Raw genomic sequence first — 57,671 nt, 5'->3', positions numbered from 1 at the left:
CTGGTCATCTGGTCCCGCCCGGCCGTCGCGCAGTACTCGACGGCCAACTACACGGGCTTCCCCACCGATGAGGACCCGTACGCGAACCCGCAGCCGACGGGTCCGCAGGCCGCACTGATCCTGTCGAAGCTCAAGCCGTCCAACTGAGCTCTGACGAGATGACGCGTGGTGCGGCGGGCGAGTACCCACTCGCCCGCCGCGCCCCGCGCCCGGCCCGCACTCTCCGACCAAGGTGATCCGATGACCTCCCCTCAGGCAGTGCCCCCCGATGACGCGGACGCCCCCGTCCTGCAAGCCATCGACCTGCGCAAGCACTTCCCCGTCCGCGGCTTCCGCTCGCACAAGGTCGTGCACGCGGTCGACGACGTGAACCTCTCGCTCTACCGCGGCAAGGTCGTCGCACTGGTGGGGGAGTCGGGATCCGGCAAGTCCACGATCGCCCGGCTGCTCGCGCAGCTGATGCCCGTCACGGGCGGACAGATCCTCCTGCACGGGCAGGATGCGACGGCGAAGAACCGTCGGGCGTTCGGCGCCTACGTGCGCCGGGTCCAGATGATCTTCCAGGACCCGTTCGGGTCGCTGAACCCCGTCCACACCGTGCGCTACACGCTCACCCGCAGCCTGAAGATCCACCGCGGCCGGCTGCGCGGTGTCGAGCTAGAGGCGGCGCTCGAGGAGCTGCTGGACCGCGTCCAGCTGCGCCCGGCCGCCCGCTACATCGACAAGTTCCCGCACGAGCTCTCGGGCGGGCAGCGCCAGCGCGTCGCCATCGCTCGCGCGCTCGCGGCGGACCCCGAGGTGCTGCTGGCCGACGAGCCGATCTCCATGCTCGACGTGTCGATCCGGCTCGGGATCCTCAACCTGCTGCGCGACCTGCGCGATCGTCTGCAGCTCGCGATCCTCTACATCACGCACGACATCGCGTCGGCCCGCTACTTCGCCGACACGACGATGGTCATGTACGCCGGCCGCGTCGTGGAGACGGGGGACTCCGAGTCCGTCACGCAGGACCCGAAGCACCCCTACACGCAGCTGCTCGTGCGCTCCGCGCCGGACCCGGACGACCTCGAGGCCCGCGCCCGCGGCGCCCGCGGCGAGGCGCCGAGCCTGGTCGCGCCGCCCAGCGGGTGCCGGTTCAACCCGCGCTGCCCGTTCGCCAACGACGTGTGCCGCACCGAGGTGCCGCCGCTCATGGCCGTCGGCGAGGGCCGCGAGGCCGCCTGCTGGGGCTACGCCGACCGCCCGGACCGCCCGTCGCTGGGCTCGGTGCTGGACGCGTACGGCGAGCGTCCTCGGGTGGAAGAGGCACTGCTGGCCGTCGTCGAGGCGTCGAAGGAGGCCGACCGATGAGATTCGTCGCGCGACGCGTCGTGTTCTACCTGATCACCGCCTGGGCGGCGATCACCATCAACTTCTTCATCCCGCGGATCATGCCGGGCGACCCCGTGAGCGCCCTGATCGCCAAGAACCAGGGCCGGATCAGCCCCGACGCCGCCGAGGCGCTGCGCACGCTGTTCGGGCTGGACGCGAACATGTCGCTGTGGGACCAGTACGTCGAGTACTGGCGGCTGCTGCTGCACGGCAACCTCGGCATCTCGTTCACGTACATGACGCCGGTAATCGACGTCATCAAGCAGGCGCTGCCGTGGACCATCGGGCTCGTCGGCATCGCCACGCTCATCAGCTTCACCATCGGCACCCTCGTGGGCATGGGGATCGGCTGGCGCCGCGGCACCTGGGCCGACGGCCTGCTGCCCCTGTCGACGTTCTTCTCGTCGGTGCCGTACTTCTGGCTCGCCCTGATCGCCATCTCGCTGTTCTCGGTGACGCTCGGCTGGTTCCCGGCGAGCGGCAGCTACGACCGCAGCATGGTGCCCAACCTGTCGTGGGAGTTCATCGGGTCCGTCATCTACTACGGGTTCCTCCCGGCGATGACGATCGTCGTGTCGTCCATCGCGGGCTGGATGCTCGGCATGCGCAACATGATGGTGACCGTGTCCTCGGAGGACTACGTGACCGTCGCGCAGGCCAAGGGCCTCAAGGAGCGGTCCGTGCAGATGGGCTACGCCGCCCGCAACGCGATCCTGCCGCAGGTGTCCAGCTTCGCGCTGTCGCTCGGCTTCATCGTCGGCGGCACCCTGGTCATGGAGATCGTGTTCTCGTACCAGGGCATCGGCTACTACCTGTTCAGCGCGGTCAACGCGAAGGACTACCCCCTCATGCAGGGCTGCTTCCTGGTGATCACCTTCGCGGTGCTGCTCGCCAACATCCTGGCCGACTTCGCCTACGGCGTGCTCGACCCCCGCACGCGACAGGAGGGCTGACACATGACTGTCGAAACCTCGATCTACGAGGACCTCGAGATCGCGCCGGACGCCACGCCCCCGCGGGCCGGCAAGCGTCGGTTCCTGTTCATGCGGAACACCAAGGCGCTCACCGGCCTGGTGATCCTCGGGTTCTTCTTCCTCATCGCGCTCATCGGGCCGTGGATCGCGCCGTACGACCCGAACCAGCGCAGCAAGGCGATCCTGCAGCCCCCGTCGTGGGAGCACCTCATGGGCACCACGCACCAGGGGCAGGACATCATGAGCCAGCTGATCCTGGGGACGCGAAGCGTGCTGGTGGTCGGCTTCGTGGCCGGCACCGTGGCGACCGTCATCGGCGTGATCGTCGGCGTGACCGCGGGCTACATCGGGGGCTTCGGCGACGAGGGCCTGTCCGCGCTGTCCAACGTCTTCCTCGTGATCCCGCAGCTGCCGCTCATCATCATCATCGCCGGGCAGCTGCCCTCGGCCGGCGGTCTGACCGTCGCGCTGGTGATCGCCGCGACCGGCTGGGCCTGGGGTGCGCGCGTGCTGCGGGCGCAGACCCTGTCGCTCCGTAAACGGGACTTCGTCGAGGCCGCGCGGGCCAACGGCGAGAGCACGTGGCGGATCATCACCGCGGAGATCCTGCCCAACCTCACCGCGATCATCGCGGCGGGCTTCGTCGGCACCGTCGGGTTCGCGGTCCTGTCACAGATCACGCTGTCGTTCGTCGGCATCACGCCGACCAACGAGTGGAACTGGGGCACGGTTCTGTACTGGGCGCAGGCCCAGCTGGCCCTGCAGCGCGGCGCGTGGTGGTGGTTCGTGCCCGCGGGCCTCCTCATCGCCCTGCTCGGCACGGCGCTCGCGCTCGTGAACTTCGGCATCGACGAGTTCGTCAACCCGCGCCTGCGGTCGGTGGGCCTCAACGCCCGGACCATGCGCCAGCGCAAGATCCGTCCCCGCATCGGCTTCACGCCGGTCGTCTACGAGGCCAAGGAGGATCGTTCATGAGCGCCGTGGCTGCCCAGCGCGCGTTCCGGGCGAACGCCGCCGCCACCGACCCCGTGCTCGAGATCAAGAACCTCTCGGTCGACTACGGGTACGACGACGACCCGACGCACGTGCTGCGTCAGGTCTCGCTCACGCTGAACCGCGGCGAGGTGCTCGGCCTGGCGGGCGAGTCGGGCTGCGGCAAGTCGACGCTCGCCTACGCGGCGACCCGGCTGCTGCCGCCGCCGGGCCTCATCACGGGCGGCGAGGTCATCTTCACCGACCGGTCCGGTCAGAAGACCGACATCCTCACCCTCAACGACAACGAGCTCCGCGCCACCCGGTGGCAGGACCTCGCGATCGTGTTCCAGGGCGCGATGAACTCGCTCAACCCGGTGTTCCGGATCGGGCGGCAGATCGCCGACGCCATCACCGCGCACCTCCCGGGCGTGAGCAAGAAGGAGGCCCTGGAGCGGGCCGGCGGGATGCTCGAGCTCGTCGGCATCTCCGCGGACCGGCTGCGGGACTACCCGCACCAGCTGTCCGGCGGCATGCGGCAGCGCGTGATGATCGCGATGGCGCTGGCGCTGGACCCGCAGGTGCTGATCATGGACGAGCCGACGACGGCCCTCGACGTGGTCATGCAGCGGCAGATCGTCGAGCAGATCGCGGAGCTGCGGGACCGGCTCGGGTTCTCGGTCATCTTCATCACCCACGACGTGTCGCTGCTCATCGAGATCGCCGACCGCATCGCGATCATGTACGCCGGCGAGATCGTCGAGGACGCCTCGGCGCAGGACATGTACCGACGCCCGCGGCACCCGTACTCCGACGCGCTCCTGCACTCGTTCCCGCCCCTGCGCGGTCCGCGGCGCGAGCTCTCCGGCATCCCTGGCTCACCCCCGGACATGTCGAACCTGCCCTCGGGCTGCCCGTACCGGGACCGCTGCGCGCACGCGTTCGACGCCTGCGCCGTGGTGACCCCGGAGCTCGTCGCGCCCCTGGTCGAGGGCGACGACCCCCGCCGGTCGGTCGCGTGCCTGCTGCACGACCCGCAGGCCGTCGTGGCGGCCGGCTTCGAGCCGAAGCCCGTGCCCGTGGAGCTCACGCTCCGCTGACCCCGATCCCCGCCCCGTCCCGGGACCTCTGCCGCGGCCGCCCTCTCCACGGGGTGGCGCGCCACCCGGGGCGGGGCGGCTGGGTGCGCTACCGCTCCGTGCGGCGCCGGAACCTGCCGCACGTGGTGCGGGTGGGGCTGCTGGGGCGTCCGCGGAGGCACCCCCGTCACGCCAGCCCTCAGTGCGGCAGGGTCGGACGGTTCGCGGCAGCGCCCGGAGGTGCACAGGTAAAGAGCCGGTCACGTCCAGGTAGTCCACAGCGCGCGTGGGTGAAGTGGGTGTTGAGCACGTGGAGCACCACGTGACCGACAGAGCCGGGAGGCCCGCCATGAGCACGGTGACCGCTGCAGTACCGATCGGGGGCATGCCGCCCGCCCCCGCCTGGCTCACCGCCAACGTGCGGCCGGCCGGGTCGTTCGGGCGGGCCGACGTCGGGCGGCTGCGCGCGCTGCTGGGCGCACTGTCGGGGTCGGCGTCGCTGGTGGTGCTCGACCTGGCGGCGGTGAGCCTGCGCAGCGGGCGGGCGGCCGACGCCATCGACGAGGCCGGCTGGGAGCTCGAGCGCCGCGGCGGGTGCCTGCTCTGCATCAACGCCGACGAGGACGTGCGGGCGCGGCTGGGCGGGTGCAGGCACGCGGTGGTGGTCGGCCCGGACGAACCGTCGCCCGCGCCGTGAGACACCTGACCGGACCCTGGCACTGGGTCCGGTCCGGACGCCCGGGTGACCTACCGTGGTCCGGTGAGCGACACGCCCGTCATCCCCGCGCCCGTGCGGCCAGCACCGGCCGCCCGGGACCGGCGTGGGGTGGTCGTCGCGGTCGCGCTGCTGGTGGCGGTGCTCTCGTTCGCGGGCGTGTACGTGCTGTGGCGGGTGTTCGTCGACACCCTCGCCGGTCAGGAGGTCGAGAACGCGGCCCTGCAGGGGGCGGCGTACGGGCAGACGCAGCTGTGGCGGGTCGCCGAGCGCGTGCTGGACGTGGTCTCGGTCGGGTTCATCGCGATCGTGCTCATCGCGGCGATGCTCATCGCCGCGCTGCGCCGTCGGTGGTCGCTCGCCCTGCAGGTCGCGGTGCTGATGATCGGCGCCAACCTCACCACGCAGCTGCTGAAGAACGGCGTGTTCTACCGGCCCGAGCTCGGCGTCGAGGCGTCGTACGGCAACACGCTGCCCAGCGGCCACACCACGGCGGCCGCGTCCGTCTCCGCGGCGCTGCTGCTCGTGGTCCCGCCGCGGGTGCGGCCCTGGGCCGCGGTGTTCGGTGCGGGGTACACGACGGCGACGGGCGTCTCGACGCTCATCGGGCAGTGGCACCGGCCGTCGGACGTCGTCGCGGCGGTGCTCGTCGTCCTCGCGTGGACCGCGATCGCCTGCGCCCTGGTCGCCCTCACGCCCGCCCGCGCGTCGACCGCKACCGGTGCGCTGCGGCTGGCCGGGGACCCGCCGCCGACGCCCGCGACCATGCGGGCGGTCGTCGCGGGCCTGCTCATCGTCGGTGCCGCGGCGGGCGCCTCGGCCGTCGTCGCACTGTCGCACACGTGGCAGAACCGGGCGGATCTCGAGGCTCGAGCCGAGCAGGTCACCGCCTATCTCGGGGGTGCCGCGGGTGCGCTGATGGCGGCGTGCGTGGCGTTCGCGATCATGCTGGTGCTGCGGCAGGCCGCGTCGTCGCGATTGCCGCGGGCTTGACGGGACGCCGTAGAGTCCCCAACGTCGCGCGGGTCGTCCGGCCCGTCGAAGTCTGAGAAGGGCAAGACCGATGTCTGCAGGGCGCAAGCTCGTGATCGTGGAGTCGCCTGCCAAGGCGCGCACGATCGCCGGGTACCTCGGCGAGGGGTACGACGTCGAGGCGAGCGTCGGGCACATCCGCGACCTGCCCCAGCCCTCGGAGCTGCCCGCGGACATGAAGAAGGGCCCCTTCGGCAAGTTCGCGGTCGATGTCGACAACGGGTTCGCGCCGTACTACGTGGTCGACTCGGACAAGAAGAAGAAGGTCAGCGAGCTCAAGAAGCTCCTCAAGGAGTCGGACGAGCTCTTCCTGGCCACCGATGAGGACCGCGAGGGCGAGGCCATCGCCTGGCACCTGCTGCAGGAGCTCAAGCCCAAGGTCCCCGTCAAGCGCATGGTGTTCCACGAGATCACGCCCGAGGCCATCCAGCGGGCGCTCGCCAACACCCGCGAGCTGGACGACCGGCTGGTCGACGCCCAGGAGACACGGCGCATCCTCGACCGGCTGTACGGCTACGAGGTCAGCCCGGTGCTGTGGCGCAAGGTCCGCCAGGGCCTGTCCGCCGGGCGCGTGCAGTCCGTGGCCACGCGGTTGGTGGTCGAGCGCGAGCGCGAGCGCATGGCGTTCGTCGCCGCCGACTACTGGGACGTGACCGGGACGTTCGCCGTCGAGGACGCGGCCGAGCCGTCGTTCAGCGCACGCCTGACGTCCGTCGACGGGCAGCGCGTGGCCTCCGGTCGCGACTTCCTGGACAACGGGCAGCTGCGGGCCGCCGACGTCGCGCACCTGGACGAGGCCCGCGCGACCTCGCTGGTGGCCGGCCTGGCCGACTCCGCGTTCTCCGTCTCCTCGCTCGAGACCAAGCCGTACACGCGCCGCCCGGCCGCGCCGTTCACCACCTCGACCCTCCAGCAGGAGGCGTCGCGCAAGCTGCGGATGGCGTCGCGGCAGACCATGCGCACCGCGCAGGGGCTGTACGAGAACGGCTACATCACCTACATGCGTACGGACTCGTCCTCGCTGAGCGCGCAGGCGATCGACGCCGCGCGGCGGCAGGCGTCCGAGCTGTACGGCGCCGATTACATCCCGGACGCGCCCCGCGTCTACACCAGCAAGGCCAAGGGCGCGCAGGAGGCGCACGAGGCCATCCGCCCCGCCGGCGACCACTTCCGGACCCCCGCACAGGTGGCCAAGGAGCTGTCGGGCGACCAGTTCCGCCTCTACGAGCTGATCTGGAAGCGGACCGTCGCGTCCCAGATGGCCGACGCCCGCGGGCAGACCGCCTCGGTCCGCCTCGGGGCGACCGCCGCCGACGGCACCGACGTGCTGTTCTCCGCCTCGGGCACCGTCATCACGTTCCGCGGGTTCCTCGCGGCGTACGAGGAGGGTCGCGACGTGTCGCGGTACTCCGAGGACGCCGACGACGCTCCGGCGGCCGAGAAGGACGACGCCCGGCTGCCCAAGATGGCCGAGGGCGACCCGGTGTCCGCGTCCGACCTCACGGCCGACGGGCACCGGACCTCACCGCCGCCGCGCTTCACCGAGGCCTCGCTGGTCAAGGCGCTCGAGGAGCGCGGGATCGGCCGCCCGTCGACCTACGCCGCCACCATCTCCGTCATCCAGGACCGCGGGTACGTGACCGGTCGCGGGCAGGCGCTCGTGCCGTCGTGGCTCGCGTTCGCCGTGACGCGGCTGCTCGAGGAGAACTTCGACTGGCTGGTCGACTACGACTTCACGGCCGAGATGGAGGAGGACCTCGACGCCATCGCCGCCGGCGACAAGGACCGGGTGGCCTGGCTGTCGCGGTTCTACTTCGGCGACGGCTCGGGCAACGAGGAGGGCGAGGGCCTGCGGGACCTCGTCGCCAACCTCGGGGAGATCGACGCCCGCGAGGTCAACTCGATCCCGATCGGCGAGGGCATCGTCCTGCGCGTCGGCCGGTACGGCCCGTACCTCGAGGACTCGGCCGCCGAGCCCGGCGAGGACGGCAACCCGCGCCGCGCGTCGGTGCCCGAGGAGCTGGCGCCCGACGAGCTGACCGTCGCCAAGGCCCGCGAGCTGCTGGAGACGCAGCCCGAGGGCGACCAGGTGCTGGGCACCGACCCCGTCGCCGGCACGCCGATCGTCGCGCGCAACGGCCGGTACGGCCCCTACGTGACCGAGGTCCTGCCGGACCCCGAGATCGACACGTCGCTGTCGGCCGCCGCCCAGAAGCGCGCGCTCGCCGCGGCGCCCAAGCCGCGGACGGCCTCGCTGTTCAAGTCGATGTCGCTGCAGTCGGTGACGCTGGACGACGCGCTCATGCTCCTGTCGCTGCCGCGCGTGGTCGGCGTCGACCCCGAGACCGGCACGGAGATCACGGCGCAGAACGGTCGCTACGGGCCGTACCTGAAGAAGGGCACGGACTCGCGGACGCTCGCGTCCGAGGAGGCGCTCTTCACGACGACCCTCGACGAGGCGCTCGCCATCTACGCGCAGCCCAAGCGCGGCCGAGGGGCGACGGCGGCGCCGCCGCTGCGCGAGCTGGGCGACGACCCGACGTCGGAGAAGCCGATCACGGTGAAGGAGGGTCGCTTCGGCGCCTACGTCACCGACGGGGTCACCAACCGGACCCTGCCGCGCGACCTCACGCCCGAGTCGATCACGCGCGAGCAGGCCGTCGAGCTGCTGGCCGAGAAGCGCGCGTCCGCTCCCGCGAAGAAGAAGGCGCCCGCGCGTCGCGCCCCCGCCAAGGCCAAGGCGACGACCAAGAAGTAGCGCTCAGCCGAACAGGTCCTCGCGCGTCAGCGCCGGGTCGTCGAGGCCGTCGAGCGCCGCGACGATCGCGCGTTCCTCCCAGCGGAAGTGCGACTCGAGGATCGCGCCGAGCCCGTCGATCTCGCGGCGCGCCCCGGCCGGGTCGTCGTCAGCCGTCCGCAGGATCTCCTCGATCCGCTGCAGGATCGCCGCGACCACGAGGTGGTCGCGCGCGAGGCCGTCGAGCGTGTCCCGCAGCTCGGGGTGCTGCGCCGCGAGCGTCGGGAACGCCGTGCGGTCCTCACCGGTGTGGTGGCGACCGACCGCGCCGCAGAAGGCGACGCAGTGGCTGCGCAGCTCGGGCGTCAGCGTGGCGTGCTCGTCGAGACCGTCGCGCAGGCGGTCGAGCTCGTCGCGCAGCCTGTCGTGCACCTCGACCAGCTGCTGGCCCCAGGCGGTCAGACGGTCGGGGACGGAGGGCACACCGCAACAGTGCCGCACACCGCGCTAGGTTGTCGCCCATGGCCGACCGCGCGCAGGACCCTCGCACCGCTCCGCCGATCCGCTGGGGCATCCTCGGCGCCGGGAACATCGCCGCGACGTTCGCCGCGGCCGTGAACGCGCACACGCGCGCGCAGCTGGTCGCGGTCGGCTCGCGCAACCGGGACCGCGCCCAGCGGTTCGCCACGGCCCACCACATCCCGACCACGCACGTGGGCTACCGCGAGCTGGTCGAGGACGCGCAGGTGGACGCGGTCTACATCGCGACGCCGCACTCCGAGCACAAGGAGCAGGCGCTGCTCGCCATCCGCGCCGGCAAGCACGTGCTCGTCGAGAAGGCCTTCACGCGCAACGCGGGCGAGGCCGAGGAGGTCTTCGCCGCCGCCCGCGAGGCCGGCGTCTTCGTCATGGAGGCGATGTGGACGCGGTTCCTGCCGCACGTCTACGCGCTGCACCAGGTGATCGACGCTGGGGAGATCGGCGAGATCATCAACATCTCCGCGGACCACGGCCAGGCGTTCGCCTTCGACCCGAACAGCCGACTGTTCGATCCCACGCTCGCGGGTGGGGCGCTGCTCGACCTCGGCGTCTACCCGGTCTCGTTCGCGCACGACTTCCTCGGCGTGCCGGACGCGGTGCAGGCCGTCGGGCAGCTGACCTCGACGGGCGTCGACGGCCAGATCTCGATCGTGCTCTCCTACGGCGAGCGCACGCAGGCGACGCTGTCGACGACGATGTGGGCCAAGACGCCGACCATGGCGCACATCTCGGGCACCGAGGGCAACATCGTGGTCAAGGGCAGCTTCTACGGCCCGACGTCGTTCCACGTGCAGCGCCTGGACGGTCGCGTGTGGGAGTTCGACCAGCCGGGCACCAAGGGGTTGCAGTACGAGGCCGCCGAGGTGGCCCGCCAGGTCGCGCTCGGCGCCACGGAGAGCCCGCGGATGACGTGGGACCACACGCTCGAGGTGCTCCGGACCATGGACACGATCCGTTCGCTCATCGGGGTCAGCTACCCGGGCGAGTGAGCGGGGGTGTCGGCGTCGGCGGCTACCCTGACGCACGTGACCTCGCCCGACGCCCCCATCCACGCGGGACTCTTCGTCTCCCTCGAGGGTGGCGACGGCGCCGGCAAGTCCACGCAGGCGCGCCTGCTCGGTGACTGGCTGACGGGCCTGGGTCGGGAGGTCGTGCTGACCCGGGAGCCGGGCGGCACCGAGCTCGGGCTGCTCCTGCGCGACGCGGTCCTGCACGGTGACCACGTCGACGCCCGGACCGAGGCGCTGCTGTACGCCACCGACCGCGCGCACCACGTCGCCTCGCTCGTGCGCCCCGCGCTCGCCCGCGGCGCGGTCGTCGTCACGGACCGCTACCTCGACTCCTCCGTCGCGTACCAGGGCAGCGGCCGGGACCTGGGGGCCGACGAGGTCGAGCGGCTCTCCCTATGGGCCGTCGACGGACTGCTACCGGCCCTCACCGTGCTGCTGGACCTCGACCCCGTCGCCGGCAAGGCCCGGCTGACGGGGGACCCCGACCGGCTCGAACGGGCCGGCGACGAGTTCCACCGCCGCACGCGCGAGGCGTTCCTGGGCCGCGCGGAGGCGGAGCCCGGGCGCTGGCTGGTGCTGGACGCGACGCGACCCGTCGACGAGCTGGCCGCGGCGATCCGCGAGCGCGTCGCCAGCGTGCTGGGAATCGCGCCGTGACGAGCGTCTGGGACGACGTCGTCGGGCAGGAGCCGGCGGTCGAGGTGCTGCGCCACGCGATCGAGGACCCGGCCGCCATGACGCACGCCTGGCTGCTCACCGGCCCTCCGGGCTCGGGGCGGTCCAACGCGGCGCGCGCGTTCGCCGCGGCGCTGCAGTGCGCGACCGGCGGGTGCGGTGTCTGCCACGACTGCACGACCACCCTGCGCGGCCTGCACCCCGACGTCACCGTCGTCGCGACCGAGGGCGTCTTCATCCGCGCCGAGACCGCCCGCCCGCTCGTGGAGCTCGCGCAGCGGTCGCCGTCCCAGGGTCGGCACCGCGTCATCATCATCGAGGACGCCGACCGCCTGAACGACACGAGCGGCAACTCCCTGCTCAAGGCGATCGAGGAGCCCGCCGGGCGCACGGTCTGGGTGCTCTGCGCGCCCAGCCCGCAGGACGTGCTGGTGACGATCCGGTCCCGCTCGCGGTCCGTGGCGCTGCGCGTGCCGCCGGTCGACGCCGTCGCGGCCCTGCTGGTGTCCCGGGACGGCATCGATCCCGCGGTCGCGGCGATCGCGGCCCGCGCCGCGCAGAGCCACGTGGGCATCGCGCGACGGCTCGCGAGGGACCCCGAGGCCCGCGCCCGCCGGAGGGCGGTGCTCGGCATCGCGGCGAAGATCCGGGGCGTCGGGGACGCGGTGCTGGCCGCCGGCGAGCTCGTCGAGACCGCGCAGGCCGACGCGAAGGCCGCCACCGAGCAGCGCGACGCCGACGAGCGCGCGGAGCTGCTCCGCTCCCTGGGAGCCGAGGGTGCGGCGACCCTGCCGCCGGCGCTGCGCACCCAGGTCCGCCAGCTCGAGGAGGACCAGAAGCGGCGGGCCACCCGGTCGCAGCGCGACGTCCTCGACCGGGCCATGGTCGACCTGCTCTCGCTCTACCGCGACGTGCTGGTCGTGCAGCTGGGCGCCGGCGTCGAGCTGGTGAACATCGAGCACGAGGAGTCCGTCCGCACCCTTGCGGAGGCGAGCACGCCCGAGCAGACCCTGCGGCGCATGGATGCGGTCGGGCAGGCCCGTACCCGGCTCGCGGGCAACGTCGCGCCGCTGCTCGCCGTGGAGGCGATGGCGGTGGCTCTGCGCCCGCAGGGCTGAGTGCGGCGCCCTCTGTGCAGATCGGGTGATGGGTGCGTGCCCCGAGCGGCAGACGGGCAGGGAGGCGCAGGATCGGCGGCTACCGTGTGCGCATGCCGTTCTCCGACCGCCCCGTCGCGCCCTCAGGCGCCACGCGCGACCGACGGCACCGCCTCGTCGCACTCCTCGCCGTCGCCGCCGTCCTGCTCGCCGGGTGCGTGTCGCCCAAGAACCAGGCGGCCGGCCCGACCCCCGGAGCGACGACAGAGTCGCCGTCCGCGGAGGCCACGGGCGACCTCGGTCGGTACTACGGGCAGCAGCTCGAGTGGACCACGTGCGACGAGGGGGAGTGCGCGACGGCGCAGGTCCCGCTCGACTACGCCGACCCCACCGGAGACTCGATCGGGATCGCGCTGGCCCGCAGCAGGGCGACGGGCGGTGAGCCGCTGGGCTCGCTCCTGCTCAACCCGGGTGGCCCCGGCGCGTCGGGCGTCAGCTTCCTCGCGCAGGCCAAGGGCATGGTCGGCGAGGACGTCCAGCGGCAGTACGACCTCGTGGCGTTCGACCCCCGCGGCGTCCAGCGCTCCGACCCGGTCCAGTGCGTCGACGGCCCGACCCTCGACCAGCTCACCGCGACCGACCCCGACTACTCGACCGACGCCGGCATCCAGGCGGTCATCGACGCCTACGGCGAGCTCGGCGCGGCCTGCCTGCAGAACACGGGTCCGCTGCTCGGGCACGTCGACACCGTGAGCGCGGCGCGCGACCTCGACGTGCTGCGCGCGGCCCTGGGCGACGACAAGCTCGCCTACCTCGGCTTCTCCTACGGCACCGAGCTGGGCGCCACCTACGCAGCCCTCTTCCCCGAGAAGACCGGCCGCCTGGTCCTCGACGGGGCGCTGCCCCCCACGCTGACGTCCACCGAGGCGTCGGAAGGCCAAGCCGTCGGCTTCGAGAACGCCCTGCGCGCCTACATCGCGGACTGCCAGGCCGGGCCCAAGTGCCCGTTGACCGGGTCGGTCGACGACGGGCTCGCGCAGGTCCGCGGCCTGCTCGACCGCGCGCGGGTCAACCCGCTGCCCACCAGCAGCGGCCGGGACGTCACCAGCTCGCTCGCGTTCTACGGCATCGCCCTCCCGCTGTACGCCAAGTCCTACTGGCCCTACCTCACGCAGGCCCTGACCGAGGCGCTCAAGCAGAACGACGGCACGACGCTCCTCGCGCTCGCCGACCAATACTCCGACCGCGGCCCCGACGGCACCTACACGACGAACTCCATCGTGGCGTTCGACGCGATCAACTGCGTGGACGACCGCGGCAACGCCGACTTCGCCGCGATGCGCGCCGAGGCCGCCCAGATCGAGGCGGTCGCGCCGACGGTCGGGTCGTTCTTCGGCTACGGCGCCACGCTGTGCGCGAAGTGGCCCGTGCCCGAGGTCGGCGGCCTCGACTCGTACGCGGCCGAGGGCGCTGCGCCCATCCTCGTCGTCGGCACCACCAACGACCCCGCGACGCCCTACAAGTGGGCCGAGCAGCTGGCCGACCTGCTGTCGTCCGGTGTGCTGCTGACGTACGAGGGCGAGGGGCACACGGCCTACGGCTCCTCCAACGACTGCATCGCGAACGCGGTGGACGCGTACCTGCTCTCCGGCACCGTCCCCGCGGAGGGCACGCGCTGCTGACGGGCTCCTCTCCGGTTGCCGGGGGCATGTCGGCAGGCCACCGTGAGGGCATGTCTCTTGTTCGCTCCCTCGACCTGTCCGGAGGCCCGGCCCGGCGACGCCCGAGCGCGGGGCTCGTGGTGCGGTCGGCGCTGCTCGGCTGGGCTGCCGGCGCGCGCTCGTCACTCGGACCCGGCGCACCCACGATCACCGGCGGACGCGGCCCTCTCGTCCGCACGGGCGCGGCGTTCGCCGTCGCCGGCGAGGTGATCGCGGACAAGCTGCCCACCGCGCCGAGCCGCCTCGAGCACGGCGGTCCGTTGATCCGCGCGGCGGGCGGAGCCGCCGGTGCGACGATGCTCGCCGCCCGCGACCACGCGCGCCCGCTCGTCCCCGTCATCGCCGGGGCCGTCGGCGGGCTGGCCGGCACGTACGGCGGTGTTGCGTGGCGCGCGTGGGCCACCGGCCGGATGCCGGACTGGCGCGCGGCTGTCGCCGAGGACGCCGTCGCCCTGGCCCTGGCCGCGATCGCATGTGCCCCGGGACGCCCGGTCCGGACGCTCGAGGCGTGACGCCAGGCGCTCGCTTTGGAGGGCCGGGGTTCCTCCGGGTACAGTAAGCGGGCTCGCCGGGGACCACGGTTCCCGACGACGCCGCCTTAGCTCAGTCGGCAGAGCGTCTCACTCGTAATGAGAAGGTCAAGAGTTCGATTCTCTTAGGCGGCTCCGCGCCGAAGGCCCCGTGACCAGCGGAAACGCTGGGACGGGGCCTTTGTCTTTGGGGCGCGCAATGACCGCTCGGTGCCAAGTTGGTCGCCAAGTGGTATCCAATTGTGGGCGCGCGAGCGCCTCGTAGCGCTTCTCGTCGGCCGGCGCGCATCGCCCTGACCTGCAGGAACGTACGCCACGGCCCGCCGCGGCCTGACCTTCTCACGCCAGGTGAGAAGGTCAGGCCGCGGACGAGCAGCGCCGTGCTGCCGATTCGCATCCGTGGCGCTCCGGCGTCGGCCCAGATGTAGCCAAGGAAGCCGATACCCAGCGCCAGAAGTACCCTCCCGCGCGGGTCGTTCCCGGGGTCCGCGGACACGCCCTGCTCGGCGGCGAACCCGATGACGGGCATCGCGAGCCACGGACCGATCCGCCCGGTGCGGCGCATCAGTCTGCGGATCATTGACTCACCGCCCGACCAGAACCCCGGACCGGCCCCGAGGGCCTCCGCCTGCTGGTTCTGCGTTCGGACTACCTGCGTGGGGGCAACCCGCGACTGCTGGGCTGGTGCCGAGCCGTACGCCGGCGTCGAGGCGGCCTGTACGAAGACCGGCGGCTCCGCGGGAGCGCTGGGGGCTGCCTGGACCGACTGCAACCTGGAGGATCGACGCGGGCGCGAGACCGCCAGGGCCGTCACCACCCCATCGGCCGGTCGGACCGACGCGGCCGCCGGGTGCCCGTCGGCCGCGACCGGTCCGGGGCACCCGGATCGCGTCGAGCAGCGGCAGGCACATCGGCGCGTCACCGCCTTGACCAGGACCAATGGGGGTCGCGTGCCTGACTGTCCGGCGCCATGATGGAGTGTGGCCGGGCTTCCGTCTGGGACAGTCTCGATGTTGTTCTCCGACGTCGAGCAGTCGACGCTGTTGTTGGCGCGGTTGGGGCGGGCGTATGAGCAGGCTCTGGATGGTTTCCGAACCGCGCAGCGCGCTGCATGGGCAAGATTCAACGGCGTCGAGATGGGCACCGAGGGCGACAGCTTCTTTGTGGTGTTCTCGGCCGCGGAGGCTGCGGTCGCGGCTGCTGTGGAGGCGCAACGTGCTCTTGTTGCCCGAGACTGGCCGGAAGGGGAGCAGATTCGGGTTCGGATGGGTATCCACACTGGCAGTCCGCGGATCTTCGACGACGGTTATGTTGGCGTCGATGTCCACCGTGCCGCGCGGATCGCCGCGGCCGCGCACGGCGGCCAGGTAGTGACCTCTGATGCCACCGCCAACCTCGTCGCCCGGAGCCTGCCCGCGGGCGTGACCCTGAGAGACCTCGGCGCGCACCGGCTCAAGGACCTGAATCTGCCCGAGCATCTGTATCAGTTGTTAATCCCGGGTACCCCGGAGCAGTTTCCACCGCTGAGGTCGGTGGGGACGATCTCGAGCCTGCCGATAGCGACCACACCGCTGCTCGGGCGTGACATTGAGGTGGGCGGGGTAGCGAGGCTGCTGCAGGATCAAGAGGTGCGGCTGGTCAGCCTGACCGGGCCGGGGGGGTCGGGAAAGACCCGGCTGGCGGTCGCGGCCGCCCGAGCCGTCGCGGACGGTTTMCCGGACGGGGTGTTCTTCGTGCCGTTGGCCGCGGTCACGACCGCCGATGTGATCTGGGGCAGCATCGCAGGAGCGATGGACCTGGCGGCTGGTGATGGTGTCCTGCCGGCATTGTCCGCCGGCGTGGCAGGCCTGCACGCGCTGCTGGTGCTGGACAACCTTGAGCAGATTGACGGGGCCGATACGGCGGTGGCGACCCTGCTGCGGGAGGCGCCGGGCGTGGTGGTGTTGGCGACCTCGCGCCGACCGCTGCATCTGACCAGTGAGCATCAGTACGCGGTGGCGCCTCTGTCGTTGCCGGCCGCGGACACGCTCGACGGGGCCGAGGCGTCCGCTGCGGTGCAGCTGTTCGTCGACCGGGCCCGAGCGGTGCGCGCCTCGTTCGCGCTGACCGTCGACAACGCCGCGGACGTGTCCGAGATATGCCGGCACTTGGACGGTCTGCCCTTGGCAATTGAGCTAGCCGCCGCCCGGTCCAAGTTGCTTGGCCCACGTGCGCTGCTGAGCCGGTTGGACCAGGCGCTCGACTTGCGCGGCACCGATGCTGACCGGCCGACCCGTCAGCAGGCCATGCGGGACACCATCGACTGGTCGTATCGCGCGCTGCCCGCAGCCCAGCAGGCGCTGTTTCGCCGGTTGGGCGTGTTCGCGGGCGGCGCTGATCTCGACGGGCTGGCCGCGGTCTACGGCGTCGACACCATCGGAGACCGCGACCTGATCGATGTGGTCGCCGACCTGGTCGACGCCAGCCTGATCACCGTCACTGAGGACGATGAGGGCGAGCCCAGATTCACAATGATGGAGACGATGCGGGTATTCGCCCTCGAGAGCCTCGAGCACGCCGGCGAGCTCACCGCCGTGCGGCTCCGGCACGCCACGCACTTCGCCGACGTGGCCGCCCAGCTGGACTGGCGACTGACATGGGCCACCCGCGAGCACATGATCCGCTGCAACCGCCGGTTCCTTCGGGAGCAGAACAACTTCCGGGAAGCCCTGGCCTGGGCCACGTCCCCTCCGTCCCGACCCGCCGCCCCCAATGCTCAGGGCGCAGAGCACGCCGCGCTCGGTCTAGCGCTACTCGTCGGGCTGGGGGGGTTATGGAGGGAGTACGACGCGGCCGAGGCCCGGCGCTGGCTCGAGGCCGTCCTTGAGTGTGCAGGCTCTGACGAAAGTGCTGAATATGGTCAGTGCCTCTACGCCTACGCGTACACCTGGATGGATCGAGGGGACCTGTCCCGGGCTCACGAGGTCGCGCAAAGCAGCCTGACGATGCTGCGGACTCTGGACACCGCCGAGTTCGCGTGGGCTCTGGTGTGCCTTAGCGACATCGAATCCAGCCTCGGCCACATGGATGAGAGCCGACAGGCATCCCAGGAGGCCGCGCACCTCGCCCGAGGCCTGGACGACCACCTCCTGCTAGGCAACGCGCTCGACCGCCTGGCCTACCTGGAGGGAATCAATGACCACTGGGAAGCCTCCCTGGAACTGTTTCAGGATGCGCGCCTGGCGTACGAGAACGGCGGTTTGCACTACCTGCCCGTCGTGGACCACAACATCGCCGGCGCGGTTTGGAAGCTCGGCCGCGTCAACCAGGCTCATCAGCTGATGTCGACGCAGCTTCAGCACGAGGCCCGCGACCTCCGTCCGGGCTTGCTTGTGTGGATGATCGAGGATTACGCCGGCGTTCTCGCCGACGTCGGTTACGCCAAGTTCGTAGCCGTGCTGCTGGCCGCGTGCGGCGTTGCACGCGATCGATTGGGTTTCCGCCCAGACCGTCGGGCTGAGCGCGGGATCTCTGAAGCCCGAACCACCGCGGAGTCGGCGCTCTCCGCCACCGAATGGGCCGACGCCCACGCGCGCGGACAGGGCATGACAGTCCTAGACGCGCTCGCCGAAGCGCTCGCGGCCACGACTGACCTCCGGATCTGAGTAGATCCCGAGCGCTCAGCCTCTGGCACCCCGCCGCGGGCTGGGTGCCAGGCTGGGTGCCAAGCCATGTGCGGTCGAGCGCATCGCGGTGGACGGCTCCGGACACGGCTTCCAGCCTGACCTGCACGGATCGACGCCCGCCGACACCGCCCGCACCCCTCGATCCACCCCGTAATGAGAAGGTCAAGAGTTCGATTCTCTTAGGCGGTTCACGCTCAAAGGTCCCGTGACCAGCGGAAACGCTGGGACGGGGCCTTCGTCGGCAGACGCGCGACGAGCGCTTGGTGCCACAGTGGTAGCCACAATCGGGTGCTCGACGGGCTCGCAGAGCTGCCCGTCGGAAGCGGAGCACCCCCTGAACTGCAGAGACGACCGCAACAGTCGGCCGCGGACCGGTACGACATCTCACGCCAGATAAGAAGGTCATTGCCGCGCTTCTGGCGCTGAGCTGGACCTACGCCCAGGCGACTCGCGAGTGCATGAGCTCTTCGCCTCGGACGGGGCGACGCTTGGTCCGGTCATGGGCGCGGCCTCAGCGCAGCCCGCGGCCCCGCGCGGCCCAGCACCTTTCCGCGTCACCAGCGAGCCGTGTGATCCTGCGCGACAGCGGGTCACGAGCGACCTGCACTGCGTTTCAGGCCGTGACGGTTGACGCCATCGGGGTTCAGAGTGCGTCACCATCGCGACCGTGCCACATTGACCGGATCCGGACTGTTCACGTCAACATGCGTGAACCAGGCCCTGGCCCGCCCGGTGACAACGACGTCACTCCGCACAAGGAGGTGCCCTTTTGCGAACACCGTATTTTCGCGCGGCTCGCCCGGCCGCCGTGCTGGTCGCCGCTCTGACGGCTATAGGCCTGTCCATCCTGTCGGCCTCGGCATCAGAGGGACACGGGGACCCAGGACCAAAGCAGACCGACCACTCAGGTCGTCCCGTCGAGCCGCCACGCGGCGGCCCGGGATCCACCCAGGACTTCCGTGGCGTGAACTGGGCGGATCCGCGGGACAACTACGCCAGCGACGCCGTCGTGCCCAGCGGACTGGCTGTCACGGACAGCTATGAGCAGGTCTACTCGATCACGAACACCATGGTCGACGGATTCCGCACCAACCTTGGGGCGAACACGATCCGCCTGCCGATCAACCCGGCGAGCGTGGGGACGGCATGGTGGAGCTCGTACCGGGCCACGATCGACGCGGCGACCAGGGCTGGCGACAAGGTGATCCTGAGCTACTGGGAGGCCGACACCAGCAAGGACGGCCTGGTTGATGACGCCGCGGCCTGGAACTTGATGTGGGACACCGTCGTGGTCGCGTATGGCCACAACCCTCGGGTGTACTTCGAGCCCATGAACGAGCCGCACGGCTACACCCTCGACCAGTGGGTCGGTGTGGTCTCCGGGTGGCTGTCCCGCCATCACGAGGTCCCGTGTGGCCGCGTGGTTGTGTCGGGCACGGGCTATAACGACGACGTGACCGGTGTCGGCGCCGCAGAGCAGCTCCGTGGCACGCTGCTTTCGCTGCATTTTTATGGGTACTGGAACAGCTTCACGACGGAGGCGGAGTGGACGGCAGACCTCGTCCGCAGGCTCGGCACCTACACGAACCGGACGATCATCGACGAGGCGGGTTCGCCGATGACGATCGGGCTGAACTACGGCAACCACGAGGGGAACGTGTACACGGCCTACTTCGGGGCCCTGACCGACACCGCACGCGCCCTCCAGATGGGCATCGTGTATTGGCCCGGGCTGCGCACTGGTGACTCGTACTCGATCGAGTCGCTGACCACGGACGGCAAGCTCGTGGACAACAGCGCCAGTGGCGTCGCCCAGCTGCGATGGGGATGGGGACTGGGGCGTGTGTCGCCGGTCAACGACCTACCCCCGGCTCCTCCCGGGCAGCCCCTCAAAGGGGTCGCCTCTGGCAGGTGCGTCGACGTGCCAGGCTTCAGCACGACAGCAGGCACCCAGCTCGACCTGTGGGACTGCAACGGCGGTGGCAATCAGTCGTGGAATCTGTCCCCGGCCAAAGAGCTCACTGTCTACGCGAGCATGTGCATGAGCATCGGCGGTGACGGTGTCTCCGCCGGCTCCCCGGTCGTCATCCAGTCGTGCACCGGCTCGACGTCGCAGCAGTGGGATGTCAACGCCGACGGGACCGTGACGAATGTCGGTGAGCCGCAACTGTGCCTGGACGCCTCGGGCGCGGGTACCGGCAATGGCACGCCCGTCGACGTCTGGTACTGCAACGGCGCTAGCAACCAGGCCTGGACGCGCACCTGACCAGCGCTCACACAGGCTGATCTCCAGGCGGCCGCGGGATCAAGGCAAGTGATCCCGCGGCCGCCGCGTTGCTGGGCACATGCCGAGCTCACCGGTCGTCGTGTTCGAGCTTGGTCCGCCGTCCGGCTGGCGCGCGAAGCCGTGCGGGAGCCAACCTGGGTGCAAGTCCAACCCCGCCGAGGGCGCCCCGTGTGAGGGTGTCGGCCGAGCGGGCACCAAGCCGCGCGGTGGGCCGAGTCCGCCAGGTCTTCTCGCACAACGACTCGTGCGAGGTGCCAGGTCGCTGTCACGTCGTCGACGCGGCGGCCTCCAGTACGAGGTCCGCGACGTCGTCCGGATGCGAGATCCCGACGACATGGGAGGCCCCGGGGATCTGGATGGTTCGTCTGGCGCCGGCACGGTCGGCCATCACCTGGTGAGCGCCCGCGGGGATGTTGCGGTCGTTGGAGCCGAAGATGAACCAGCTCGGGACGGACTGCCACAGCGCCCGGTCGCCGAGGGGCTCGTTGAGGGCGACAGCCGTGACTGGACGCTGGGTGACCGCCATCGCGGCCGCCGTGTCCTCGTCCAGATCGGCACAGAACTGCTGGTGGTACCTAGCCTGATCGATGTAGAGGTCGACGCCGCCGGACCGGAGCGGAACCTCCACGAGCGTGTCAGCCAGGGTCGATCCCGGGGCCAGCGCCGACGCGTCCGCGGCGCTCTCGCCGGGCTGCAGGGCGAACCCGGCGACGTACACCGCGGCAGTGATGTCGCCGGCTCCGGGATCCACCGCGGTCAGCACAGCGCCGCCATAGGAGTGGCCGACCAGCACGATCGGGCCGTCCAGCGTCCGGAGGAGATCGGTCAGCGGTGCCGCGTCGGTCGCGACTCCGCGCAGCGGGTTGGCGTAGGCGATGACGCGGTGCCCGCCGGCGCGGAGCGGGCCGATCAGCCCGTTCCAGCTGTCGGAGTCAGCAAACGCGCCGTGCACGAGGACGACAGTGACCATGAGTGCTTCTCCTCGACTCTTGCGTGCGGTCAAGTCTCGAGCGTGGAGACCGGCTCGCCGGTCCGGACGATGTAGGTGGACAGCATCCTCCCCGTGTCCGGGCCGAGGTCGGTCGCGTTGTGGGGCACCCCGGGCGGGATGAGGAACCCGTCACCGGCGTTGAGGACCGTCGTGTCTCCGTCGCGACGTTCCATCCGCACCGTGCCGGCGACGATGTAGCCGACCTCCTCACCCGGGTGGTGATGCCATCCGGACGACACGTCGACGGGGATCTCGGTGAGCACCTGCACGATGTCCCGGCCGGGGATCGAGGAGGTGGCGTGCTGGATCTCGGTGCGCTTGAGGGTCCGGGTGAGCTCGTCACGGTCCAGCGGACCGGTGTCGCCCGCCTGTTCGGGTGTGGTGGTCACGGCGATGCCTCTCGTGGGTGCCAGTCAGGGTGTGGGGGTGTGGAGCAGCGCGAGCAGTTCCTGTGCCACCTCGTCGGGTTGGTCCTCCACGAGGAAGTGGCTGGCGTCGAGGCCGCGACCCCGGAGGTTCTCGGCCCACGGCGCCCAGACGGCAAGCACGTCGCCGTAGAACCGGGGTAGCGCCCCGGCCGCACTCCAGAGCACCAGGAACGGGATGGTGATCCGCCGACCGGCGGCGCGGTCGTCGTCGTCGTGCTGGCGGTCGATGCCGGCGCCGGCGCGATAGTCCTCGCAGATGCCGTGCACGACCGAGGGGTCGTCCAGGATCCGCCGGTAGACCCTCATCAGCTCGTCCGGATACCGGTCGGGGTGCCGGCCCAGGCCGAGGGCCCGGACGTGATGGTCGAAGAAGGCCGACGGGTTGCTGTTGATGAGGTCCTCGGGCAGCGGTTCGGGCTGAGCGAGGAAGGCCCAGTGCCAGTAGGTGACGGCCATGCGCGCGTCCGCTCGAGCCCACACCTCACCGGTCGGCACCACGTCGAAAGCCCCCGCTGCGGTGACCACGTCGGGGTGGTCCAAAGCCATCCGGTAGGCGATGCGCCCACCGCGGTCATGGCCGGCCACCGCGAACCGTTCGAGACCCAGCGCCGCCATCAGCTGGACCAGGTCGTTCCCGAGCGTGCGTTTGGAGTAGGCGCTGTGGTCGCCAGACGGGCCGGGCCGGAACGACTGGCCGTAACCGGGGAGGTCCACGACGACCACGGTGTGCTTCGCCGTCAGCTGGCCGGCTACCGCGTGCCACATGACGTGGGTCTGCGGGTAACCGTGCAGCAGCAGCACCGGCGGGCCGTCGCCGCCGACGCGGGTATAGATCGGGCCCCGGTCGACGTCGACCATCCGGGAGAGGAATCCGTCGAACATGTCATCACCGGGTTCGCGGATCGGTCACGACGGGTCGGCGAGGAACCGCAGCAGCTCGCGGTTCACCTCAGCGGTGTGGGTGACCGGGTGGATGTGCGGGCCGCCCTCGATCTCGACGTAGCGCGCGGCCGGAAGCGCGTCGTGCGCTCGACGCCCCTGCCCGTCGATGGACAGGATGCGGTCAGCGGTGCCGTGCATGATCAGGGCGGGCACGTCGACGCGGGCCAGGTCGGCCGTGAAGTCCTCGAGCCATCCCTGCGGGCACGCCCAGGTGGCATACGGGGAGGCGTCTGCACCGGCGGACCACATCGCCCGGACGGTGTCCGCGCTGACGAGGGTGCCCTGGTAGTCGTCGAGGTTGAGGAAGTTGTCCATCATCCCGGTCAGCCAGGCGAAGCGGTCGTCGAGGATCGCCTGCTGCACACCCTTCACCCCGGCCGCGTCGACACCCTTCGGGTTGTCCGGGCCCTGGGCGAACGTCGGCGTGAGGCTCTCGATGAACACCGCGCTGCGCAGCCGCTCGGTCCCGAACCGTCCGATGTATCGGGCGAGCTCGCCGGTCCCGAGGGAGAAGGCGACGATGCTCGCGTCGTGCAGGTCCAGGGTGCGCAGCACCGTGTCGAGATCGCCGCTGAGCGTGTCGAAGTCGTAACCCGTGGTCGCAGCGCTGGACCGGCCGAAACCTCGTCGGTCGTAGTTGACGACCCGGAACCCGGCGTCCAGCAGCGGGTGCAGCTGCGGTTCCCAGGATCTGCCGTCGAAGGGCCACCCGTGCAGCAGGACCACCGGTCGACCGCTGCCCTGATCCTCGTAGTAGAGCTCGACAGGCGCCGAGTTCTCTTCTCCGACTGCGATGGTTCCCATCGTCGCTCCTCGCTCGCGGTCCGTCGCTGAGGTCTTCGACGATGCTCCGCAGGCGTCGGGCGCGCGCGGGGGTCTACCGGAGAAAGTCTCCGGAGAACCCGACGGTCGCGCACGCCGCCCCGGTGGACGATGACCCGATGGCTGCCTCCGTGATGGTTGTGGATGACGACGACGGATTCCGCAGCCTGGCGACCAGGATTCTGGCCGACTGCGGGTTCCGTCCGGATAGTGAGGCGCGTAGTGTTTCGGATGCGTTGCAGCAGGTCACGCACCGAATTCCCGTTGTCGCAATCGTCGACATCGACCTTCCTGACGGAAACGGCCTGGAATTGAGCAAGCAGCTGACGGCTCCGCCGTGGAGCGTGCGCGTCGTCCTCGTCTCCGTGGACAGCGACGCCGCCACGCAGAAGGAGGCCACCGACGCGGGGGCGGTCGGGTTCCTCCCCAAGAGCGACCTGTCGTGCGCCTCGCTGCGCTCCCTGCTCGGCGACGGATGACGTGCGATGGACGCTGCGCCCGTGACCGAGCCGGTGCGAGTGTGCGTCGGAGACGATGACGTCCTCCTCCGGCACGGGGTCGTGCGGGTGCTGCGTGATGCGGGACTGGATGTCGTCGCCGAGGCCGGAGACGCCCGCGAGCTCCTCGCGCTGACGCTGGCACACCGGCCCGACGTCGCCATCGTCGACATCGGCATGCCACCCCGCCGCCAGGACGACGGCCTGCAGGTGGCGCTCGAGATCCGCCGGCGGTTGCCCGACGTCGGGGTCGTGGTGCTGACGCAGCACGACGACCCGCAGTATGCGATGGAGCTGATCGGCGATCGCGTCGACGGCGTGGGTTACCTCCTGAAGGAACGCGTCGGGGATGTCAGCGACTTCAGCGCCGCCGTCGTGCGGGTAGCGCGGGGAGGCACCGCACTCGACCCGACAGTGGTGGCGCACATGGTGCGGCCGCACCGGGTCCCGGACGAGCTTGCTCTCCTCACCGAGCGCGAGCTGGCCGTGCTGGGCGCGATGGCCGAGGGCCAGTCGAACCTCGGGATCGCGCGAGCGCTGATGATCAGCGTCGCCGCCGTGGAGAAGCACGTGACCGCCATCTTCCGGAAGCTCGAAGTGAACTCGGACACCAGTGGGCACCGCCGCGTCCAGGCCGTTCTCCGCTTCCTGTCCCCGCAACGGACCTGAGCCGTGAGCACCGCCACCGCGGGGACGCCGGATCTCCCACCGACCGGTGTGGAGGAGGACCCGACGGACGTAGCCAAAGTTCCCATGGATGAGGTGCGCCGACTCGTCCACGAGGAGCTGTCCCTGCGTCGCGTGGCAGAGGTCGTCGCCACGGCCGGACCGTCCGACGACATCCTCAGCGCCATCTGTCGAGCGGCGTCGGACCAGCTGGACGGCCAGGCGATCACCCTGCTCCAGTTCGTGACTGCCGACACGATCGTTGCGGTCGCCACCTACGGTGGACCGGTTCCGCCCGGGGTACGAGTCGTTCACCAGCCGGGCTCCATGTCCGAGCAGGTGGCGCGGACCAACCAGGCGGTACGGGTGGACGACTTCGCGCGTCTTTCCAGCGCCGGCATCGTCGGAAAGTACGGCATCCGAGCTGGCGTCGGGGTCCCCATCATCATCGACGGCCGGGTCTGGGGGATGTTCTCGGCGACGTCTCAGATCGGACCGCTGCCGCTCGACACCGAGACCCGGTTGGAGGGCTTCGCGCCGCTGATGTGGGCGGCCATCGCCACCACGGACGCTCGCGAAAGTCTGCAACGACTCGTCGACGAACAGGCGGCACTGCGTCACGTGGCCGAGCTCGTCGCACGCGAGTCACCACCGTCCACGGTCATCGACGCAGTAGTCCGGGAAGCCGCTCGCGTCCTGGAGGCCTCCTCGGCCGCCGTGATCCGCGGCGAGGGGCCCGCATCCTCGGTCGTCGCCGAATCTCATGCCCGCGCCGAGGTCGGCGAGCAGCACGCCGAAGCCCCGGTCCTCGTCGACGGAGAGCGGTGGGGCACCCTCACGGTGAACTCAGCTGCCACGGGCCACCCGGTCGACCACGACCGGCTCAAGCCGTTTGCGGACCTCATCGCCGCCGCGATCGCCAACGCCAAGAACCGAGACGGCCTCACCCTGTCCCGCGCGCGTGTCATCGCGGCCGCGGACGACGCACGCCGCCGCCTGCAACGCGACGTCCACGACGGCGCTCAGCAACGGCTGGTCCACACGATCATCACTCTGAAGCTGGCCAGAGACCGCGCCGTCGGCGGAGGCGACGTCGCCGATCTGCTGGCCGAAGCGCTGACCAACGCGGAAGATGCCAACCGCCAGCTGCGTGACATCGTCCGCGGGATCCTGCCCGCATCGCTCACCCGCGCCGGGCTCGCCGCAGGGATCGAATCGCTCATCTCAGGTACACCCGTCCCGGTCGACGTGGACCTGGACATCCCACGGCTGGGCACGGCCGTCGAGACCACCGGCTACTTCACTGTCGCCGAGGCGATCAACAACGCCGTCAAGCACTCCCGGGGCACTCGTATCCGAGTCATCGGCAAGATCGTCCAGGACGGCGGCGAACTCGTCCTCACCGTCGAGGACGACGGCATCGGCGGCGCGGACCCTGCTCGTGGATCGGGATTGACGGGACTGAGGGACCGCATCGACGCCAGCAACGGGACGATCACCATCACCAGCTTGCCCCAGGCCGGCACCGTGATCACAGCTCGCATCCCACTAGGTGCCGGTGGCACTCCATGAGCCGCCGCATCGACGACCAGTCCGGAGATCCGGGCGCGCACCCCGTGCTCGAGCGGGACGACAAGGAGGTCACGTGAGCAGGCAGTACGGATGCATCGCCTTTACCGACGACGTGCGCGAGGTCCAACAGCAGTACGGCAGCGCCGAGTTCTACGACCGTCTGCGCTCGCGGGCGACGGGTGCCAGTGGTCCCGACCCGTTGGGCCCGCGGGAGGCGGCGTTCCTGGCAGAACGCGACGGGTTCTACCTCTCCACCGTCAGCGAGACGGGATGGCCCTACGTCCAGTTCCGCGGCGGCCCCCCGGGCTTCGTCTCGGTGAGAGACGCGCACACGATCGCCTGGGCAGACTTCCGTGGCAATCTCCAGCACGTCTCCACGGGCAACCTCATCGGGGACCAGCGCGTGGCCATCATCGCGGTGGACTACAACCGGCGCGAAAGGCTCAAGATCTTCGGGACGGCCCAGGTGGTTCGCATCGAGGACGACCCGGCCTACGTCTCGTCGTTGACCATCGATGACGACGACGCGGTGGTGGAGGCAGCCATCACCGTCACCGTCACCGCGTTCGACTGGAACTGCCCGCAGCACATCCCCCGGCGACTCACGCTCGACGAGGTCGACCAGCGCGTCGCCCCCCTTCGCGAACGCCTCATCCAGCTGGAGGCCGAGAATGCTGCGCTCCGGCAGGCGGCGGGGATCTGAGGGAGTCGATGTCACCAAGGTCCCGTCTGTCCATCCCAAGCGGGCAGGCGCTTTCGACTCGGGCTGGGGACCTTTGGCCCTGACGGCGCGGCGCCCAGGCGACGACCTTGGCCGTATGGCTACCTACGACGTATTCGATCGAGCCGCCATCGTCACCGGCGGCGGATCGGGCATCGGGAAGGCGACGGCTGAGCTCTTGGCGGCCAACGGAGCCCGGGTGCTCGTCGCCGATGTGTCCGACAGCGCGACGGCCGTCGCGGAAGCGATCACCGCCGCCGGCGGTGTGGCATCGGCGTTCATCGGAGACGTCACCGATCCGGACGGATGCCGGGCGATGGTCGCAGCGGCCGGCGAGCTCGGCCCGGTTCGCATCGCCGTGAACAACGCCGGCATCGGCGGCGAGATCGCGCTGACCGCCGACTACAGCCTGGAGAGCTGGCGTCGGGTCATCGAGGTCAACCTCAACAGCGTCTTCTACTGCATGCAGGCCGAGCTGCCGGTCATGGTGGCGGCCGGCGGCGGGTCGATCGTCAACATGGCCTCGATCCTCGGCACGGTCGGGTTCGGCATGTCCTCGGCCTACGTCACGGCCAAGCACGGCCTGGTCGGGCTGACCAAGAACGGCGCGCTGGAGTATGGGGCGTCAGGGTGAACGCCGTCGGCCCCGGGTTCATCGCGACGCCGCTGGTGGAGACGAGCCTCGACCAGCCGACGCGGGAGTTCCTCGCGGGCAAGCACGCGCTCGGGCGCATGGGACGGCCGGAGGAGGTCGCCGCCCTGGTGGCGTTCCTCGCCAGCGACGCAGCGTCGTTCATCACCGGCAGCTACCACCTGGTGGACGGCGGCTACACCGCCTCGTAGTCGACGCTGCTGGTCCGGTCACCCGTGACGTGCGCGGTACTCGGTGGCGCTCCTGGCGGCGGAAGGCCTCCCGGCCCTCAAGAGGCGGCGCGGTCAACGAGAGACTCGATCTCCTCTGCCGCGCTGGGCTGTGCGCGTGCCTCGGCGGCAAGCATCTGGGCTGCGTCGTGGGCGCGTGCGGCGAAGGTCGGGTCGTCCAGGACGCGCCGGACGGCCGAGGCGATGTGGGCGGCCGTCGGACGGCCGGTGACCTGGACGCCGGCGGACAGGCGCAGCACACGGCTGGTGTTGGCGCGCTGGTCGCGCCCCATCGGGATGCACACCAGCGGTACCCCGGCGGCCAGCGTCTTCATGACCGTGCCGTGGCCGGCGTGCGTGACGACGACCGCAGCCTCGCGCAGGACATCCCGGTGCGGTGCGGCGCGGACGACTTTCACGTTGTGACGTGCGGGAACATCCTGCGGGTTTACTGCCTTGCCGGTCGTGATCACCGCACGGACCGGCAGTGAGCCGAGCGCTGCGGCGACGGTCTGCAGCATGGCGGTCTGTCGCTGGTACACCGAGCTCATCGCGACGAGCACGAGCGGTCCGTCGCCCTCCGGACGCCACGCCTCAGCCCGGCTGGACGACCAGTCCGGGTCGTCGAGCTGCGGCCCGACATAGCGGACGTTCGCCGGGAGCGGGGCCGGATAGTCGAAGCCCGGGCTGCTCAGCACCAGAAGACGGTCGAGCTGGTCCATCTGCCCGAACAGATCCGGCACCGGCGGCAGACCGTACCGGGCCCGCACCTTGTTCAACGGCGGGGCCACGAGCCTGGTCGCGAGGAGGGCGGCGTCGACGGCCATCGCATCCCGCAGCCGTCCCAGAGGGCTGGCCCCGGGTGACCATGAGCCCGCCATCGGCGGCCGACCCCGCAGGGGCCGCACATAGAGGTTCGCCATCAGCCCGGCGCACGGCAGACCCGACGCCTGCGCCCCGATCAACAACCCTGGCAGCATCGACTCGGCCACCACGGCGTGCGGGGAATGCGCGCGTACCGCCCGCAGGACGTCGTCGGCGAAGCGACCACTGGCATCACCGCTGGCAAACCGTCGAAGGGTCTGGACCCGCTGACGTGGGCTTCCGTGCTCGAGCGCGGCGATGGCGGCCGTCTGGTCGGCAAGGGTGTCGAAGTGTGGTGCGGTCGTCCACGGGGTGAACGCGCATCCAGCAGCCCGAGCTGAGGGCCCGACCGTGGGATCTGCCAAGACGACGACCTCGTGCCCGCGGTGCACCAGCTCCGCGGCGACACCGAGCATGGGCGGCACGGTCCCGCCCGCGTCGAAGGCTGCCAGCAGCAGCCGAGCGCCGGTCACTGTCGAGCCCGCTGCGTGCGGCGTACCGAGGGCATGGCGCCTCCTGCTGCCTCAGGCCTGCTTGGGCGTCGCGCGCACGCACCGGTCACTGCGCATCGGGCCTCCGGGTCCCGCGGTGGCGCCGAGCATGTTGTGCGATGCAGCCGTGGGTTCGGGCGACGGTCGGTGGCAGGCCGCTCTGGTGGTCACGGGCGGAGATGTCCTCCCTCGCTAAGGTTATGGCCGTTGCGCGCTTGCTGACATCGTCGTCTTTTCCGCGTATCGCGAGCTGCTCGAGGCCCTCGCGATCGCCTGGAGCCCCTCACGGCTGAGGGCGGTGGGGTGCTCGGCGCAACGCCGCCGAACGTCACGGCGCGGCTCGTCGGTGACCGGGTCGGTGTACGCGGCGGCCCTAGAGTTGCCGAACGTGCCGGGACCCGACGGACGCGCCGCCGAGGGCAGGACCGCCCTGCTGTACCGCGATGAGGACTCGATGGAGAGCATCACGAAGAACCGCCAGACGCCCGCGACGCTGCGTGCGATGGTCGAGCGTGCCTACGGCGCCGAGCAGGTGCCTACGGGCGAGCCGGACACCTGGCTCGAGGAGCTGGGGCACGGCTGGTTCAACGTCGCGTACCGGATCGTGCTGCGCGACGGCCGTGCCGTGGTCGTCAAGATCGCGCCGCCGCGGGACGTGCCGGTGATGACCGCCGAGCGCGGCGCGATGCGCATCGAGCTCGACTCGTTGGCACTGATCGCGGACCGCACCGACGTCCCGGTCCCGCACGTCGACCACGCCGACCTGAGCCACGAGCTGGTCGACGCCGACTACTTCTTCATGCCGTTCATCGACGCCGACAACTTCGGCATCATCACCAAGGGTCTGAGCACCGAGCAGCGCGACGCGTACAACGAGGCGCTCGGCGCCGCCAACCGCGAGCTGAACTCGATCCGCGGGGGCTGGTTCGGACCGCTCGCCGGCCCGGGCGACCCGTCCTGGCGAACCGTGTTCACCGGCATCGTCGAGGCAAACCTGGCCGACGGGGAGGCCCGCAGCGTCGACATCGGCCGGGACTACGACGAGATCCGCAAGGTCGTCGCCCTGCACGCCGACGTCCTCGACGACGTCACCGAGCCGAGGTTCGTCGAGTGGGACCTGTGGGACTCCAACGTCATGGTCCGCGACGGCAGCATCGTCACGATCATCGACCACGAACGAGCCCTGTACGGGGACCCGCTGATGGAGGCCGGCTTCTCCGCGATCGATCTGCCCGACTTCGGCGACCCGACGGCGTTCATGCGCGGCTACGGCCACGCGTCGCTCACCCCCAGGGAGCAGACGCGCCGCCGCCTGTACACGCTGCACCTGGCCGTGATCATGGCGATCGAGACCGTCTACCGCGGACACACCACACCCACCCAGTACGACTGGGCACGCAGGCAGATCGATCGAATGATGCGCCTGCTCACCGAGTCGTGAGCGACCGGGCCACCGGCACGCTCGATACCACCGCCCTGGGCGAACGCCCGGTCGGGCGGTTGCTGTGGCACGCCTGCACCCAGACCACGATCGCGGTCGGGGTCTACGGGATCTACGCGCTGACCAACGCCTGGTTCGTCGCCCGAGGTGTCGGGACGACCGCGATGGCGGCGGTCAACCTCGTGGCCCCGTTGCTCCTGGCGCTGGGTGCGGTCTCGACCGCCCTCGGCGTCGGAGCAGGCTCTGTCGTCTCCCGGCACCTCGGTGCCGGCGACACGAGCACGGCCGCACGTGCGGCCGGGAACGCCTTCGTCGTGTTCTGGACGGCGGCCGTCGCGACCACCGTGATCGGGCTGACCGGGCTCGAGCCGCTCCTGCGGCTGCTCGGCGCCCACGGTCCGACCCTCGGCTACGCCCGCGACTACGCCGTGGTCATCCTGGCCGGCGCGATCGTCTCGACCGGGTTCTCCAGCGTCGTCCGTGCCGAGGGTCGGATGCGGTTCGCCACGATGCTGTGGGTCGTCCCGGTCGCCGTCCAGATCACTCTCGATCCGCTGCTCATCTTCGGGCTGGGCCTCGGCGTCCGCGGCGCCGCCCTGGGAACGGTCGGCGGCCAGGCCGTCTCTGCCGCGATGAGCCTGTGGTTCTTCTTCGTCCAGGCGCACCGCCCCTACCGCATCCGCGGCGCCGACCTGCGTCCCCACCTGCCCACGGTCCGCACCCTCGTGGGCATCGGTGCCCCCTCGTTCCTCGCCGGCTTCGGCGCCACCGTGCTCTTCGTGGTCGTCAACACCACGCTGTCCCGGGCCGCTGCCGCCACCACCGCCCTCGCCGCGTTCGCGATCTGCTCCCGCATCCAGACGTTCGTCTCCATGCCCCAGCTCGGCATCAGCCAGGGGATGCAGCCCATCGTCGGGTACAACGCCGGCCGCCGGCTCGCCGCACGCGTCCGGCGGACCCGGACCCTGTCGGTGCGCGCCACCCTCGTCTACAGCACCGTCGCCGCCGGGTCCGTCGCTCTGCTCGCGGAGCCGATCACCGCCGCGTTCGTCGACGACGCAACCGTCCAGACCGAGGCCGTCGACGCTCTGCGCATCCTCGCGATCGGTTTCGCCGCTGCCGGCGTGACACCGTTGGTCTCCGCGTACTTCCAGGCGCTGGGCCGACCACGACCGTCCTATCTCATCTCCGTCGGGACCCTGCTGCTTCTCAAGGTCCCGCTCGTGCTTGCCCTCGGCCGCGCCGGACCCACCGGCGCCTGGACCGGCCTGGCCGCGGGGGAGCTCCTGTCCGCGGGGATCGCGCTGCTGGTGCTGCGCCGCCTCGATGGCCCGGGTGCGCGCGGCGGGGCGGTGACGTCCACGACGAGACGCCGTCGACCTGCCGCTGGTGCCGACGTGGGTGCCACGTCGCGTGGAGCCGAGCGCATCGCGGCGGACGGCCCTGGACGCGGCCCTGGTCCTGACCTGCACGGATCGACGCCCGCCGACACCGCCCGCACGCCTCGATCCACCTCGTCGTGAGAGAGGTCATGAGCCGGATGCTGCCGGCCGCGACGAAGGTGACCGGCTGAGCCGCGGCGGATTGAGCCGGGCGTCCCGCACGGTGTGACGAGGGCCTCTCTGCGATGATGGCACCGGCTGATCCCGGCTCCAGGCTTGATCTCGTGATGCGATTGCTCGACGGGGAAGGACGAACGTGGATTGGTTCGTGGACCTGCTTGTCTTCGCCCTTTTCGCCTACCCGATCGTCGGCGGTATGGCATTCATCGTGTCGAGCTTCTATTACCACATATTCCTCGAGCGGCGTGATCTCCCGCGGTACCTCGAGCACGGTGAGCCGTTCGTCACGATCCTCGTCCCCGCGCACAACGAAGAAGACTCGATCGCGAGCACGGTGCACTATTTAGACCGTCAGCTCAACTATCCGGCGGAGAAGTACGAGATCATTGTCGCCGACGACGCGTCCACAGACCGGACGGCAGAAATCCTGGACCGTCTGCAAGAACAGATTCCGCGCCTGCGTGTCATCACTATTCTCAAGAACCGCGGCAAGGCGCATGCGTTCAATGTCGCGCTCGCTTATGCCAATGGTGACTTCATCCTGTCGAACGACGCTGACACCAAGCCCAATCCCGACGCGCTATGGCAGTACCTGAGCTATTTCGAGCGTGAGGGAGGACACAACGTCGGAGCCGTGACGGGGAACATGCTGGCCGCGAACCGCACGACGGTCACCGCGCAGGCGCAACAGAACGAGCTGAACTCGATCATCGGGCTCATCAAGAGGTCGCAGATGTCCTACGGCGCTCTCTTCGCGTTCTCCGGCGCAAACACCATGTACCGGAAGCAGGCCGTGATCGATGTCGGCGGCTGGCATGCCGAGCAACCGACCGAGGACATCGCGATCGCCTGGGACATGCAGACGGCGGGTTGGCGTGCTCTGTTCGCCCCGCACGTCCGGTTCTTCCTGGACGTTCCAGAACAGCTGCGGGCGCTGCTCAAGCAGCGACGACGCTGGTCGTCGGGTGGCATCTACACCTTGGTGACCAAAGGCCCGAAGCTGGTACGGCACCCGGTCCAGAACTTCCGGATGATGCCGGTGATCCTGGACTACAGCGTCAGCGTCGTGTGGAGCTTTCTGTACTGGATCAGCTTGATCGTGTTCTTCGTGGTCCAGGCCCGCTTCGCCACGACGCAGAATTGGGAGCGCTTCTGGCACGCCTGGTACCTGGCCGGCATCTTCGTCGCCATCCAGATGGTCATCGGCCTGGTCCAACTCACCGCCGCGTCGTACTACAACGACGGCGGAAAAACGCTCAAGTACATCCTGTTCGCGCCGTGGTACATGCTCATCTACTGGATGGTCAACACCTGGACCGTGGTCGTCGAGTTCATCCCGACGCTCGGCAAGGTCTGGATGCGCCGAGATGGTGGTTCGTGGAAGTCGCCCGAACGCTCCGAGAGCCTGACCGGTATCCCCAAGGACGATCGGAAGCTCTCATGACGACCAAGCCTCCTTACGTCACCCGCACGGTGGACGAGAAGGACGTATCCGTCGACTGGTTCTTCGGGGAGGGGCGCTACGGCACGAAACTCGGACAACTCATCCTGATCGTGGTTGGTTGGTTCTTCGTCGTGCTGCCGGTGGTAATCACGGCCTCGGCGCTCCTGAACCGCAACAACGACGACGGCGGGTGGTGGGGGTATGAAGAGGGGTTCGCCATGTGGGCGACGACGATGGTCTACCTGGCGGTCCTGCTCGGCGCGTTCATCGTCGGATACCTGGTGCTGTACATCGTCAATCGCGCCGCCGCCAGACAACGCGACCAGAGAAAGACCTACGACGAGCAACGTCTGGTGCAACGGGTCGAGATCGCTGCCGACTGGTACGCCGGCAAGTTCGGCCCCGAGGTCCTCCGCCTGCAGCAGAGAAAGGTCCAGATCCAGCCCTACGGCGACCTCGAGACATTCGAGCTTCGTGGCCGCTTTCGCACCTACGGAGCCGAGTGATGCCGCTCTCGCCGGCGGACCAGGCGCTGCTCGCGAACATGAAGCAGCGTGAAGTCCACATCAAGAAGCGGCGGCGCGCCGCCGACTCCATCCGTTTCGAGGCTCGGCGTTACCGTGGGGCATTGGTGTTCTCGGTGGCGGTCGCGGTCGTGGTCGTCGTCGCCGGCCTCTACTTCGAGGCGATGCGCACGGTGCCCGACCGGTCGGCGTGGTGGCTCCCGACGCTCGTGACCGGCACCCTGGCGGTGATCGTCGGGGTCGAGCTGGGACAGGCCGCGCTCCGCTCGCACCTGGGTCGACGGCTGCTCGCCAGGAACGAGAAAAGGCTCCGAGAGAAGTACTCGGGCGACCTGCACGCCGGTCGGCGCTGGCTGCAGTTCTACTACCAAGATGAAGACATTTCTGCCTACGTCCGGCAGATCCTCTACTTCATCGAGGAGGAGCGGCGCTTCGACTCGGTGCACGAGGCACTGGTCTTCGCCAAGAAGCACCATCGTGAAAGCACGATGGTCGCCACGCGAGCACTGGACAGCTTCGAGGACGTCGCGGCGCAGACCAACCTTTTGGTCGTCTCGAGCGCCGACGAATCGGGAAGGTCGTCGGGCCGGATCATGCGCTTCGTCAAGTCGGAGCGACCCGGTGTCTGGTACGTGACGACGGCGCCGGAGGGAACCAAGGTCCGTGAGTTCGACCGGGGTCGGGTCGCCGTGGTGACCCCGCCCACGACGTCAGGCGCGACCATCAGCAGCAACCGGGTCGTGATCAAGCGGGCGGAGATGGCGTTCCCCGCGGTCGCGGAGCTGTACCGGGCGCAGGTTCCCGGCTACTTGGATGGCATGACCGAGGACGAGCAGGAACGCGAAGTGGTCTACGAAGTGAGCCTGCAGTCGGCGAAGGTCGACACCTGGCTCGACCATGACGTGGTCGAGTTCTGAGCCTCAGTGCACCGACGGGTATCGGCTCTCCATCGCGATCCCTGTTCGACCGTATCGTCGCCACCGTGGCGTGCTGGAACACTGACGCTGTACAGGAACTGACGAGCAGGGCGACGGCACGATCCCCCGGGCCCAGTCGTTCCAGCCGTCGCAGACAGGATCCGTGCCGGCAACAATTGATGCTTGGGCGCACGCGTCGCGGCCGCCGAGTGATGCCGCACGACTCAGGGAGTCGGTCGGACAGATCACGGAGATTCTGGCTCGAATGCCAGCTTGTGTGCCCATGCGAGCCGACGCGGTGTCTTCATCTACCTCGTCATGAGAAGGTCAAGAGTTCGCCTCTCAGAGGCGGTTCCACCACGGAGGCCCCGTCACCAGCGGAAACGCTGGGGGCGGGGCCTTCGTCGCGCAACGAACGCCGGGCCTAGTCGCCGACCGCGGTCAGAGCGACGACCGCGCGCTCCATCCCGTCGCCGGTGACGGTGACCTCGATGGCCCCGGGACCGGTCGGGCGGACCACGGCGAGAGCTCGCCCGTCGAAGGTCGTGCGTGTCGGGGCATCGAAGCGCTCGGTCGTCGTCGGGTTGCCAGAGCCCAGGGCGACCAGCTCGCCCGTGCCGCTGACCTGGACGGTGATCGGCTGGTCGGCGCCGGTGACCAGGACGCCGCTCGCGTCGCGCAGCTCGATGGCGAGGTAGGCGAGGTCGGTGTCGTCGGCGCGCAGCGTGGTCCGATCGGCGGTGACGGTCAGGGTGGTCGGGCCGGACGCGGATACCAGCGAGGTGCGGCCGGTCTCGACGCCCGCCTGGTAGGACACGGCCACCAGCTCACCCGGGCGGTAGACGGTCTCGAGGGAGGCGAGCATGGGGCGCCGCGCGCCGACGGGTCCGCGCGCCACCTCGGTCCCGTCCAGCAGGAGGGCGACCTCGTCGGCGTCCGCGTAGACCTCGACGGTCACGGGCCTGCCGTCGAAGCCCGGCCAGGTCCATGAGGAGACCGAGTCGCTCCACGCCCACGGGGACTGCATGGAGACGGTGTGGCCGTGCCGTTCGGGGCGGAGCACGGCGATGGCGGGCTCGGTGCGCAGACCGTAGACGATCTCCCGGTAGTAGGAGACCGGGCGGCGCCATCCGGTGATGTCCAGGTCGCCGCACCAGGCCGTGAGGTAGGGGTACTCACGCTCCAGCTCGGGCACGGCATCGGGGTCCTCCTGGTACGCCGTGGCGCCGATGCCGACCTCGCCGAGGTAGTCCCAGCCGGTCCAGGTGAAGTCTCCGATGACGTGCGGATGGGCCTGGACCAGCGGCCAGAGCGTCCCGATCTGCGAGGGGAAGGTCTCCGAGCCGACGATCACGCGGTGCGGGAACAGCGCCGCGTCTGTGGCGTAGCGGCCGTCGGCGTAGTTGAGGCCGAGGACGTCGAGCACGGAGCTCGACTCGGCCGTGCGCCGGGTGACCGCCTCTGACGAGCCGATCGCCCGCATCCCCTCGCCCATGTCGGCCATCAGCTCGTTGAGCCCGCGCTCGCTCGCCAGGATCGCCGGGAGGTCGTCGAGGACGGCCAGCGCGGCGTTGATGCCGTTGGTGATCGGGCGGGTGGGGTCGAGGCTGCGTACGTGCTCGGCCATCTCTCGTGCCAGGGCTGCGCCGTGCGGGGTGCCCACCTCGACGATCTCGTTGCCCAGCGAGTACATGATCACGCTGGGGTGGTTGTAGTCCTTGGCGACCATCGACCCCAGGTCGGCGGCCCACCACTGCGGGAAGTCCAGCGCGTAGTCGTAGGGCGTCTTGCCGCGGGTCCACATGTCGAAGGCCTCGTCCATGACGAGCATCCCGAGGCGGTCGCACGCGTCGAGCATGGAGGGCGAGGCCGGGTTGTGCGCGGAGCGGATGGCGTTGAAGCCCGCAGCCTTGAGCAGCTGGATGCGCCTCTCCTCCGCCCGGGCGATCGAGGCGGCCCCGAGGGGGCCGTTGTCGCTGTGGATGCATGCGCCCCGCAACACGACGCTCTCGCCGTTGATGCGTAGCCCTTTGTGCGGGTCGACCGTAACCGTGCGGATCCCGAAGGTCGTGAGCACGTCCTGGGCTGCGTCGCCCAGGCCGGTGCGGGCGAGGTACAGGGACGGTGTGTCCACGCTCCACAGGTGGGGATCCGKCAGGTACAGGCGTTGGCGCACGACCGCTGTGCGACCGGGCGCGAGCGTCAGGGGCGTGGCATCTCCTTCGGCATGCGTCCCCTGTGGGTCGGTGACGGACGTCGTGACCGTGAGCGCGGCAGTGGTCAGCCCGAGGTTGACGACCGAGGTGGCGACCTCGATGACGGCCTGGTCGTCCTCGAGTCGCACCGTGCTGACGCGGACACCGTCGAGCCCGATGTGCACCGGGTCGTCGATGTGCAGGTAGATCGGGCGGTACAGGCCCGCACCGGAGTACCACCTCGAGTCCTGGCCGGAGCGCACCTCGATGCGCAGGGTGTTCCGGTCACCGAATCGGAGGTAGGGCGTCAGGTCGACGAAGAAGCGCGCGTACCCGTCGGCCCGATGTCCAGCGAGCTCGTCGTTGAGGAAGACCATCGCGTGGCGGTACGCGCCCTCGATCTCGAGGCGGACGACCTTTCCGGCCCACTCGGCGGGGACGTCGAACGTCTTCAGGTAGGTGTAGGCACCGGTCGGGTAGTACGCACCGGCGCCCTTGGAGGGGACGTCCGCCGCACGCTCGGCGTCCCGGAGCGCGTCGTGCGGCAGCCGGACCGGTGTGAGTGCGGCATCCTCACCGCTGATTGCCGCGAACGCGCTGAGCGGTGTGCGGTAGGACCAGTCGTCGTTGAAGGACGTGCGAGCCATGCGGGTCTCCGATCGGACTGTCCTCACGACCGTGAGAAGTGGGCACTGGCCGGTGCCACGGCGGTCTGCTGGTCAAGCTCGTGTGTGGTGTTCGCCGTCCCGCGGGGACCGCGGTCAGCGCGGCGGGGGCGCGGTGCTCGCCCGGACGACGAGCTCCGTGGGCACGACCGTCAAGGCCGGCGCCGGGATCGACCGTGACCGGAGCTGACCGACGACGAGGCCGACGAGCGCGCGACCGATGCCGGGGAAGTCCTGCCTGACGGTCGTCAGGGGTGGCGAGCCCCAGCCGCTGACGGCGATGTCGTCGAAGCCCACCACGGACACGTCGTCAGGCACGCGGCGGCCCTGCTCGTGCAGGGCTCGCACCAGGCCGAACGCCATCTCGTCGTTGGCACAGAACACGGCGGTCACGTCGGGGTCGGCCGCGAGCCGCTTGCCCGCCTCGTAGCCGGAGCGCGCGCTCCAGTCCCCGTACACCGGCTGGGGTGGACGTATGCCGGCCTCCAGGAGGCAGCGGCGCCACGTACCGCTGCGGACGAGGGCGTGGTCCGAGTCCGTCGGCCCGGCGAGGTGGTGCACGGTGCGATGTCCCAGGCCGAGGAGGTGGCGGACCGCGTCCTCGCTGCCCTGGACGTGGTCGGCGGTGACGGTGGGGTAGTGGCCCGCGAACTTGGAGAAGGACACCGCCACCGGCATGCCGGCGGGGAGCACGAGCGTCGCCGGTGTCGCCAGCTCGGCCCGCATGATGACGAGGCCGTCGATGGCCTGGTGCGAGATGCGGTGTGCGGCGTTGTCCCAGCCGTCCGGGTCGGGGTTGCGCACGTGGAGGAGCGTGACCGAGTACTCCTCGAGCTCGGCGGCCGCGACGAGGGCCTCGGCGGTGAGGGCCTCACCCGTGCGGTTGAAGCCGTGCGAGAGCACGCCGATGGCGCCGAACGTGCCGTTCCGCAGCGCCTGCGCCGCCCGGTTCGGCGAGTACCCGAGCTGGTCCATGGCGTGCACCACGCGTGCGCGGGTACTCGATCGGACAGACTCGGCGCCTGTCGAGACGCGAGAGACCGTCTGTGGCGAGACGCCGGCAAGCCGGGCCACGTCTCCGATCGAGGGGCCCGAGCGGCGTCGGCCGGGCGCTGGAGCGGTAGTCATGGCGAGATGGTAGTGGTGTAGAGGGATGGTGACGTCACCAATCGTCGAAAATCATTACCCGACCGTTACCAAATCGTCTCCGGAGCATCCGCCAACCCGCTGCTATGGTGACGTCACCAATCGCCAGAGAGGTCGAGGGACGCCGGTGTCGCTCGTGGTCGGTGTGGACGAGACCTCTGTGGCGCGGAGCTGGCAACCGCTTGACCCACAGCACGGCGCACGACCTCCAAACAGCACAGTCGACCGAGCCCGATCATCCACCGCGACGTTGCGGTGGGCGGCGGGAGCCGGCGGCTCGGCGAGAGCCGGTGCCGGTCCACGGAACGACCAACAGCACGAAGGGATCACCCGATGAAGAAGACACGCACGCTCGGCGCGCTGGGCGCAGTCCTGTCGCTGAGCCTCGCCCTCGCCGCTTGCAGCGGCGGAGACGGTGGCTCGGGCGGGGACGAGACGACTGGCGCGAGCGGTGGCTCCGGCGACAACACCCTCACCGTCTGGGCCTGGGACCCGGCGTTCAACATCTACGCCCTCCAGGAGGCCGAGAAGGTCTACCAGGCCGACCACCCGGACTTCAAGCTCGACATCGTCGAGACGCCGTGGGACGACCTGCAGACCAAGATCACGACGCTGGCCCAGTCGGGCGAGACCGACCAGCTGCCCGACATCTTCCTCATGCAGAACAACGCGTTCCAGAAGAACGTCATCAACTACCCGGACATCTTCGCCGACTTCTCCGACTCCAAGGTCGACTTCAGCGAGTTCCCCGAGTCCGTCGTGGCGTACTCCACGATCGACGACGTCAACTACGGCGTGCCGTTCGACAACGGGGCCGCGATCGGCGCGTACCGGACGGACATCCTCGAGGCGGCCGGCTACACGGTCGACGACTTCACGGACATCACGTGGGACCAGTTCCTCACCATGGGCAAGGACGTGCTGGCCAAGACGGGCAAGCCGCTGCTCACCGGCCAGGCCAACTCGGCCGACACGATCATGATGATGCTGCAGAGCGCGGGCGCGAGCCTGTTCGATGACGAGGGCAACCCGACGATCACCGACAACGACGCGCTGCTGGCCGCCATCGACATGTACGGCCAGATGGTCAAGGCCGGCGTCTTCGTCGAGGTCAACTCGTGGGACGAGTACATCAACACGATCGTGAACGGGAACACGGCCGCTGTCGTCAACGGCGTGTGGATCTCCGGCTCCATCCAGTCCGCCCCCGACCAGTCCGGCAAGTGGGCCGTCACCAACGTCCCGAAGCTCGATGGCGTCGACGGCGCGACCAACTACACGGCGAATGGTGGCTCGTCCTGGGCGATCACTCCGAATGGCAACGAGGCGCTCGCCAGCGACTTCCTGAACGAGACGTTCGCCGGCTCGACCGAGTTCTACGACACGATCCTCCCGAAGTCCGGCGCGCTCGCCAACTGGCTTCCGGCGGGTGAGTCCGACGTCTACAACGAGCCGCAGGAGTTCTACGGCGGCCAGCCGATCTACGCCGACGTCCTGAAGTTCGCCGCGAAGGTGCCCGCCAACAACACGGGCGCCTACTACTACGAGGGTCGCGACGCCGTGAGCGTCGCCATCACCAACATCCTCAACGGCGCGGACCCGAAGGCCGAGCTCGACCAGGCACAGCAGACCGTCGAGTTCGCCATGGGGTGACCTGAGGGCGGGCGGCGGGGACCGGTCCACCGGCCCCGCCGCCCGCTTTCCCGCCCTGCCCGTCACCGCGAAGAAGAGGTGAGCCGCTCATGTCCGCTCCCACCGCACCGACCGAGGGCCGCGCGCCGAGCGCGCCCCCTCCCGGGACGAAGAAGTCCCGTCCGTCCAGGCCGCCCAAGGCCGCACCCCTGTCGGCGATCCAGCGCCGCCGCAGCCTGACCGGGTGGACGTTCATCATTCCCGCCGCGGCCATCATCGTGCTGGTCAACTTCTGGCCGATGATCCAGGCGCTCTTCCTGTCGCTCAAGACGGGACGCGGGACCAAGCTCAACTGGGCAGAGCCGCTGTGGTTGAACTACCAGCGGCTGTTCCAGGACGACCAGTTCCGGCTGACGCTGAGCACGACGTTCATCTACCTGATCATTCAGGTGCCGATCATGCTGCTGCTCGCGATGCTGCTGGCGAACATGCTCAACGCGCCCTGGCTGCGGTGGAAGGGATTCTGGCGGACGGCGATCTTCCTGCCGTGCGCGGTGGGCCTGGTGTCGTACTCGCTGGTGTTCCGGCAGATCTTCGCGACCGACGGCCTCGCCAACGACCTGCTCACGCAGTTCGGGGTACTCGACCATCCCGTCAACTGGCTCGGCCAGACGGGCACCGCGCGGATGGTGATCATCCTCGGCCTGCTGTGGCGGTGGACCGGCTACAACATGATCTTCTTCCTGGCGGCCCTGCAGAACATCGACCGCTCGACCCTGGAAGCGGCCCGCGTCGACGGCGCGAACGGGTTCAAGACCTTCTGGTACGTGACCATGCCGCAGCTCAAGCCGATCATCCTGCTGTGCGCGATCTTGTCGACCAACGGAACGTTGCAGATGTTCGACGAGTCGTTCAACCTCACCGCTGGCGGCCCGGGCAACACGACGATGTCGGTCTCGCACTACCTGTACAACGTGTCGTTCCGCAACAGCCCGAACTTCGGGTACGCGGCCGCGATCTCCTACGCGATCCTCGTCATCGTGGCCATCCTGGCCGCCATCCAGCTGAAGGTGGGCGACAAGCGTGACTAGAACAACACTTCGCCGGATTCCCACATACGTGTTCCTGTCGATCGCCGTCGTCCTGTCGGTCTTCCCGCTCTACTTCATGACCGTCTCAGCGACGAACACGAGCAACGAGGTCCTGGCGTCCAAGCTGCTGCCGGGTAGCCACCTCGTCGAGAACTTCAAGGCGCTCGTCGATTCCCAGCCTCTGGGCACGGCGTTCTACCACTCGGCGGTCAACGCCATCGCGACGACCCTGCTCGCCCTGATCCTGTGCTCGATCGCGGGGTATGCGTTCGAGATCTACCACTCGCGGGCGAAGGACGCCGTCATGGCCCTCCTGCTCCTGGCGATCATGATCCCGTTCGCGGCGACGATGATCCCGTTGTTCCGCCTCTTCGCGCAGCTGGGACTGGTGAACTCGACGATCGCGGTCATCCTGCCCCTCATCGCGACGCCGTTCTTGATCCTGCTGTTCCGGCAGGCCTCGCGGACGTTCCCGCACGAGATCATCGAGGCCGCGCGCCTCGACGGGCTGGGCGAGGTGAGCATCTTCGCGCGCATCTACCTGCCGACGATGAAGCCCACCCTTGCTGCCGCGGGTGTCATCACCTTCCTGTTCTCGTGGAACAACTTCCTGTGGCCGAAGGTGATCCTCGTCGACAACGCGTACCAGACCTTGCCGATGCTGCTCTCGAACATGCGCGCCGGGTACGTCACCGACTACGGAAGCCTCATGCTCGCTGTGTTCATCGTCTCGGTGCCGACGGTCGTCGTCTTCCTCCTGCTGCAGCGCAGCTTTGCCGAAGGCGTCACGGGGGCCATCAAGTGACATTCGAGCTCAGCCGCATCACCGACCCCGAGTTCGTCAAGGAGAACAGGCTCGACCCGCACTCCGACCACCGGTGGTTCGCCTCCCCCCAGGAGGCGGCCACCGGGACGAGCTCCTTCGAGCAGTCGCTCAACGGACTGTGGAAGCTGCACTACGCGAAGAGTCCCGCCCTCGTCGTTCCCGGCTTCGAGCGCGTCGACGTCGACGACTCCGGCTGGGACGACGTGCCGGTGCCGGCCCACGTGCAGCTGCTCGGCTACGACCGCCCGCAGTACACCAACGTGCAGTACCCGTGGGACGGCTACGAGCAGCTCGAGCCGGGGCAGGTTCCGCAGCGGTACAACCCCGTGGCGACGTACCGCCGGACGTTCACCCTCGAGCACCCGCTCGAGCCGGGCGAGCGGCTGAGCGTGAGCTTCCACGGCGCGGAGAGCGCTGTCGCCGTGTGGCTGAACGGCGCATACGTCGGCTACGGGACCGACTCGTTCACCCCGTCGGAGTTCGATCTGACCGACACGGTGGTCGACGGAGAGAACGTCATCGTCGCGCAGGTGGTCCGGTGGAGCGCCGGGTCGTGGATCGAGGACCAGGACTTCTTCAGGTTCTCGGGCCTGTTCCGGGACGTCGTCCTGTACCGCCGGCCCGCCGTGCACGTCGAGGACGTCCGCGTGGTCACCGACGTCGCCGACGACCTCTCCGAGGCGACCGTGCGCGTGCGCGTCGTCCTGGCCGGCGAAGGCAGCGTGGACGCCAGGATCGCCGGTGCCGGACAGCTCGATGGTGACGACGAGCTCGTGGTCCGCATCGAGAGCCCGCGGTTGTGGAGCTCGGAAGACCCTCACTTGTACGACCTCACGCTCGACGTGCACGACGCGTCGGGCCGCCTGACCGAGCACATCCCTGTCCGCGTGGGTGTGCGGCGGTTCGGCATCGAGGACGGCCTGCTGAAGGTCAACGGGTCCCGCGTGGTCTTCAACGGGGTGAATCGGCACGACTTCGGCCTCCAGGGTCGCGTGATGACCCGCGAGCAGACGGAGGCCGACCTCCGGCTCATGAAGCGGCTGAACATCAACGCCGTGCGGACAAGCCACTACCCAAACAACTCGTTCTTCTACGAGCTCTGCGACGAGTACGGCCTGTACGTCATCGACGAGATGAACCTCGAGTCGCACGGGATGTGGGACCGGGTGAGGTTCGGTGGGGCGGGGGTCGAGGAGGCGCTGCCCGGGGACCGCCCCGAGTGGCTGCCCACCTTGCTCGACCGCGCCGCCAGCATGCTGGAGCGGGACAAGAACCACCCGAGCATCGTCATGTGGTCGTGCGGCAACGAGTCGTACGGCGGGACGGACATCCTGGAGGTCTCGGAGTACTTCCGTGGTGCAGACTCCCGGCCGGTGCACTACGAGGGCGTCTACTGGGACCCGCGGTACCCGCAGACGACCGACGTCGTCTCGCGCATGTACGCGCCGGCCGCCGAGATCGAGGAGTTCCTCGCGACGCACCGCGACAAGCCCTACCTGCTGTGCGAGTACGCCCACTCGATGGGCAACTCGTTCGGGGCGGTCCACAAGTACATCGACCTCGCCTACCGTGAGCCGCTGTTCCAGGGTGGCTTCATCTGGGACTTCGCGGACCAGGCACTCCGGCGCACCGACCCCGGTGGCCGCGAGTACTTCGGCTACGGCGGCGACTTCGGTGACGCGCCGCACGACTCGGACTTCAGCGGCAACGGCATCGTCTTCGCCGATCGCACGCTCAAGCCGCTCGCCCAGGAGGTGCGCTACCTCTACCAGGGCTACCGGCTCTCGGTGGGCAGCGACAAGGTCACGGTCGAGAACCGTCACCTCGCCACCTCGTCGTCGGCGCACGAGTGCGTGGTGACCGTGGCCCGCGAGGGGCGGTTGCTGCAGGAAGAGGTGCTCGAGACCGCTGTCGACCCGGGGGCCTCGCAGGTCTATGCGCTGCCGGTCACGGTGCCGACCGCACCCGGGGAGTACACCGTCGACGTGTCCTTCCGGCTGCGGCGCACCACGCGCTGGGCGCCGGCCGGGCACGAGGTGGCGCACGAGCAGGCGGTCGTGGTCGTCCAGGGGTCCGCGCCGGCTCGCCGGGCCGCGGCACCGGAGGTCGTCTACGGCATCCACAACGTGGGCGTGCGGGGGCGGCACTTCACCGCCCTGTTCTCGCGGCTGCACGGCGGGCTGCTCTCCTACCGCTACGGGCTCACGCCCGACGGCGGTCGTGAGCTGCTGCGCTCCGTGCCCCAGCCGTGCTTCTGGCACGCACCCACCTCGAACGAGCACGGATGGGGAGCCCCCGCGCAGGACGGGGCATGGCTCCTCGCCAGCCGGTACGCGAAGGCCGTCCAGGGGCCCGCCGAGCCGGCGGTCGAGCAGACCGACGGCGGCGTGCGCGTCACCTTCCGGTACGAGCTGCCGACCACACCGGCGGGGGAGTGCGAGCTCTCCTACCTCGTGGACGGTGACGGTCGCGTCGAGGTGAGCCTCACGGTGCGCCCCGGCGCGGGGCTGTCGGACATGCCCGAGCTCGGCCTCCTCCTGGCGACCGACCCGTCGCTCCACCGGCTGCGCTGGTACGGGGACGGGCCCGAGGAGTCCTACGTCGACCGCCGAGCGGGCGCCCGGCTGGGTGTGTGGGATGCGGACGTGCGTACCGCGCTCACGCCCTACCTGCGTCCGCAGGAGGCAGGCAGCCACACCGGCGTGCGCTGGGCGACCGTGACCGACGAGCAAGGAGCGGGCCTGCGGTTGGAGTCGGACCAGGGCATGGAGCTGTCGGCCCTGCCGTGGACGCCGTTCGAGATCGAGAACGCCGCGCACCACACCGAGCTGCCGCCGATCTATCAGACGGTCCTGCGGCCGGCGCTGCAGCGCCGAGGGGTCGGCGGCGACGACTCCTGGGGTGCACAGACCCATCCGGAGTACCGACTGCCGACGGATACCGAGCTGACGTTCCAGTTCGCCTTCCGCGGGCTCCTCTAGGGAGGCGGCTCCACCACGAAGGCCCCGTACCAGCGGAAACGCTGGTGCGGGGCCTTCGTCGTCGGGTTGAGGTAGCACGGCAGGGCCCAGGGCTCCATTGCCCGGCTCAGAACCGACCGGCGATACTGACACCGCCACCCGCGCGCGCGGGCACTGCCGAGGGCGGCTGACCGGATCACCGTCCGGAAGGAGATCGTCCGGGATGTCAGAGACCGGAACGGACTGGCGCGTGGTCGACGGCGTCGCGACGGCGTGGTTCGACGCGCCGTCGCTGATCGAGGGGGCCGAGCTGGCGGGGCGCATCGTGGAGCTGTCGGCCGAGATCGCGGTCGACCTGCGCGCGACGGGTCTGCGGGTGCGCCTCGACTCCGACGAGCACGCCGAGGCCGTGTCGGCGGCCGCGCGGGAGCTCGGGCTGGGCGCGGACCCTGCCGCTCTGCAGCACGTGAGCGTCGTGTTCGACACCGCGAACCCGTCTGAGGTGGGGTCGTTCTGGCAGCGGGCGCTCGACTACGCGACTGACGACGACGGCGGACTGGCGGATCCGTTGCGGCGCGACCCTGCGATCCGGTTCCGGCAGTCGACCGAGCCGCGGCCGTTGCGCAATCGCATCCACGTCGATGTCGTCCGGCCGGCGGTGGCGGTCGAGCAGGCGGGACTTGGTGAGGCATTCGGACCGTTCGGGGTCTGTCACACCGATCCCGACGGCAACGAGGTCGACCTGGTGCCGGGAGACGCACTCGGCGAGAGGGCCGGGACAGCCGACTGGCAGGCGGTGTTCAGCGCGATCGCGTGCTACCGAACGACCTCGCCGCCGCAGCAGCGTGACCTGGTCGCCGCAGCCGCGGCCCTGGCTGACGACGCTGGCTTCCCGCTGCTGATCGACCTGCGTCCGGGGCTCGTGATCCTCGACAGCGGCAAGGACCTGTGGGAGGCGGATACCCACGGCCTCGAGCTCGACTTCACCGACCTCGCCGAGAATCTGCAGGCCACCGCCCGCAAGCTCGGAGCCACGGCGGATCCGGAACTACCGCACTTCGTTCAGCTCGTCTTCGACGCCGCCGACATCGCCGCGCTCCGCACGTTCTGGGCCGCCGCTCTCGGGTACACCCCCGACCGGCGAGCCTGGGTCATCGACATCGACGATCCGCGGCGGCTGAACCCGGTGCTGATGTTCCAAGAGATCGACGCTTCGGAGACGGAGCGTCGTCGGCAGCGCAACCGCATCCACGTGGAGCTCGCTGTGCCGTCGGACCTCGCGCAGTCGCGCCTCGCCACGATCGTCGCCGCCGGTGGCCGGATCCTTGAGGAGTCGGAGGTTCGCTGGCGGGTCGCCGACCCCGAAGGCAACGAGCTGGTGATCGTCAGCGGGGGATGAGGCCGCGTCGGGCCGCGCCCACGCCGGCAGCGGCCCGGGCGTGGCTGCCCCCGCGCCAGCCCGGCCGCAGTGCGATCGCGGACGCCGTTCGCCGACGGCGCTAGGCCTCGACCGGTACCGGGTAGATCTCGACGGCCGGGTGACCGGTCCGCTCGTGGATGCGGAGGACCGCATCGGCGTTGGGCGCCTCGGAGACGCACCAGACCATGCCCGACTCGGGGTCGCCCCACGCACTCTGGAAGTCGACCCCCTCCTCGCCCTGGATGTCGACGTCCGCTTGGTGCGCGGCTCTGAGCGCCTCGGGCGTGATGCCGACCATCCCGTGATGAACGTCCATGAACTTGGGCATGGCTCCCAACCTCCTGATCGACTGTCGGCGCACCCGATTGCACCGGTTCGTCCCAGTTCTACTCCGAGCAATGAGCCGTGGATAGGACGTGCGGGCGCTAGGCCGTGGGCGCGCGGTCGTGCACGCCGCGAGCCGTCGGCGCGGCTCCCGCGAGCGTCGCCCACAGGTGCCGCTCGAGGCTGCGTGAGAACGGCCCCACGGTGCCCGGGTCGCTGCTGTACGCGAGCACGTCGTGCCCGTCGAGCGCCCGTTCGATCTGCTCGATGACCGGGCCGGGCGGTGCCGCGAGGGTGTCGGGCCCGGGGACTTTCCAGCTCGGTGGGGCGGTCCGCGCGACCCCAGGGACGAACCCCGCGAGGCGGTCGACGTGCCCGATGTACACGCAACGGCCGTCGTCGTGGGTGGACAGCTCCCGGATCTCCCAGAGGAGGCTCTCGGTGGGCAGTGACACGTCGACGACGGTGACCTCCGTGCTCGCCAGCAGACGGGTCACCGCGGCACGCCACAGCGCGTTGGTCGACGCCACGACCATCAGCTGTGGGCTGAACACGCGGCGGGTCATCCGCTCGACCAGGCGCCCGACCCTCTCGACGTCCTCGCCGGTCGCGACCGACTGGCGGGCCGCCCCCTCGGCGGTCTGCACGCTGCGCTCGACCCGCCGCGAGAAGAGGACCGCCGGGAAGAGGAGATGACGGAGGACCCCTGTGAGGACGGTCACCGCAAGGAGCGCCAGCACGACCGCGGTGGCGAGCTGCACGGGCGACTCGATGCGTGCCGGCGTGGCGTCGAGCAGGCCCGCGGGCAGCATGGAGGCCGGGTCGGTCGCGGTGTCGGCGGACCGCCAGGTGACGACGAAGGCGATGACGACGATCACGCCGACGACGCGGCCGGTCACCCGGCGGACGTTCCGGGTCGCCCCGCGGGAGAACGTCGTGATCGCCGACCGTCGCGCGCCGACCGTCCGGACGTCGGAGTCATCCAGCGTCACCACCCGCCACGACCGGCCGAGCACCGCGAGTGCCGAGGTGACGATCCGCGTGGCGTCGTCGTACCCGAACCGACGCAGGAAGAGAGCGGCGTGGCGCCGACGCCGCAGCACCACCAGTCCCAGCCACATGACGAGCAGCGCCGCGACCAGAACGACCCCGAGCCGGACGCCGGGGTCCACGAGCGACTGCGGGTCCGGGGCCGGCGACGAGCGGACCCAGTCGGGTGCCCACTGGCCGTCGGGGTCCAGCTCGTTGGCGACGAGGGCGACGTACCCGAGACCGACGGCGGTGCCCAGGACGACGGCCACGGCGACGACCCCGCACACCCCGACCAGGCCGACCCCCATGAGGAGCACGCCGACGACGCTCGCCGCGGACGCGGACAGGCGTCGCACGGTCTGTCGAGGCGGAACATCGAAGACGACGCGGATGCCCATCACCGGGCTCCGGCCGCTGCCAGGATCGCTTGCCTGAACGGCTCGTCGAGCGCGCGCACGTCGTCGCTCAGCTCCTCGAACGGGTGCAGTGCCGGGTGCTCTCCGTCGCGCGTGAGCGTCCACGCGACCCAGGCGTCGTGCACGTCGGACGCCGTCACCGCCGGCCCCTTCGCGCGCAGGAGCACGGCGTAGGCGAGAAAGAGGTCTCGGGCGTCGGGCGGCACGTCGACGCCGTCGGGCACGGAGGCCCGGATCGCGTCGGCGGTCTCGTCGAGATACGTCACGAGGTGCCCAGGTACACAGCAAGTGCGACGTTGATCAGGAAGAAGACGACCGGCACGACGCGCTCGACGGTGCCGAGCTCGGCGTAGCGCGGCCGCCAGTGCTTGATCGGGTCGCTGCGCAGCGCATCCCACTCGTCGGCGAAGATCTGGTGCGAGAGCTCGCGTTCGAGACGCGTGATGACGGCGAACTTGGCGCGGTTGAGGGTGCGGTAGCTGCGCAGGAGCACGAACCACGTCGCCGACGTCACCGCGCCCGAGACACAGACCGCCACGAGGACCCAGGTGTCGGCGGTCCGGCCCGACAGGAAGCCGAGGGCCGACAGGATCGCGCTCTGCAGGGCGACGAAGAAGCTGTTGGCGACGCCGCGACGGGCGGAGATGCGGTCCGCCATCTCGACCGCGAGCTTGTAGAGCTCCATCACCTCGCCGGGGCGCGGACCGGCCGGTGACGGCGGGACCGTGTTCGACGTCACGACCATCTCCGGAGGAGTGTCGAGCGGAGCTGTGCGGTCAGCGACGCTGGACCGCACCTGGACTCTACCGCCGAGGCGCTCGGCCGCCCGTGAGCACCTTTTGCGACAGGTTCATTCGTGTCGTCGCAACGATCGAGGGCGGTGAGCCCTACATTGCAGACATGGCAGACATCTTGTTGGGAATCCTCGCGATCGTCGCCGGGGGCGTCATGCTCTTCGCAGGGCAGTTCGTGCTGCGGCTCATCCTCCCGATCTGGGGCTTCTTCGCCGGGTTCGCCGTCGGAGCAGGGCTGTTCGCCGAGCTCGCCGACGAGCGAGTCCTGGGCACCGTCCTCGGCTGGATCTCGGGGTTGGTCCTGGGCCTGGTCTTCGCGCTGCTCGCGTACTTCTTCTACGCGGTAGCCGTGATCTTCGCCATGGCGACGTTCGGATACGTGATCGGCGCCGGCCTGATCGTCGCCCTGGGGATCGACTGGAACTGGGTCGCGGTCCTCGTGGGCGTGGCCATCGGCGCGGTCCTGGGTCTGCTGTCGGTCTTCGGGAACATGCCGATGATCGTGCTCGCTGTGCTCAGCTCCATCGCGGGCGCAGTCAGCGTGGTCGGCGGCCTGATGCTGCTGTTCGGCTCACTGAACTCCGCCGACTTCACGGAGGGCAGCTTCAGCAACGCGGTCAACGCAGGCTGGGGTTGGTACCTGCTGCTCGTGGTGCTGGCCCTGATCGGTCTCATCGCCCAGACCCGGCAGAGGATCGTGGTGCGCCGCACCATCAACGAGGCCTGGTACGCCAGGTCGGGTGACCTGGCGACCTGATCCTCCAACACCGCGACCGCACGCGCGGTCGTCGTCACGTCAACGGCCCTCTCGCTCCCCGTGAGCGAGAGGGCCGTTCAGCGTCCGGGAGCGGTCGGCGCCAGTTGCGCACTGGACCGGTCCGCCCACGCTGCCGGTCGCAGGTAGCGCCACGACGCGACCGCGAACACCGCCGTCGACGCGACGACCGCCGTGGCCACGGGTCCCAGCCACGGCACCGGGATGAGGAAGAACACGTCGGTGTCCGTCAAGCTCGTCGGCCATCCCGTGAGCACCCGCAGGAACAGGTAGTAGGCGAGGTCCCACGCGGTGAAGGCGATGAAGAACGCGGCCACGCCGTGCCACAACCGGCGCCCAGCCAGCACCGCGACCGCGGCGAGCATGAGGATGGTGGCGGCCTCTCGCGCGGTCTCGGCACGGGTGAGGTCCGGGTCGAGGAGCATCGTGTGGACGGGGTCGACGAACCGGATCACCCCGAGGTCCAGGTAGACCCGCCGGACGGGAGCGTCGTAGACGAGCTGCGCGCCCAGCGCCAGGCGCAGGTAGTGGACCACCGCCGCCTCGACGTACCCGAACCCGACCCCGAACGCGACGACTGCCGCGTAGCTCAGCCAGCGAGCCCGCGTCGTGCTGGTGGTCCCCATCCGCGCATCGTGCCGTCTGGCCGCACTCGAGCGCGAGACCGCGGACAGGAAACCGGCTTCTGGGTTCCGCCGCGCGGTCGGCGCAGCCACGCCGGCCGTCAGCCGCTTGACCCCAGCCCTGCCCGCGGTGCGAACGTGAAGGCACCGCCAAGGCCCCCACCAGCAAAGACACTTGGGCGGGGCCTCGGGTCAGGCGGCCAGGTGGAACGTGCTGGCGAAGCGGTCGAGGAGGTCGGCTCGGCCGCGCAGCACCTCGACGACGCCGGTCTCGATGGCACGGTCCGCGGTGAGCTCGCCGGAGATGAGCCGGCGGATGTCCGCGCCCGCGGCGAAGGCGAGGTCGACCGGCCCGTCCCCGCGGATCACGTCCAGCGTGGCGCCGTCGACCCGGACGAGCAGGTCGGCGGGACCGAAGCGGGTCGCGTAGGCGGTCGCGGGCAGGGTCGCCGCGACCTGTGGCCGGAAGGCTGTGCGCAGCGTGATGGTCATCGAGTCGGGCGTGATGACCTGCTCGTCGCGCGGATCGCCCATCGCCTTGAATCCCCAGGCGCCGAGCGCGAGCACGACGGGCTCGAGCTCGCGGCCGTAGGGCGTCAGCTCGTAGATGATGATGCGTGAGCGTGGCGCCCGGCGGATGAGGCCGGCCGACTGCAGCTCCTTGAGTCGCGCGGCCAGGATGTTGCTCGGGATCCGCGGCAGCCCCGCGGCGAGCTCTCCGTAGCGGCGCGGCCCGACCAACAGGTCGCGCACGATGAGCAGTGCCCAGCGTTCCCCCACCAGCTCCAGGGCCCGGGTCACGCCGCAGTACTGCCCGTAGTCGCGCGCGGCCATCCGCGTCAGGCCTGCTGATTCGCGAGCACCTCGGGAGCCGGTGCCGCGGCAGCCGGGTCGAACCAGCCGAACTCGAGGATGTTGCCGTCGGGGTCGGTGAGCTGACGCTGGTACATGAAGCCGTAGTCCGACGCGGGGTGCTCCTCGGCGCCGCCCGCGGCGAGCCCGTCGGCGAGGGTCGCGTCGACCGCGTCGCGGGAGTCCAGGAAGATGGCGATCGAGACCGACGGGCTGACGGCAGGGTCGCCGAGCGGCTTGTCGGTGAACGTCTGGAAGTACTCGCGCAGCAGGACCATGACGTAGCTGTGGTCCTCCTCGACGATGAAGCAGGCCGCGTTGTGGTCGGACATCTGCGGGTTGATGGTGAGTCCGACGGCCGTGTAGAACGCCTTCGCGCGCTCCAGGTCGGTCACCGGCAGGTTGACGAAAATCGCAGTCATCGTGCTCTCCCTCTCGCGTGATTCCCCTCCGCGGACGGTAACCACACTTGCAAAAAACAAGTACGACGTCAAGGCCTCGGATCGAAGCCAGGCCCTGGGATCATCCCGATCCTGGGTCTTCGACGTCCTCGCTCGATGCCGACCGCGTGTGTTCCCCCCGGCGCGACCCGAAACGGGGCACGCGCGACCCGCCGCTCTGCCAGCATCGGGGGCGTGACGGACATCGCGACGCTGCCGACGGACGTCACCGCGCCCGCCGCCAGGCCGGCGCTCGCGTCCTGGTCACGACGCGTCGTCGCGGCTTTCCTGGACGACGCGATCCTCGGAGGGGCGACGTGGCTCGTGCTCGGGCTCGACGGGCGGGCGCCGTCCCTCACGCCGTCGTTCCCGGTCGGCGAGGGGGCGGGCGACTCCGTCCCGTGGGTCACCAGCGCGTGGCTCGTCGGCGTCGTCGTCGCCCTCCTGGCTCTGCAGGGCTACACGGGCGCCACCCCGGGCAAGCGTGTCGCGGGGGTCGCCGTCGTGGGCGAGGCCGACGGGTTGCCCATCGGCTTCGTCCGCTCGGCCGCCCGGGTTCTGGCGCACGTGCTCGACGCCATCCTGCTCGTGGGGTACCTGCGGCCCCTCTGGAACGCGAAGCGGCAGACGTTCGCGGACTCGCTGGTCGGCACCCTCGCGATCCAGACCCGGGAGCCTGCCGCGCACCCGTGGTTCGCGCGGTTCCGGCGGGAGCCGTCGGCCGGACGGTCGACGGTCGTGTCCGTCGGCGCGCTCGTGCTGGTCGTGCTCGGGGTCGGCTTCTCGACGACGAACGTCTCGGGCGGCTCCTCCGACCAGGCCCCCGTGCCGTGCGTGGACGACGGAACGGTGGTCGGTCCGACCGCGTCGGCCGACGCGGCGCACACCAGGTCGCACTCGTTCGAGCGGCGGCTCTGGGTCACCCGGTCGGCGTCGGACCCGCAGGAGACCGGCCTGAGCATCACGTGGACGGTGGCCTTGCCGTCGTCGGGCTCCTCGCTCGACTCGGTCGACGTCGAGACCGATCTCGTGTCGGCCGACGGATCCGTCATCACGGTGACGCAGGACGACCTTCAGGCGACGGCGTGGCAGGACGACCGGGTCGTGCTCGGTGCGGTTCCCGTGCCCCAGGGCGACCTCGACGAGTCCGGGCCGGGCTGGACCGCGCGGTCGCGGCTCTCCGTCGACGGCGTCGTGGTCGGGGCGTGCACCGTCGACGCGGCCGACTGGGCCGCTGCGACGTTGCCGGTGGTCCCGGAAGCCTGACGCGCGCCGCTAGCGTGGCGCCCATGGACCACGGCGCCGAGATCGAGAGCTGACGCCGTGCCCTCCTACCGGGTCACCGCGGCGGTCGGCCTGCTGCAGCCGGGTGTCGCCGCACCCGACGTCCTGCCGCAGGCGGTGGCGACCGCCGAGGCGATGACGACCGTGGAGGCCTACGACGTCGCGGTGGTGCGCGGCCAGGCGCGGGTCACCGTGCGGTTCGAGGCCGACGACGACCAGACGGCTCGACGCGTCGGGTGGGCCGTGCTCGCTCGGCTCGACGAGCTCGCCGACATCAGCGGGAGGACCGTGACCCGGCGGTTCGGGTCGCGGTGGTACCCGGTCCGGGCGCAGCAGTACTGAGCCGCGACGCGCGACGCTAGCCCCGGTCGATCGTCAGGCTCCCGAGCCCGCCGCCCACCGTGAGCTCGTAGTGGTCGGCGTCCTCGTCGAACTCGTCCGTGGTCAGCACCGTCCCGGCGCCGATGCCCTGCGTCGTCTCGCCGTCGATGTCCGCGCTCCCCGCGCCGGACGTGACGGTGACCCGGGCGCCGACGCCGTCGGGGAGGTGCAGGACGAGGTGGTCGGCGCCCGCGCGCTGGTCGATCGCCACCGTGCCGTCCGGCGCGGGGAGCGTGAGCTCGATGCTGCGCGCTCCGCCGTCGAGCACGAGCCCGGACACCGTGGTGTCGTCGAGGTCCGCGTCGACCGTGTCCGCGCCCGCTGTCAGGTCGATGGTCCACGCGACGTCGTCGGCGAGCCGGACAACAGCCGCGCCGCCGTCCAGCGCCACCACCGGTTTGTCGTCGGACTCGTCGATGGTGGGCCTCGCGTCCGGGCCGGTCGCCTGGACCTCGAGCAGGTCGCCGGCCGGGGCGTCGGTGCCGATCGTGATCGAGGTCGCGCGGCCGGTCAGCGACAGCGAGATGTCGCCGTCGGACCCACGGTCGATCGAGACGGGGTCCTCGAGGTGGTCGCCCTGGTCGGGGCGCGGGTTGGGGTCCGGGAACGAGGTGCAGCCGGCTACCAGCACCAGCGCGGTGGCGAGCAGCGTGGCCGTGGCGAGAGGGCGCATCCCGGGACGGTATCGGCGGCGGCGGGGGGCCGCGCGCTCAGCTCAGGTCCGCGACGGCCTTCGCGATCCGGCGCTCGCGCGTCTCGGGGGTCTTCGCGTCCTCGATCGGCCCGACGATCGCCTTCTGCCGGCTCACCGACAGCGCGTCGAACGCGGCTCGGGCCGTCCCCGAGAGGGCGGTCGCGAGGTCATCGGGGACCTCGACCGTGCGCGGGGCGTCGTCGAACTCGATGTCGACGTCGATCTCCTGGCCCGCCTCGACGCCCGCGCCCGTGCGGTTCTCGGAGCTGAGCGGGAGCATCGTCTGACCCCGGTACGGCGTCACGGTGCTCCGGTAGGAGAAGCCGTTGATGGTCACGACGACGGGGAACCGCGGGCCGCGGTCCATCGCCGCGACGACGTCGTCCGGGACGGGCAGCCCCGTCGCGGTCTTCCCGCTGAGCTCCACCATGGTGCGAAAGCGCATTGCTCCTCCTGGATCGACGGGCACCCTCGCAGAGTAGTCAGGCGCGTGCGACCCGGCCCTCCGCCGACGCCGCGCCCAGCCACGTGTGCGGGTTGCGGTCCCAGCACCAGCCGAGTTTCGCGCGGCGCTCGCTGATCCACACGGCCGGCACCCGTTGGTTGGTCCCCGTCCGGGACGCCAGCAGCGAGAAGCACTTGTTGGGGCGCAGCATGTCCGGCCGGACGACCACGAGCGCGACCCCCTCGTCGATGGTCAGCGGGGTGCGGCCGCGGCCCGTGATCGTCGTCAGCGCGTCCTCGGGCCGCACGTTGCAGAACTCCGAGCCGGTGTCGATTCCCCACACCAGGTAGGGCTCGGCCGGGACGTCGATGCCGTCGATCGGTCGGTAGGTCGGGGCCTCGACGCGGTCGATCACGCTCACGCCGAGCTGCTTCCCGCGACGCATCGCCGGGGCCACGTCGTTGAGGTCGAGGCCCGGCAGGACCAGCACGAACGGGACGTCGTCGCCTTCGACCCCGGCGGCCGCAGTCGGCGTCGCGGCGACCTCCGCCAGCGGCTCGAGGCGGTCGCGGAAAGCCGCCGGGTCCTCGCCGAGCAGCGCCGGGAGTCCCAGCTCGACGTAGGCCGTGATCTGGCGGTCCAGCTCGGCGCGCGCGTCGGCAGCGGGTTCGAACGCGGTGGCGGCCCGGGAGGGCGGCGCGGTGACGGTGGGGAGCTGCGGGTCGACGGGGGTGACGGGGACGCCCACGGGCTCCTCCTCGGGTCGGCGGATCTTGTTCAACGACTCCGACCAGCCGTGCGTTCCCCTCAGAGCAGCGGCGCGCCCTGCCCGATCACCAGCGGCTCGCCAACCGCTCGCGCGGGTCGCGCGCGGCCCTCGCCCTCCTGGACGGGGGCCGAGTACCGGTGGGCGACGACGAGGCTCGGAGCACCGGCGTCGGACGCCTCGACCAGCACCGCACGGGCCCCGACGGAGCTGGGGTCCGACGAGTCGCCGGGAAGGCGCCCGATCCAGGCGACGGCGGCGCGGTCGGCCCCGGAGGCCMGCACCCACTCCCGCGCCTCGGCCGCCTCGTGCGCGTCGAACCGCCGCACCTCGTGGCTCGCGGCCGGACCATCGACAAGGGCGAACGTGGTCGCCGCGTCGACGCCCGCCAGGGTCGCCTCGAGCGCGTGGTCGAGCGCGCCCAGGGCGATGTCCTGCGCGGCCGGCGACGGCGGGGACGGGAGGTCGGCGGGGGTGCGAGCCGGCCGCGTCCCGGGCGGCAGGACGGGCGCGGCCGCCGGTTCGGCCGCAGACGCGTCGGGGGCCGATTCGCGGTCGGKGGCGCCGGCGGCGTCGGCCAGCGCGCGCAGGGCGATCGCCTCGTCCTCGACCGGTCGTGCGGCGGGCGGCGGCGTGGAACGCCGGCTCGCGAGCGGCTGCCCCTCCGACGTCGKCCGCGAGGGCCGGTACGTCGGACCCTYGGGCTGCGGGTCGAGGGCCCGGGMGCGCTCCGGCGTCCGCTGGGCGGGCAGCTCGGGCGCGGCGCCGGCCGACAGGTGGGCGGCGGCGGCGGTGACGTACTCCGCGACCCAGCCGGGCGTGCACCCGGTCTGCCAGCGCGCGCCGACGTCGGTCAGCGGCAGGGCCGCATCCTCTCCGGAGGCCGACACGACCGCGGGGGAGGGCGTCAGACCCGTGCGCAGGGCCCAGCGGGCGCCCGGGACCCGGGCGACGACGAGGTCGCCGACGCCGACGCCGAGCGCCATGACCATCGCCTGCGGGACGTCGGTGGGCGGCCCGTCGGCCCAGCGCGTCCGCGCCGAGTGCAGGAGCGCGCCGACGGACTGCGGGTCACGAAGGTCGGCGCCGCTGGACCGCAGGTGCACGCGTGCGCGCTCGAGGTGACCGAGCTCCTCGGCGGTCAGCGGCCGCACGCCGGGCACGGTGCCGTGAGGGCCGGACGCGGGAAGGGACAGCGTCGGGCGCACATCACTCATGGGTGCGGGATCGGCCCTGCGGGTGGCGTTCTTGAGTGCGCCGCCGTCGGTTCCACCGGATGGCCGTGGCGCGCGGTCGCCGCCGTCCCGGCGCTGGGGCGGGCCCTGGCGATCAGGTTCGCGGGGCGCCCTTGGTCGCTTCGGCGCCTGAGCATTCGCTCCGGGGAGCCGCTGGCCCTGCCCGCCGGGTGCACGGCGTCCAGCAAACGGGACGAACACGACGGCTGCGGCTACCCTGACGACGGTCCGACCCGACCGTCCGCCCGCTCCGGAGTGTTCTCATCCGCCGACCCTCACGCAGCATCGTCGCCGCCGTGACCGCCGTCCTTGTGGTCGGCGGCGTCGGGAGCGCGTGGGCGTGGACCGAGCATGAGGAGACCGTGGCCGCAGCGGCGGCCGCCGACGAGCGCGCGGCCGACGCGCACGACGCGCAGGTCGCCGACGTGGATGCGCGCCTGATCGAGGTGGCCGGCGCCGCCGCCGTGCAGTCGGCGTCCGTGCGTGCCGACGCCCGCGCCGAGCTGGCCGCCCTCGCCGAGCGCGCC

Annotated in this window: 52 protein-coding genes, 1 tRNA gene and 1 pseudogene (1 of these 54 running past the window's edge); 35 read left to right on the top strand and 19 right to left on the bottom strand. The window is 70.5% G+C overall.

Going from position 1 to position 57,671, the window contains the following annotated elements:
* From AC1DYZ_RS01850 to topA, 8 genes are all read left to right on the top strand, one after another.
* On the top strand, positions 1-147 hold the 3' end of the coding sequence (locus AC1DYZ_RS01850; protein WP_477063527.1) for an ABC transporter substrate-binding protein. 1,536 nt of this gene lie to the left of the window's left edge; only the last 147 of its 1,683 coding nucleotides appear in the window; the start codon falls outside the window, past its left edge; the stop codon is at positions 145-147.
* Between the two features lie 93 nt (positions 148-240).
* Positions 241-1,350, top strand: a complete 1,110-nt coding sequence (locus AC1DYZ_RS01845) for an ABC transporter ATP-binding protein (RefSeq protein ID WP_477063526.1) — start codon at positions 241-243, stop codon at positions 1,348-1,350.
* A complete protein-coding gene (locus tag AC1DYZ_RS01840) occupies positions 1,347-2,324 on the top strand; it encodes an ABC transporter permease (RefSeq protein ID WP_456823987.1) in 978 nt (325 codons plus the stop codon). Before AC1DYZ_RS01845 ends, AC1DYZ_RS01840 begins: the two co-directional genes overlap by 4 nt.
* 3 nt (positions 2,325-2,327) lie before the next feature.
* Positions 2,328-3,320, top strand: a complete 993-nt coding sequence (locus tag AC1DYZ_RS01835) for an ABC transporter permease (RefSeq protein ID WP_477063525.1) — start codon at positions 2,328-2,330, stop codon at positions 3,318-3,320.
* Positions 3,317-4,417, top strand: a complete 1,101-nt coding sequence (locus AC1DYZ_RS01830) for an ABC transporter ATP-binding protein (RefSeq protein WP_477063524.1) — start codon at positions 3,317-3,319, stop codon at positions 4,415-4,417. Before AC1DYZ_RS01835 ends, AC1DYZ_RS01830 begins: the two co-directional genes overlap by 4 nt.
* Positions 4,418-4,745: 328 nt before the next feature.
* Positions 4,746-5,093, top strand: coding sequence for a hypothetical protein (locus AC1DYZ_RS01825; protein ID WP_477063523.1), 348 nt, complete (start codon positions 4,746-4,748; stop codon positions 5,091-5,093).
* Between the two features lie 63 nt (positions 5,094-5,156).
* Positions 5,157-6,104, top strand: coding sequence for a phosphatase PAP2 family protein (locus AC1DYZ_RS01820; protein ID WP_477063522.1), 948 nt, complete (start codon positions 5,157-5,159; stop codon positions 6,102-6,104).
* 70 nt (positions 6,105-6,174) lie between these two features.
* Positions 6,175-8,901, top strand: coding sequence for a type I DNA topoisomerase (gene topA / locus AC1DYZ_RS01815; protein ID WP_477063521.1), 2,727 nt, complete (start codon positions 6,175-6,177; stop codon positions 8,899-8,901).
* A gap of 3 nt (positions 8,902-8,904) precedes the next feature.
* On the opposite strand, the gene AC1DYZ_RS01810 is transcribed toward topA, so the two are convergent.
* Entirely contained in the window at positions 8,905-9,363 is a 459-nt protein-coding gene (locus AC1DYZ_RS01810; protein ID WP_477063520.1) for a hemerythrin domain-containing protein, read from the bottom strand.
* Positions 9,364-9,401: 38 nt separating this feature from the next.
* On the opposite strand from AC1DYZ_RS01810, the gene AC1DYZ_RS01805 reads away from it, so the two are divergent.
* The 8 genes from AC1DYZ_RS01805 to AC1DYZ_RS01770 all read left to right on the top strand — a co-directional run bounded on the left by AC1DYZ_RS01805 (position 9,402) and on the right by AC1DYZ_RS01770 (position 20,384).
* On the top strand, positions 9,402-10,409 hold the full coding sequence (locus AC1DYZ_RS01805) for a Gfo/Idh/MocA family protein (RefSeq protein ID WP_477063519.1): 1,008 nt from the start codon (positions 9,402-9,404) through the stop codon (positions 10,407-10,409).
* Positions 10,410-10,445: 36 nt separating this feature from the next.
* Positions 10,446-11,087 (top strand): dTMP kinase, encoded by a 642-nt coding sequence (gene tmk, locus AC1DYZ_RS01800; protein WP_477063518.1) that lies wholly within the window; start codon positions 10,446-10,448, stop codon positions 11,085-11,087.
* Positions 11,084-12,223, top strand: coding sequence for a DNA polymerase III subunit delta' (locus AC1DYZ_RS01795; protein ID WP_477063517.1), 1,140 nt, complete (start codon positions 11,084-11,086; stop codon positions 12,221-12,223). Before tmk ends, AC1DYZ_RS01795 begins: the two co-directional genes overlap by 4 nt.
* 92 nt (positions 12,224-12,315) lie before the next feature.
* On the top strand, positions 12,316-13,884 hold the full coding sequence (locus AC1DYZ_RS01790) for an alpha/beta hydrolase (protein WP_477063516.1): 1,569 nt from the start codon (positions 12,316-12,318) through the stop codon (positions 13,882-13,884).
* A gap of 50 nt (positions 13,885-13,934) precedes the next feature.
* On the top strand, positions 13,935-14,435 hold the full coding sequence (locus tag AC1DYZ_RS01785; protein ID WP_477063515.1) for a hypothetical protein: 501 nt from the start codon (positions 13,935-13,937) through the stop codon (positions 14,433-14,435).
* A gap of 80 nt (positions 14,436-14,515) precedes the next feature.
* A tRNA-Thr gene (locus AC1DYZ_RS01780) sits at positions 14,516-14,588 on the top strand.
* A gap of 845 nt (positions 14,589-15,433) precedes the next feature.
* Positions 15,434-18,097: a winged helix-turn-helix domain-containing protein gene (locus tag AC1DYZ_RS01775; protein ID WP_477063514.1), complete on the top strand. Its 2,664-nt coding sequence runs from the start codon at positions 15,434-15,436 to the stop codon at positions 18,095-18,097.
* Positions 18,098-19,127: 1,030 nt separating this feature from the next.
* A complete protein-coding gene (locus AC1DYZ_RS01770; protein ID WP_477063513.1) occupies positions 19,128-20,384 on the top strand; it encodes a ricin-type beta-trefoil lectin domain protein in 1,257 nt (418 codons plus the stop codon).
* A gap of 286 nt (positions 20,385-20,670) precedes the next feature.
* Here the strand turns inward: AC1DYZ_RS01770 and AC1DYZ_RS01765 are convergent, their stop codons facing one another.
* Genes AC1DYZ_RS01765 through AC1DYZ_RS01750 form a run of 4 tightly spaced genes read right to left on the bottom strand, consistent with a single transcriptional unit; the run spans position 20,671 to position 23,570 of the window.
* Positions 20,671-21,375 carry an alpha/beta fold hydrolase gene (locus AC1DYZ_RS01765; protein WP_477063512.1) on the bottom strand — a complete coding sequence of 235 codons (705 nt, stop codon included), beginning with the start codon at positions 21,373-21,375 and terminating at the stop codon, positions 20,671-20,673.
* 29 nt (positions 21,376-21,404) lie between these two features.
* A complete protein-coding gene (locus AC1DYZ_RS01760) occupies positions 21,405-21,785 on the bottom strand; it encodes a cupin domain-containing protein (protein ID WP_477063511.1) in 381 nt (126 codons plus the stop codon).
* 24 nt (positions 21,786-21,809) lie between these two features.
* Positions 21,810-22,706: an alpha/beta fold hydrolase gene (locus AC1DYZ_RS01755; RefSeq protein ID WP_477063510.1), complete on the bottom strand. Its 897-nt coding sequence runs from the start codon at positions 22,704-22,706 to the stop codon at positions 21,810-21,812.
* A 24-nt stretch (positions 22,707-22,730) separates the two neighbouring features.
* Positions 22,731-23,570 (bottom strand): alpha/beta fold hydrolase, encoded by an 840-nt coding sequence (locus AC1DYZ_RS01750; protein WP_477063509.1) that lies wholly within the window; start codon positions 23,568-23,570, stop codon positions 22,731-22,733.
* Positions 23,571-23,707: 137 nt separating this feature from the next.
* Between AC1DYZ_RS01750 and AC1DYZ_RS01745 the strand changes: the two genes are divergently transcribed.
* The 5 genes and pseudogenes from AC1DYZ_RS01745 (at position 23,708) to AC1DYZ_RS01725 (ending at position 27,887) form a co-directional block, all read left to right on the top strand.
* Positions 23,708-24,067 (top strand): response regulator, encoded by a 360-nt coding sequence (locus tag AC1DYZ_RS01745; RefSeq protein WP_477063508.1) that lies wholly within the window; start codon positions 23,708-23,710, stop codon positions 24,065-24,067.
* A 21-nt stretch (positions 24,068-24,088) separates the two neighbouring features.
* Positions 24,089-24,754, top strand: a complete 666-nt coding sequence (locus AC1DYZ_RS01740; protein ID WP_477063507.1) for a response regulator transcription factor — start codon at positions 24,089-24,091, stop codon at positions 24,752-24,754.
* A 48-nt stretch (positions 24,755-24,802) separates the two neighbouring features.
* Positions 24,803-26,323 (top strand): GAF domain-containing sensor histidine kinase, encoded by a 1,521-nt coding sequence (locus tag AC1DYZ_RS01735; RefSeq protein ID WP_477063506.1) that lies wholly within the window; start codon positions 24,803-24,805, stop codon positions 26,321-26,323.
* Positions 26,324-26,396: 73 nt separating this feature from the next.
* Positions 26,397-27,026, top strand: coding sequence for a pyridoxamine 5'-phosphate oxidase family protein (locus tag AC1DYZ_RS01730; RefSeq protein ID WP_477063505.1), 630 nt, complete (start codon positions 26,397-26,399; stop codon positions 27,024-27,026).
* A gap of 115 nt (positions 27,027-27,141) precedes the next feature.
* Positions 27,142-27,887, top strand: a pseudogene (locus AC1DYZ_RS01725) (SDR family NAD(P)-dependent oxidoreductase).
* Positions 27,888-27,964: 77 nt separating this feature from the next.
* Here the strand turns inward: AC1DYZ_RS01725 and AC1DYZ_RS01720 are convergent.
* Positions 27,965-29,161 carry a glycosyltransferase gene (locus AC1DYZ_RS01720; protein ID WP_477063504.1) on the bottom strand — a complete coding sequence of 399 codons (1,197 nt, stop codon included), beginning with the start codon at positions 29,159-29,161 and terminating at the stop codon, positions 27,965-27,967.
* A gap of 487 nt (positions 29,162-29,648) precedes the next feature.
* Here AC1DYZ_RS01720 and AC1DYZ_RS01715 point away from each other — a divergent pair, with 487 nt between their 5' ends.
* The 5 genes from AC1DYZ_RS01715 (at position 29,649) to AC1DYZ_RS01695 (ending at position 35,148) form a co-directional block, all read left to right on the top strand.
* Positions 29,649-30,701, top strand: a complete 1,053-nt coding sequence (locus tag AC1DYZ_RS01715) for a phosphotransferase family protein (protein WP_477063503.1) — start codon at positions 29,649-29,651, stop codon at positions 30,699-30,701.
* On the top strand, positions 30,698-32,224 hold the full coding sequence (locus AC1DYZ_RS01710; protein ID WP_477063502.1) for an MATE family efflux transporter: 1,527 nt from the start codon (positions 30,698-30,700) through the stop codon (positions 32,222-32,224). Before AC1DYZ_RS01715 ends, AC1DYZ_RS01710 begins: the two co-directional genes overlap by 4 nt.
* A gap of 175 nt (positions 32,225-32,399) precedes the next feature.
* Positions 32,400-33,707, top strand: coding sequence for a glycosyltransferase family 2 protein (locus AC1DYZ_RS01705; protein ID WP_477063501.1), 1,308 nt, complete (start codon positions 32,400-32,402; stop codon positions 33,705-33,707).
* Positions 33,704-34,213, top strand: a complete 510-nt coding sequence (locus AC1DYZ_RS01700) for a hypothetical protein (protein ID WP_477063500.1) — start codon at positions 33,704-33,706, stop codon at positions 34,211-34,213. The genes AC1DYZ_RS01705 and AC1DYZ_RS01700 overlap by 4 nt, the downstream gene beginning before the upstream one ends.
* Positions 34,213-35,148 carry a hypothetical protein gene (locus AC1DYZ_RS01695; protein ID WP_477063499.1) on the top strand — a complete coding sequence of 312 codons (936 nt, stop codon included), beginning with the start codon at positions 34,213-34,215 and terminating at the stop codon, positions 35,146-35,148. The genes AC1DYZ_RS01700 and AC1DYZ_RS01695 overlap by 1 nt, the downstream gene beginning before the upstream one ends.
* Positions 35,149-35,572: 424 nt before the next feature.
* Here AC1DYZ_RS01695 and AC1DYZ_RS01690 read toward each other — a convergent pair whose 3' ends face one another.
* Complete coding sequence (locus tag AC1DYZ_RS01690; protein ID WP_477063498.1) at positions 35,573-37,990, bottom strand: glycoside hydrolase family 2 TIM barrel-domain containing protein; 2,418 nt, start codon at positions 37,988-37,990, stop codon at positions 35,573-35,575.
* A 114-nt stretch (positions 37,991-38,104) separates the two neighbouring features.
* Complete coding sequence (locus AC1DYZ_RS01685) at positions 38,105-39,136, bottom strand: LacI family DNA-binding transcriptional regulator (RefSeq protein ID WP_477063497.1); 1,032 nt, start codon at positions 39,134-39,136, stop codon at positions 38,105-38,107.
* A 351-nt stretch (positions 39,137-39,487) separates the two neighbouring features.
* Between AC1DYZ_RS01685 and AC1DYZ_RS01680 the strand changes: the two genes are divergently transcribed.
* From AC1DYZ_RS01680 to AC1DYZ_RS01660, 5 genes are all read left to right on the top strand, one after another.
* The gene (locus AC1DYZ_RS01680; RefSeq protein ID WP_477063496.1) at positions 39,488-40,807 is read left to right on the top strand and encodes an ABC transporter substrate-binding protein; all 1,320 of its coding nucleotides are present in this window, start codon (positions 39,488-39,490) and stop codon (positions 40,805-40,807) included.
* An 89-nt stretch (positions 40,808-40,896) separates the two neighbouring features.
* Entirely contained in the window at positions 40,897-41,877 is a 981-nt protein-coding gene (locus tag AC1DYZ_RS01675; protein ID WP_477063495.1) for a carbohydrate ABC transporter permease, read from the top strand.
* Positions 41,870-42,682, top strand: coding sequence for a carbohydrate ABC transporter permease (locus AC1DYZ_RS01670; protein WP_477063494.1), 813 nt, complete (start codon positions 41,870-41,872; stop codon positions 42,680-42,682). The genes AC1DYZ_RS01675 and AC1DYZ_RS01670 overlap by 8 nt, the downstream gene beginning before the upstream one ends.
* Positions 42,679-45,684, top strand: coding sequence for a beta-galactosidase, LacZ type (lacZ, locus tag AC1DYZ_RS01665; protein WP_477063493.1), 3,006 nt, complete (start codon positions 42,679-42,681; stop codon positions 45,682-45,684). The genes AC1DYZ_RS01670 and lacZ overlap by 4 nt, the downstream gene beginning before the upstream one ends.
* A gap of 202 nt (positions 45,685-45,886) precedes the next feature.
* Entirely contained in the window at positions 45,887-47,062 is a 1,176-nt protein-coding gene (locus AC1DYZ_RS01660; RefSeq protein ID WP_477063492.1) for a VOC family protein, read from the top strand.
* A 100-nt stretch (positions 47,063-47,162) separates the two neighbouring features.
* On the opposite strand, the gene AC1DYZ_RS01655 is transcribed toward AC1DYZ_RS01660, so the two are convergent.
* The 4 genes from AC1DYZ_RS01655 to AC1DYZ_RS01640 form a co-directional block, all read right to left on the bottom strand.
* On the bottom strand, positions 47,163-47,411 hold the full coding sequence (locus AC1DYZ_RS01655) for an SCO4226 family nickel-binding protein (RefSeq protein ID WP_456823944.1): 249 nt from the start codon (positions 47,409-47,411) through the stop codon (positions 47,163-47,165).
* A 97-nt stretch (positions 47,412-47,508) separates the two neighbouring features.
* A complete protein-coding gene (locus AC1DYZ_RS01650; RefSeq protein ID WP_477063491.1) occupies positions 47,509-48,837 on the bottom strand; it encodes a hypothetical protein in 1,329 nt (442 codons plus the stop codon).
* Complete coding sequence (locus AC1DYZ_RS01645) at positions 48,837-49,121, bottom strand: DUF7701 domain-containing protein (RefSeq protein WP_477063490.1); 285 nt, start codon at positions 49,119-49,121, stop codon at positions 48,837-48,839. The genes AC1DYZ_RS01650 and AC1DYZ_RS01645 overlap by 1 nt, the downstream gene beginning before the upstream one ends.
* Positions 49,118-49,594 carry a RipA family octameric membrane protein gene (locus AC1DYZ_RS01640; protein ID WP_477063489.1) on the bottom strand — a complete coding sequence of 159 codons (477 nt, stop codon included), beginning with the start codon at positions 49,592-49,594 and terminating at the stop codon, positions 49,118-49,120. Before AC1DYZ_RS01640 ends, AC1DYZ_RS01645 begins: the two co-directional genes overlap by 4 nt.
* A gap of 161 nt (positions 49,595-49,755) precedes the next feature.
* On the opposite strand from AC1DYZ_RS01640, the gene AC1DYZ_RS01635 reads away from it, so the two are divergent.
* Positions 49,756-50,406 (top strand): DUF4203 domain-containing protein, encoded by a 651-nt coding sequence (locus tag AC1DYZ_RS01635; RefSeq protein WP_477063488.1) that lies wholly within the window; start codon positions 49,756-49,758, stop codon positions 50,404-50,406.
* Positions 50,407-50,483: 77 nt separating this feature from the next.
* On the opposite strand, the gene AC1DYZ_RS01630 is transcribed toward AC1DYZ_RS01635, so the two are convergent.
* The 3 genes from AC1DYZ_RS01630 to AC1DYZ_RS01620 form a co-directional block, all read right to left on the bottom strand.
* Entirely contained in the window at positions 50,484-51,050 is a 567-nt protein-coding gene (locus AC1DYZ_RS01630) for a hypothetical protein (RefSeq protein WP_477063487.1), read from the bottom strand.
* A 189-nt stretch (positions 51,051-51,239) separates the two neighbouring features.
* The gene (locus AC1DYZ_RS01625) at positions 51,240-51,881 is read right to left on the bottom strand and encodes a winged helix-turn-helix transcriptional regulator (protein WP_477063486.1); all 642 of its coding nucleotides are present in this window, start codon (positions 51,879-51,881) and stop codon (positions 51,240-51,242) included.
* 5 nt (positions 51,882-51,886) lie between these two features.
* The gene (locus AC1DYZ_RS01620) at positions 51,887-52,321 is read right to left on the bottom strand and encodes a VOC family protein (protein ID WP_477063485.1); all 435 of its coding nucleotides are present in this window, start codon (positions 52,319-52,321) and stop codon (positions 51,887-51,889) included.
* A 213-nt stretch (positions 52,322-52,534) separates the two neighbouring features.
* Between AC1DYZ_RS01620 and AC1DYZ_RS01615 the strand changes: the two genes are divergently transcribed.
* Entirely contained in the window at positions 52,535-53,605 is a 1,071-nt protein-coding gene (locus AC1DYZ_RS01615; protein ID WP_477063484.1) for an RDD family protein, read from the top strand.
* Positions 53,606-53,662: 57 nt separating this feature from the next.
* Entirely contained in the window at positions 53,663-53,965 is a 303-nt protein-coding gene (locus tag AC1DYZ_RS01610; protein ID WP_477063483.1) for a hypothetical protein, read from the top strand.
* 16 nt (positions 53,966-53,981) lie between these two features.
* Here the strand turns inward: AC1DYZ_RS01610 and AC1DYZ_RS01605 are convergent, their stop codons facing one another.
* From AC1DYZ_RS01605 to AC1DYZ_RS01590, 4 genes are read right to left on the bottom strand one after another with little or no spacing between them, the layout of a single operon-like run.
* Positions 53,982-54,677: a hypothetical protein gene (locus AC1DYZ_RS01605; RefSeq protein ID WP_477063482.1), complete on the bottom strand. Its 696-nt coding sequence runs from the start codon at positions 54,675-54,677 to the stop codon at positions 53,982-53,984.
* A 37-nt stretch (positions 54,678-54,714) separates the two neighbouring features.
* Positions 54,715-55,143, bottom strand: a complete 429-nt coding sequence (locus tag AC1DYZ_RS01600; RefSeq protein ID WP_477063481.1) for a YdeI/OmpD-associated family protein — start codon at positions 55,141-55,143, stop codon at positions 54,715-54,717.
* Between the two features lie 37 nt (positions 55,144-55,180).
* Positions 55,181-55,891, bottom strand: coding sequence for a DUF5701 family protein (locus tag AC1DYZ_RS01595; RefSeq protein ID WP_477063480.1), 711 nt, complete (start codon positions 55,889-55,891; stop codon positions 55,181-55,183).
* 59 nt (positions 55,892-55,950) lie between these two features.
* Positions 55,951-57,126, bottom strand: coding sequence for a hypothetical protein (locus AC1DYZ_RS01590; RefSeq protein ID WP_477063479.1), 1,176 nt, complete (start codon positions 57,124-57,126; stop codon positions 55,951-55,953).
* A 314-nt stretch (positions 57,127-57,440) separates the two neighbouring features.
* Between AC1DYZ_RS01590 and AC1DYZ_RS01585 the strand changes: the two genes are divergently transcribed.
* A partial coding sequence (locus AC1DYZ_RS01585; protein WP_477063478.1) for a hypothetical protein occupies positions 57,441-57,671 on the top strand: 231 nt, incomplete at its 3' end.

Source organism: Cellulomonas sp. P1_C4 (assembly GCF_056406355.1).
Note: the sequence above shows the minus strand (reverse complement) of the source record. Positions and strands in the feature narration are given on the sequence as shown.

What these genes read in the sequence shown, in the direction of transcription:
- AC1DYZ_RS01635 (WP_477063488.1), top strand. Translation starts at nt 49,756, where the DNA reads ATGGCAGACATCTTGTTGGGAATCCTCGCGATCGTCGCCGGGGGCGTC.
- AC1DYZ_RS01620 (WP_477063485.1), bottom strand. Translation starts at nt 52,321, where the DNA reads ATGACTGCGATTTTCGTCAACCTGCCGGTGACCGACCTGGAGCGCGCG.
- AC1DYZ_RS01840 (WP_456823987.1), top strand. Translation starts at nt 1,347, where the DNA reads ATGAGATTCGTCGCGCGACGCGTCGTGTTCTACCTGATCACCGCCTGG.
- AC1DYZ_RS01680 (WP_477063496.1), top strand. Translation starts at nt 39,488, where the DNA reads ATGAAGAAGACACGCACGCTCGGCGCGCTGGGCGCAGTCCTGTCGCTG.
- topA (WP_477063521.1), top strand. Translation starts at nt 6,175, where the DNA reads ATGTCTGCAGGGCGCAAGCTCGTGATCGTGGAGTCGCCTGCCAAGGCG.
- AC1DYZ_RS01660 (WP_477063492.1), top strand. Translation starts at nt 45,887, where the DNA reads ATGTCAGAGACCGGAACGGACTGGCGCGTGGTCGACGGCGTCGCGACG.
- AC1DYZ_RS01655 (WP_456823944.1), bottom strand. Translation starts at nt 47,411, where the DNA reads ATGCCCAAGTTCATGGACGTTCATCACGGGATGGTCGGCATCACGCCC.
- AC1DYZ_RS01830 (WP_477063524.1), top strand. Translation starts at nt 3,317, where the DNA reads ATGAGCGCCGTGGCTGCCCAGCGCGCGTTCCGGGCGAACGCCGCCGCC.
- AC1DYZ_RS01630 (WP_477063487.1), bottom strand. Translation starts at nt 51,050, where the DNA reads ATGGGGACCACCAGCACGACGCGGGCTCGCTGGCTGAGCTACGCGGCA.
- AC1DYZ_RS01755 (WP_477063510.1), bottom strand. Translation starts at nt 22,706, where the DNA reads ATGTTCGACGGATTCCTCTCCCGGATGGTCGACGTCGACCGGGGCCCG.
- AC1DYZ_RS01700 (WP_477063500.1), top strand. Translation starts at nt 33,704, where the DNA reads ATGACGACCAAGCCTCCTTACGTCACCCGCACGGTGGACGAGAAGGAC.
- AC1DYZ_RS01845 (WP_477063526.1), top strand. Translation starts at nt 241, where the DNA reads ATGACCTCCCCTCAGGCAGTGCCCCCCGATGACGCGGACGCCCCCGTC.
- AC1DYZ_RS01805 (WP_477063519.1), top strand. Translation starts at nt 9,402, where the DNA reads ATGGCCGACCGCGCGCAGGACCCTCGCACCGCTCCGCCGATCCGCTGG.
- AC1DYZ_RS01685 (WP_477063497.1), bottom strand. Translation starts at nt 39,136, where the DNA reads ATGACTACCGCTCCAGCGCCCGGCCGACGCCGCTCGGGCCCCTCGATC.
- AC1DYZ_RS01625 (WP_477063486.1), bottom strand. Translation starts at nt 51,881, where the DNA reads ATGGCCGCGCGCGACTACGGGCAGTACTGCGGCGTGACCCGGGCCCTG.
- AC1DYZ_RS01825 (WP_477063523.1), top strand. Translation starts at nt 4,746, where the DNA reads ATGAGCACGGTGACCGCTGCAGTACCGATCGGGGGCATGCCGCCCGCC.
- AC1DYZ_RS01605 (WP_477063482.1), bottom strand. Translation starts at nt 54,677, where the DNA reads ATGCGCCCTCTCGCCACGGCCACGCTGCTCGCCACCGCGCTGGTGCTG.
- AC1DYZ_RS01600 (WP_477063481.1), bottom strand. Translation starts at nt 55,143, where the DNA reads ATGCGCTTTCGCACCATGGTGGAGCTCAGCGGGAAGACCGCGACGGGG.
- AC1DYZ_RS01765 (WP_477063512.1), bottom strand. Translation starts at nt 21,375, where the DNA reads ATGGTCACTGTCGTCCTCGTGCACGGCGCGTTTGCTGACTCCGACAGC.
- AC1DYZ_RS01695 (WP_477063499.1), top strand. Translation starts at nt 34,213, where the DNA reads ATGCCGCTCTCGCCGGCGGACCAGGCGCTGCTCGCGAACATGAAGCAG.
- AC1DYZ_RS01745 (WP_477063508.1), top strand. Translation starts at nt 23,708, where the DNA reads ATGGCTGCCTCCGTGATGGTTGTGGATGACGACGACGGATTCCGCAGC.
- AC1DYZ_RS01650 (WP_477063491.1), bottom strand. Translation starts at nt 48,837, where the DNA reads ATGGGCATCCGCGTCGTCTTCGATGTTCCGCCTCGACAGACCGTGCGA.
- AC1DYZ_RS01750 (WP_477063509.1), bottom strand. Translation starts at nt 23,570, where the DNA reads ATGGGAACCATCGCAGTCGGAGAAGAGAACTCGGCGCCTGTCGAGCTC.
- AC1DYZ_RS01835 (WP_477063525.1), top strand. Translation starts at nt 2,328, where the DNA reads ATGACTGTCGAAACCTCGATCTACGAGGACCTCGAGATCGCGCCGGAC.
- AC1DYZ_RS01790 (WP_477063516.1), top strand. Translation starts at nt 12,316, where the DNA reads ATGCCGTTCTCCGACCGCCCCGTCGCGCCCTCAGGCGCCACGCGCGAC.
- AC1DYZ_RS01675 (WP_477063495.1), top strand. Translation starts at nt 40,897, where the DNA reads ATGTCCGCTCCCACCGCACCGACCGAGGGCCGCGCGCCGAGCGCGCCC.
- AC1DYZ_RS01785 (WP_477063515.1), top strand. Translation starts at nt 13,935, where the DNA reads ATGTCTCTTGTTCGCTCCCTCGACCTGTCCGGAGGCCCGGCCCGGCGA.